Source organism: Eisenbergiella sp. OF01-20 (assembly GCF_003478085.1).
GTDB lineage: Bacteria > Bacillota > Clostridia > Lachnospirales > Lachnospiraceae > Eisenbergiella.
In genome coordinates, this window is sequence record NZ_QUES01000001.1 from 346,029 (window position 1) to 401,793 (window position 55,765).

At 41.8% G+C, this 55,765-nt stretch carries 69 protein-coding genes (2 of these 69 only partly in view); 66 read left to right on the forward strand and 3 right to left on the reverse strand.

Translation table 11 applies throughout. The annotated features are described in order from the left end of the window. From DXA36_RS01695 to DXA36_RS01985, 58 genes are all read left to right on the forward strand, one after another. Nucleotides 1-161: the 3' portion of a hypothetical protein gene (locus tag DXA36_RS01695; protein ID WP_054346232.1), read on the forward strand. The gene continues 52 nt to the left of window position 1, outside the view; 161 of the gene's 213 nt are visible here — the last part of the coding sequence; its start codon lies beyond the left edge, outside the window; its stop codon occupies nt 159-161. A 1-nt stretch (nt 162) separates the two neighbouring features. Then, the gene (locus DXA36_RS01700) at nt 163-396 is read left to right on the forward strand and encodes a hypothetical protein (protein WP_054346233.1); all 234 of its coding nucleotides are present in this window, start codon (nt 163-165) and stop codon (nt 394-396) included. A gap of 8 nt (nt 397-404) precedes the next feature. After that, nucleotides 405-4,505 (forward strand): DUF5906 domain-containing protein, encoded by a 4,101-nt coding sequence (locus DXA36_RS01705; protein ID WP_118020347.1) that lies wholly within the window; start codon nt 405-407, stop codon nt 4,503-4,505. Nucleotides 4,506-4,524: 19 nt separating this feature from the next. Beyond that, nucleotides 4,525-5,010, forward strand: a complete 486-nt coding sequence (locus DXA36_RS01710) for a hypothetical protein (RefSeq protein ID WP_006781030.1) — start codon at nt 4,525-4,527, stop codon at nt 5,008-5,010. Nucleotides 5,011-5,102: 92 nt separating this feature from the next. Continuing rightward, the gene (locus DXA36_RS01715) at nt 5,103-5,990 is read left to right on the forward strand and encodes an N-6 DNA methylase (RefSeq protein WP_054346234.1); all 888 of its coding nucleotides are present in this window, start codon (nt 5,103-5,105) and stop codon (nt 5,988-5,990) included. 22 nt (nt 5,991-6,012) lie between these two features. Further along, on the forward strand, nt 6,013-6,177 hold the full coding sequence (locus DXA36_RS32830) for a hypothetical protein (protein WP_006781028.1): 165 nt from the start codon (nt 6,013-6,015) through the stop codon (nt 6,175-6,177). Beyond that, the gene (locus DXA36_RS01720; protein ID WP_054346235.1) at nt 6,167-7,405 is read left to right on the forward strand and encodes a DEAD/DEAH box helicase family protein; all 1,239 of its coding nucleotides are present in this window, start codon (nt 6,167-6,169) and stop codon (nt 7,403-7,405) included. The genes DXA36_RS32830 and DXA36_RS01720 overlap by 11 nt, the downstream gene beginning before the upstream one ends. Nucleotides 7,406-7,418: 13 nt before the next feature. Further along, nucleotides 7,419-7,577, forward strand: coding sequence for a hypothetical protein (locus DXA36_RS32835; protein ID WP_006781026.1), 159 nt, complete (start codon nt 7,419-7,421; stop codon nt 7,575-7,577). Beyond that, nucleotides 7,574-8,101 carry a DUF5662 family protein gene (locus tag DXA36_RS01725; RefSeq protein ID WP_054346236.1) on the forward strand — a complete coding sequence of 176 codons (528 nt, stop codon included), beginning with the start codon at nt 7,574-7,576 and terminating at the stop codon, nt 8,099-8,101. Before DXA36_RS32835 ends, DXA36_RS01725 begins: the two co-directional genes overlap by 4 nt. Further along, a complete protein-coding gene (locus DXA36_RS01730; protein WP_054346237.1) occupies nt 8,085-8,285 on the forward strand; it encodes a hypothetical protein in 201 nt (66 codons plus the stop codon). Before DXA36_RS01725 ends, DXA36_RS01730 begins: the two co-directional genes overlap by 17 nt. Further along, nucleotides 8,282-8,473, forward strand: coding sequence for a DUF6906 family protein (locus DXA36_RS01735; protein WP_054346238.1), 192 nt, complete (start codon nt 8,282-8,284; stop codon nt 8,471-8,473). The genes DXA36_RS01730 and DXA36_RS01735 overlap by 4 nt, the downstream gene beginning before the upstream one ends. Beyond that, complete coding sequence (locus DXA36_RS01740) at nt 8,460-9,014, forward strand: LemA family protein (RefSeq protein ID WP_054346239.1); 555 nt, start codon at nt 8,460-8,462, stop codon at nt 9,012-9,014. Before DXA36_RS01735 ends, DXA36_RS01740 begins: the two co-directional genes overlap by 14 nt. Nucleotides 9,015-9,019: 5 nt before the next feature. Beyond that, a complete protein-coding gene (locus tag DXA36_RS01745) occupies nt 9,020-9,784 on the forward strand; it encodes a hypothetical protein (protein WP_054346240.1) in 765 nt (254 codons plus the stop codon). Nucleotides 9,785-9,888: 104 nt separating this feature from the next. Then, nucleotides 9,889-11,157 (forward strand): hypothetical protein, encoded by a 1,269-nt coding sequence (locus DXA36_RS33435; RefSeq protein ID WP_243114543.1) that lies wholly within the window; start codon nt 9,889-9,891, stop codon nt 11,155-11,157. Next, nucleotides 11,144-11,461, forward strand: a complete 318-nt coding sequence (locus DXA36_RS01760; protein ID WP_054346241.1) for a hypothetical protein — start codon at nt 11,144-11,146, stop codon at nt 11,459-11,461. Before DXA36_RS33435 ends, DXA36_RS01760 begins: the two co-directional genes overlap by 14 nt. After that, nucleotides 11,461-11,646 carry a hypothetical protein gene (locus DXA36_RS01765; protein ID WP_054346242.1) on the forward strand — a complete coding sequence of 62 codons (186 nt, stop codon included), beginning with the start codon at nt 11,461-11,463 and terminating at the stop codon, nt 11,644-11,646. The genes DXA36_RS01760 and DXA36_RS01765 overlap by 1 nt, the downstream gene beginning before the upstream one ends. Beyond that, entirely contained in the window at nt 11,639-11,968 is a 330-nt protein-coding gene (locus tag DXA36_RS01770) for a hypothetical protein (protein WP_054346243.1), read from the forward strand. The genes DXA36_RS01765 and DXA36_RS01770 overlap by 8 nt, the downstream gene beginning before the upstream one ends. After that, the gene (locus tag DXA36_RS01775; protein ID WP_054346244.1) at nt 11,965-12,243 is read left to right on the forward strand and encodes a hypothetical protein; all 279 of its coding nucleotides are present in this window, start codon (nt 11,965-11,967) and stop codon (nt 12,241-12,243) included. The genes DXA36_RS01770 and DXA36_RS01775 overlap by 4 nt, the downstream gene beginning before the upstream one ends. Further along, on the forward strand, nt 12,236-12,979 hold the full coding sequence (locus DXA36_RS01780; RefSeq protein WP_054346245.1) for a hypothetical protein: 744 nt from the start codon (nt 12,236-12,238) through the stop codon (nt 12,977-12,979). The genes DXA36_RS01775 and DXA36_RS01780 overlap by 8 nt, the downstream gene beginning before the upstream one ends. A 3-nt stretch (nt 12,980-12,982) precedes the next feature. Further along, nucleotides 12,983-13,183 (forward strand): hypothetical protein, encoded by a 201-nt coding sequence (locus DXA36_RS01785; protein WP_007868769.1) that lies wholly within the window; start codon nt 12,983-12,985, stop codon nt 13,181-13,183. A gap of 2 nt (nt 13,184-13,185) precedes the next feature. Further along, nucleotides 13,186-13,404, forward strand: coding sequence for a hypothetical protein (locus DXA36_RS01790; RefSeq protein ID WP_054346246.1), 219 nt, complete (start codon nt 13,186-13,188; stop codon nt 13,402-13,404). A 158-nt stretch (nt 13,405-13,562) separates the two neighbouring features. After that, nucleotides 13,563-13,937, forward strand: coding sequence for a hypothetical protein (locus tag DXA36_RS01795; protein WP_007868764.1), 375 nt, complete (start codon nt 13,563-13,565; stop codon nt 13,935-13,937). Between the two features lie 123 nt (nt 13,938-14,060). After that, nucleotides 14,061-14,264 (forward strand): hypothetical protein, encoded by a 204-nt coding sequence (locus DXA36_RS01800; protein WP_054346247.1) that lies wholly within the window; start codon nt 14,061-14,063, stop codon nt 14,262-14,264. Between the two features lie 6 nt (nt 14,265-14,270). Further along, nucleotides 14,271-14,528: a hypothetical protein gene (locus DXA36_RS01805; RefSeq protein ID WP_054346248.1), complete on the forward strand. Its 258-nt coding sequence runs from the start codon at nt 14,271-14,273 to the stop codon at nt 14,526-14,528. Between the two features lie 779 nt (nt 14,529-15,307). Beyond that, the gene (locus tag DXA36_RS01810) at nt 15,308-15,829 is read left to right on the forward strand and encodes a hypothetical protein (RefSeq protein WP_054346249.1); all 522 of its coding nucleotides are present in this window, start codon (nt 15,308-15,310) and stop codon (nt 15,827-15,829) included. Between the two features lie 13 nt (nt 15,830-15,842). Further along, a complete protein-coding gene (locus DXA36_RS01815; RefSeq protein ID WP_054346250.1) occupies nt 15,843-16,637 on the forward strand; it encodes a DUF4839 domain-containing protein in 795 nt (264 codons plus the stop codon). A gap of 163 nt (nt 16,638-16,800) precedes the next feature. Then, entirely contained in the window at nt 16,801-17,091 is a 291-nt protein-coding gene (locus DXA36_RS01820) for a hypothetical protein (protein ID WP_007868756.1), read from the forward strand. After that, nucleotides 17,063-17,620 (forward strand): DUF2800 domain-containing protein, encoded by a 558-nt coding sequence (locus DXA36_RS01825; RefSeq protein WP_007868754.1) that lies wholly within the window; start codon nt 17,063-17,065, stop codon nt 17,618-17,620. Before DXA36_RS01820 ends, DXA36_RS01825 begins: the two co-directional genes overlap by 29 nt. A 3-nt stretch (nt 17,621-17,623) precedes the next feature. Beyond that, nucleotides 17,624-20,371 (forward strand): helix-turn-helix transcriptional regulator, encoded by a 2,748-nt coding sequence (locus tag DXA36_RS01830; protein WP_118020349.1) that lies wholly within the window; start codon nt 17,624-17,626, stop codon nt 20,369-20,371. Nucleotides 20,372-20,380: 9 nt separating this feature from the next. After that, nucleotides 20,381-20,632, forward strand: coding sequence for a hypothetical protein (locus DXA36_RS01835; RefSeq protein WP_006781005.1), 252 nt, complete (start codon nt 20,381-20,383; stop codon nt 20,630-20,632). 275 nt (nt 20,633-20,907) lie between these two features. Beyond that, complete coding sequence (locus DXA36_RS01840) at nt 20,908-21,246, forward strand: hypothetical protein (protein WP_054346252.1); 339 nt, start codon at nt 20,908-20,910, stop codon at nt 21,244-21,246. Nucleotides 21,247-21,674: 428 nt separating this feature from the next. Further along, nucleotides 21,675-22,205 carry a phage head-tail connector protein gene (locus tag DXA36_RS01850; protein ID WP_054346328.1) on the forward strand — a complete coding sequence of 177 codons (531 nt, stop codon included), beginning with the start codon at nt 21,675-21,677 and terminating at the stop codon, nt 22,203-22,205. Then, nucleotides 22,202-22,534, forward strand: coding sequence for a DUF7211 domain-containing protein (locus tag DXA36_RS01855; RefSeq protein WP_007868739.1), 333 nt, complete (start codon nt 22,202-22,204; stop codon nt 22,532-22,534). Before DXA36_RS01850 ends, DXA36_RS01855 begins: the two co-directional genes overlap by 4 nt. 11 nt (nt 22,535-22,545) lie before the next feature. Then, the gene (locus DXA36_RS01860; RefSeq protein ID WP_054346253.1) at nt 22,546-24,291 is read left to right on the forward strand and encodes a terminase TerL endonuclease subunit; all 1,746 of its coding nucleotides are present in this window, start codon (nt 22,546-22,548) and stop codon (nt 24,289-24,291) included. Between the two features lie 17 nt (nt 24,292-24,308). Continuing rightward, nucleotides 24,309-25,649, forward strand: coding sequence for a phage portal protein (locus DXA36_RS01865; protein WP_054346254.1), 1,341 nt, complete (start codon nt 24,309-24,311; stop codon nt 25,647-25,649). Next, the gene (locus tag DXA36_RS01870; protein ID WP_118020353.1) at nt 25,649-26,479 is read left to right on the forward strand and encodes a hypothetical protein; all 831 of its coding nucleotides are present in this window, start codon (nt 25,649-25,651) and stop codon (nt 26,477-26,479) included. Before DXA36_RS01865 ends, DXA36_RS01870 begins: the two co-directional genes overlap by 1 nt. 43 nt (nt 26,480-26,522) lie before the next feature. Then, the gene (locus DXA36_RS01875; RefSeq protein WP_118020355.1) at nt 26,523-28,388 is read left to right on the forward strand and encodes an HK97 family phage prohead protease; all 1,866 of its coding nucleotides are present in this window, start codon (nt 26,523-26,525) and stop codon (nt 28,386-28,388) included. A gap of 182 nt (nt 28,389-28,570) precedes the next feature. Then, nucleotides 28,571-28,774: a hypothetical protein gene (locus tag DXA36_RS01880; protein WP_243114559.1), complete on the forward strand. Its 204-nt coding sequence runs from the start codon at nt 28,571-28,573 to the stop codon at nt 28,772-28,774. 15 nt (nt 28,775-28,789) lie between these two features. Next, nucleotides 28,790-29,104 carry a DUF7253 family protein gene (locus DXA36_RS01885; protein WP_118020357.1) on the forward strand — a complete coding sequence of 105 codons (315 nt, stop codon included), beginning with the start codon at nt 28,790-28,792 and terminating at the stop codon, nt 29,102-29,104. 337 nt (nt 29,105-29,441) lie between these two features. Beyond that, nucleotides 29,442-30,149: a hypothetical protein gene (locus DXA36_RS01895; RefSeq protein WP_007868716.1), complete on the forward strand. Its 708-nt coding sequence runs from the start codon at nt 29,442-29,444 to the stop codon at nt 30,147-30,149. Then, nucleotides 30,149-30,535, forward strand: a complete 387-nt coding sequence (locus DXA36_RS32840; protein ID WP_182478873.1) for a hypothetical protein — start codon at nt 30,149-30,151, stop codon at nt 30,533-30,535. The genes DXA36_RS01895 and DXA36_RS32840 overlap by 1 nt, the downstream gene beginning before the upstream one ends. Before the next feature lie 60 nt (nt 30,536-30,595). Further along, the gene (locus DXA36_RS01905) at nt 30,596-30,997 is read left to right on the forward strand and encodes a hypothetical protein (protein WP_006780991.1); all 402 of its coding nucleotides are present in this window, start codon (nt 30,596-30,598) and stop codon (nt 30,995-30,997) included. 14 nt (nt 30,998-31,011) lie between these two features. Beyond that, nucleotides 31,012-31,554 carry a hypothetical protein gene (locus DXA36_RS01910; RefSeq protein WP_006780990.1) on the forward strand — a complete coding sequence of 181 codons (543 nt, stop codon included), beginning with the start codon at nt 31,012-31,014 and terminating at the stop codon, nt 31,552-31,554. 5 nt (nt 31,555-31,559) lie between these two features. Then, on the forward strand, nt 31,560-32,564 hold the full coding sequence (locus tag DXA36_RS01915) for an N-acetylmuramoyl-L-alanine amidase (protein ID WP_118020359.1): 1,005 nt from the start codon (nt 31,560-31,562) through the stop codon (nt 32,562-32,564). 12 nt (nt 32,565-32,576) lie between these two features. Next, the gene (locus tag DXA36_RS01920; RefSeq protein ID WP_024738748.1) at nt 32,577-32,954 is read left to right on the forward strand and encodes an HK97 gp10 family phage protein; all 378 of its coding nucleotides are present in this window, start codon (nt 32,577-32,579) and stop codon (nt 32,952-32,954) included. After that, nucleotides 32,951-39,463, forward strand: coding sequence for a tape measure protein (locus DXA36_RS01925; RefSeq protein ID WP_118675912.1), 6,513 nt, complete (start codon nt 32,951-32,953; stop codon nt 39,461-39,463). The genes DXA36_RS01920 and DXA36_RS01925 overlap by 4 nt, the downstream gene beginning before the upstream one ends. Continuing rightward, complete coding sequence (locus DXA36_RS01930; RefSeq protein WP_054346257.1) at nt 39,460-40,374, forward strand: phage distal tail protein; 915 nt, start codon at nt 39,460-39,462, stop codon at nt 40,372-40,374. Before DXA36_RS01925 ends, DXA36_RS01930 begins: the two co-directional genes overlap by 4 nt. 2 nt (nt 40,375-40,376) lie before the next feature. Then, complete coding sequence (locus tag DXA36_RS01935) at nt 40,377-41,447, forward strand: siphovirus ReqiPepy6 Gp37-like family protein (protein WP_054346258.1); 1,071 nt, start codon at nt 40,377-40,379, stop codon at nt 41,445-41,447. Nucleotides 41,448-41,467: 20 nt separating this feature from the next. Next, complete coding sequence (locus DXA36_RS01940; protein WP_118020363.1) at nt 41,468-42,598, forward strand: hypothetical protein; 1,131 nt, start codon at nt 41,468-41,470, stop codon at nt 42,596-42,598. A gap of 17 nt (nt 42,599-42,615) precedes the next feature. Further along, entirely contained in the window at nt 42,616-43,587 is a 972-nt protein-coding gene (locus tag DXA36_RS01945) for a hypothetical protein (protein WP_118675913.1), read from the forward strand. Between the two features lie 99 nt (nt 43,588-43,686). Continuing rightward, nucleotides 43,687-43,995: a hypothetical protein gene (locus tag DXA36_RS01950; RefSeq protein ID WP_054346260.1), complete on the forward strand. Its 309-nt coding sequence runs from the start codon at nt 43,687-43,689 to the stop codon at nt 43,993-43,995. A 15-nt stretch (nt 43,996-44,010) separates the two neighbouring features. Beyond that, complete coding sequence (locus tag DXA36_RS01955) at nt 44,011-44,154, forward strand: XkdX family protein (protein WP_007868693.1); 144 nt, start codon at nt 44,011-44,013, stop codon at nt 44,152-44,154. Nucleotides 44,155-44,162: 8 nt separating this feature from the next. Then, complete coding sequence (locus DXA36_RS01960; RefSeq protein WP_227072432.1) at nt 44,163-44,636, forward strand: hypothetical protein; 474 nt, start codon at nt 44,163-44,165, stop codon at nt 44,634-44,636. A 210-nt stretch (nt 44,637-44,846) separates the two neighbouring features. Continuing rightward, nucleotides 44,847-46,043 carry a reverse transcriptase domain-containing protein gene (locus DXA36_RS01965; RefSeq protein WP_054346262.1) on the forward strand — a complete coding sequence of 399 codons (1,197 nt, stop codon included), beginning with the start codon at nt 44,847-44,849 and terminating at the stop codon, nt 46,041-46,043. A gap of 17 nt (nt 46,044-46,060) precedes the next feature. Next, nucleotides 46,061-46,384 (forward strand): hypothetical protein, encoded by a 324-nt coding sequence (locus DXA36_RS01970; protein WP_054346331.1) that lies wholly within the window; start codon nt 46,061-46,063, stop codon nt 46,382-46,384. 11 nt (nt 46,385-46,395) lie between these two features. Beyond that, nucleotides 46,396-46,692: a phage holin family protein gene (locus tag DXA36_RS01975; RefSeq protein WP_007868689.1), complete on the forward strand. Its 297-nt coding sequence runs from the start codon at nt 46,396-46,398 to the stop codon at nt 46,690-46,692. 61 nt (nt 46,693-46,753) lie between these two features. Continuing rightward, nucleotides 46,754-47,335, forward strand: coding sequence for a hypothetical protein (locus tag DXA36_RS01980; RefSeq protein WP_007868688.1), 582 nt, complete (start codon nt 46,754-46,756; stop codon nt 47,333-47,335). 13 nt (nt 47,336-47,348) lie between these two features. Beyond that, a complete protein-coding gene (locus DXA36_RS01985; RefSeq protein WP_006780975.1) occupies nt 47,349-47,600 on the forward strand; it encodes a hypothetical protein in 252 nt (83 codons plus the stop codon). Between the two features lie 274 nt (nt 47,601-47,874). Here DXA36_RS01985 and DXA36_RS01990 read toward each other — a convergent pair whose 3' ends face one another. Both DXA36_RS01990 and DXA36_RS01995 read right to left on the reverse strand, forming a co-directional pair. After that, the gene (locus DXA36_RS01990) at nt 47,875-48,942 is read right to left on the reverse strand and encodes a tyrosine-type recombinase/integrase (protein WP_118675914.1); all 1,068 of its coding nucleotides are present in this window, start codon (nt 48,940-48,942) and stop codon (nt 47,875-47,877) included. 50 nt (nt 48,943-48,992) lie between these two features. Further along, on the reverse strand, nt 48,993-49,520 hold the full coding sequence (locus DXA36_RS01995; RefSeq protein ID WP_087758479.1) for a helix-turn-helix domain-containing protein: 528 nt from the start codon (nt 49,518-49,520) through the stop codon (nt 48,993-48,995). 146 nt (nt 49,521-49,666) lie between these two features. On the opposite strand from DXA36_RS01995, the gene DXA36_RS02000 reads away from it, so the two are divergent. The 5 genes from DXA36_RS02000 to DXA36_RS02020 all read left to right on the forward strand — a co-directional run bounded on the left by DXA36_RS02000 (nt 49,667) and on the right by DXA36_RS02020 (nt 53,063). Continuing rightward, nucleotides 49,667-49,861, forward strand: coding sequence for a helix-turn-helix transcriptional regulator (locus DXA36_RS02000; RefSeq protein ID WP_027294645.1), 195 nt, complete (start codon nt 49,667-49,669; stop codon nt 49,859-49,861). Between the two features lie 11 nt (nt 49,862-49,872). Then, a complete protein-coding gene (locus DXA36_RS02005; protein ID WP_087758480.1) occupies nt 49,873-50,136 on the forward strand; it encodes a hypothetical protein in 264 nt (87 codons plus the stop codon). Nucleotides 50,137-50,249: 113 nt separating this feature from the next. Further along, entirely contained in the window at nt 50,250-51,251 is a 1,002-nt protein-coding gene (locus DXA36_RS02010) for an AAA family ATPase (RefSeq protein ID WP_118675915.1), read from the forward strand. A gap of 275 nt (nt 51,252-51,526) precedes the next feature. Continuing rightward, nucleotides 51,527-52,741, forward strand: coding sequence for a plasmid recombination protein (locus DXA36_RS02015; RefSeq protein ID WP_118675916.1), 1,215 nt, complete (start codon nt 51,527-51,529; stop codon nt 52,739-52,741). Nucleotides 52,742-52,751: 10 nt separating this feature from the next. Beyond that, complete coding sequence (locus DXA36_RS02020; RefSeq protein WP_182478874.1) at nt 52,752-53,063, forward strand: hypothetical protein; 312 nt, start codon at nt 52,752-52,754, stop codon at nt 53,061-53,063. Nucleotides 53,064-53,137: 74 nt separating this feature from the next. Here the strand turns inward: DXA36_RS02020 and DXA36_RS02025 are convergent, their stop codons facing one another. Further along, nucleotides 53,138-53,443, reverse strand: a complete 306-nt coding sequence (locus tag DXA36_RS02025) for a SymE family type I addiction module toxin (protein WP_243114544.1) — start codon at nt 53,441-53,443, stop codon at nt 53,138-53,140. Between the two features lie 505 nt (nt 53,444-53,948). Between DXA36_RS02025 and DXA36_RS02030 the strand changes: the two genes are divergently transcribed. From DXA36_RS02030 to DXA36_RS02040, 3 genes are all read left to right on the forward strand, one after another. Then, nucleotides 53,949-54,161: a helix-turn-helix domain-containing protein gene (locus DXA36_RS02030; protein ID WP_118675917.1), complete on the forward strand. Its 213-nt coding sequence runs from the start codon at nt 53,949-53,951 to the stop codon at nt 54,159-54,161. Nucleotides 54,162-54,290: 129 nt separating this feature from the next. Continuing rightward, nucleotides 54,291-55,163: a retron St85 family effector protein gene (locus DXA36_RS02035; RefSeq protein ID WP_118675918.1), complete on the forward strand. Its 873-nt coding sequence runs from the start codon at nt 54,291-54,293 to the stop codon at nt 55,161-55,163. Nucleotides 55,164-55,362: 199 nt separating this feature from the next. Further along, nucleotides 55,363-55,765: the 5' portion of a retron St85 family RNA-directed DNA polymerase gene (locus DXA36_RS02040; RefSeq protein WP_182478875.1), read on the forward strand. 719 nt of this gene lie beyond the right edge of the window; the window shows 403 of its 1,122 coding nt (coding positions 1-403); the start codon lies at nt 55,363-55,365; its stop codon lies off the right edge, out of view.

Here is a 55,765-nt window from a genome sequence, read left to right on the forward strand (position 1 = left end):
CTGGAGATCGGATTGATATGTGGTTTCCAAATGGGAGAAACAGCATCCGTATCCGCCAGAAAAATGGTCAGGAGTTTATATTCACTTATCATAGCCAGAAAGATTGGAAATTTGAGACGATTACCAGCTTTCTGAATGGAATGAAGGGAGGAAAAAAGTAAGATGTGTGAGGTTATGAATTATATTTTTGGAAGTCTCAGCAATTCGGAGTCGGCAATCCGATCCATTCGGAAATCTTTGAATAAACAGGCCCGCTATAACCGGAAATTAAGCACGATTGCTCTTATCATGACGGTTAATCTGGTTCTCCTGGAACTGGATCGTGTGGAGCAAAAAAAGAGGATTGAGAAACTGGAATCGACAATAGAGGAAATGAAGCGCGATAAAGGAGAGTAAAAAATGAGATGATCGACTTTTTGATGATTTCCACACGTAGTACAAAGCGTGGTGTAATTGAAATCTATCCGAAGTTCATTATTAAGAAAAGCTCCGATCTGATGATTCGAGGTGGTGACTTCTACGCTATCTGGATTGAGGAACGAGGTTTATGGTCTACGGATGAACAAGATGCTTTGCAACTCATTGACCGTGAACTGGATAGATACGCAGAAGAAAGCCGCCAGCGCTTTGACTCTGAGATTAAAGTTCTTCACATGTGGGATGCGGAATCCGGGATGATTGATTCCTGGCATAAATATTGTCAGAAGCAAATGCGAGATTCTTTCCACATGCTGGATGACAAATTGATATTCTCCAATACAAAGACCGATAAAAAAGATTACGCCAGTAAAAAGCTGAAATATCCGCTTGAAGCTGGCGATTTGTCTGCTTATGACAAATTGATGTCTACTCTGTACTCTGAAACTGAGCGACAGAAAATTGAATGGGCTGTTGGCTCTGTTGTATGTGGAGAATCGAAAAAATTGCAAAAGTTTATGGTCCTGTATGGAGCTGCCGGAACAGGTAAATCCACAGTCCTCAATATCATTCAGCAGCTCTTTGAAGGATATTATTCGGTCTTTGACGCAAAAGCTCTTGGCTCATCCAGCAATTCATTTGCGTTGGAGGCGTTCAAGAGTAATCCGCTTGTTGCGATCCAGCATGATGGTGATTTATCAAGAATTGAGGACAATACCAGGTTAAACAGCTTGGTGTCCCATGAGCTGATGACCGTAAATGAGAAGTTCAAATCGACTTACTCCAACCGATTCAAATGCTTTTTGTTCATGGGCACCAACAAGCCAGTAAAGATTACAGATGCAAAATCCGGTTTGATTCGACGGCTGATTGACGTATCTCCTTCGGGAAATAAACTGAATCCGAGAGAATACAAAGCGATTATGAAACAGATTGAATTCGAACTGGGAGCGATTGCATATCACTGTCAGGAAATCTATCTAAACAATCCTGGTCTATATGACGACTATATCCCCATTGCAATGCTGGGAGCATCTAATGATTTCTATAACTTCATTATCGATTCCTACCATGTATTCAAACGGGAAAACGGTACAACCTTAAAGGCTGCCTGGGAAATGTATAAGACCTATTGTGATGAAGCAAAAGTAGGCTATCCGTTTTCTCAGAGAGTTTTTAAAGAAGAACTGAAGAACTATTTCCATGACTACAAAGAGCGATTCAATATGGAAGACGGTTCAAGAGTGAGAAGCTATTATATCGGATTCCGGACTGAAAAATTCGAAGAGGAAACGATTGTGGAAAAACAGGAGGAAAAACCGTCATTATTACAATTTGATGCGGTCAAGCCCGTTTTTGATAAAGTGTGTTCCGATTGTCCAGCACAGTATGCAACGGACAAAGAAACGCCTTCTATGAAATGGGACAAGGTAAAAACGAAGCTGTCTGATTTGGATACTTCTAAAACCCACTATGTTAAAGTCCCGGAAAACCACATCGTAATTGATTTTGATATTCCGGATAAGGAAGGGAACAAATCCTTCGAACGGAATGCGGAGGAAGCAAGCAAGTGGCCGGCGACTTATGCAGAGCTAAGTAAAAGCGGAAAGGGGGTTCATCTTCATTATATTTATACGGGAGATGTGAAAAAACTGAGTCGTATTTATGACGACCATATCGAAGTGAAAGTGTTCACGGGTAAAAGCTCATTACGAAGAAAATTTACAAAGTGTAATGATTTGCCCATCGCAACGATTAGCTCTGGTTTACCGACGAAAGGAGAAGATAAAATGGTAAATTTTGAAGCGATTAAAAGCGAGAAAGGGCTTAGAACACTAATCAAGAGAAATCTGAATAAAGAAATTCATCCGGGTACTAAGCCCAGTATCGACTTTATCTACAAAATACTGGAGGACGCATATTCCAGCGATTTGAGTTACGATGTGACAGACATGCGGAATGCGGTTTTGGCATTTGCTGCGAATAGTACGCATCAGGCCGAATACTGTATTAAGCTGGTTAATAAGATGCAGTTTAAATCGGCAGACCCTTCCACAGCGGGGAAAAATGAAGAAGCAAAATTGGTATTTTATGACATCGAGGTATTTCCGAATCTGTTTCTTGTGAACTGGAAAATCGAGGGTGAAGGAAAGCCTGTGGTGCGTATGATTAACCCGACTCCAACGGAGATTGAGGAACTGATGCGATTCCGGTTGGTTGGGTTTAACTGCCGGCGATATGATAATCATATTCTGTATGCAAGACTCATGGGTTATACAAACGAGCAACTTTATAACCTCTCGCAAAAAATCATCAGCGGCAGCCCCAATTGTTTCTTTGGAGAAGCCTACAATGTTTCTTATACAGATGTGTATGACTTTGCATCTGCTGGAAATAAAAAGAGCCTGAAGAAATTGGAAATCGAGATGGGTATCCACCATCAGGAGTTGGGACTTCCGTGGGATCAACCAGTTCCGGAGGAACTGTGGACCAAAGTTGCTGAATACTGTGATAACGATGTAATCGCAACCGAAGCGGCATTCCATTATCTGAAGGCTGACTGGACAGCACGACAGATTCTGGCGGATTTGGCTGGTATGACGGTGAACGATACAACCAATACACTTACCCAGAAGATTATATTTGGAAACGAGCGGAAACCACAGGATCAGTTCAATTACAGAAATCTCGCAGAGCCGGTACACTATCTTGATGGAGAAACCAAATCTTTCCTGGCCGAAGCGTGTCCCGAAATGATGGCACAAACGCATGGTGACGAAGGAAGCCTTCTTCCATATTTTCCTGGATATAAGTATGAAAATGGAAAATCGACATATCGGGGAGAAGAGGTTGGAGAAGGCGGCTATGTTTACGCAGAACCTGGTATGTATGGAAATGTGGCATTGCTGGATATTTCCTCTATGCATCCGCACAGCGCAATCGCAGAGGTTCTGTTCGGCGTGAAATTTACGAGAGCCTTCCGTGACATTGTGGAAGGACGAGTCAGCATCAAACACGAAGCTTGGGACGAAATCAATCATATGCTGGATGGGAAGTTGACGCCATATATCCAGAAGGTCATTGACGGAGAGATGACAGCAAAGGATTTAGCGAATGCTTTGAAGACGGCAATCAACTCGGTATATGGTCTGACTTCTGCTAACTTCGAGAATCCGTTCCGTGATCCGAGAAACAAAGATAATATTGTAGCCAAACGAGGAGCTCTGTTCATGATTAACCTCAAGCATGAGGTACAGGAACGGGGCTTTACTGTCGCTCACATTAAGACGGATTCTATCAAGATTCCCGATGCGACGCCGGAGATTATCCAGTTTGTTATGGATTACGGAAAGCGATATGGTTATACCTTTGAGCACGAGGCTACATACGACCGGATGTGCCTGGTGAATGACGCCGTCTATATTGCCAAGTATAAAGACGGAAAATGGACAGCCACAGGAACTCAGTTCCAGATTCCCTATGTCTTCAAAAAACTTTTCAGTGGCGAAGAAATTGTCTTTAAAGATATGTGTGAAACCAAGTCGGTAAGCAGCGCTTTATATTTGGACATGAACGAGAAACTTCCGCAGCTTACAACCGAGGAAGAAAGGGAATTAAGTGCTATTGATAAGGCTTGGCATAGCCCGGCTGGAGGAAAATCTCTTGAAGATGTTGCAGCTAAATATGGATATACATACGAAGAAGCAGGAGAAAGATACAGCGAACTTTGTAAAAAAGATGAGGCGACTCACAATTATATTTTCATTGGACGAGTTGGTCAGTTCTGTCCAATTAAGCCTGGAGCCGGCGGCGGTTTGCTCATGCGGGAAAAAGATGGGAAATATTATGCAGCTACCGGATCAAAGGGCTATCGGTGGTTGGAGTCCGAAATGGTTAAAGAACTCTCCAAAGAGGATTCTATTGATCGTTCCTATTATGACAAGCTTGTAGACGACGCAGTGGAAACCATATCCAAATACGGTGACTTCGAATGGTTCATATCCAACGATCCTTATATTCCAAAACCTAAACTCGAGGACTTTATGAACATTCCAGAAGACGCTGATGAGGAAATACCATTTAATTAAAGAAGAGGAGAAGTATATTATGGCTTACAAAAATGTACCCAATATCATTATTGAAAACGCAAGAATTATTTTTCGAAACTTCCGAGGCGAAGAGTCTAAATACAATCGGGCTGGAAACCGGAACTTCTGTGTCATCATCGAAGATCCGGAACAGGCGGAGAAACTCTCCAATGATGGATGGAATGTAAGAGTGCTGGCTCCGAGAGACGAGGATGAAGAGCCGAGACATTATATTCAGGTGGCAGTCAGCTTCGAGAATATCCCGCCTAAGGTGTATATGATTACCAGAAAGACAAAAACACCGTTGGATGATGAATCCATTTCCACTTTGGACTATGCGGAGATTCGGAATGTTGATTTGACGATTCGACCGTATTCTTGGGAAGTGAATGGTAAGACCGGAATTAAGGCTTATCTGAAGACGATGTATGTCACCATCGAAGAGGATGAGTTTGCTGAAAAGTATGCGGAGGAAGAAGGCCCGGAAGAAGTTCCATTCCACTAACAAGCGACAAATAGGGTGCCTGATATTGCCAGCAAGGTAAATGTCCTAAGGCTAGAGGAAACAGCCCTTTATTTTGCGAAAGGAGAAAAGCTATGGCATTTTGGAATCGGAAAAAGAAGCGAACCACAGCGAAACCGAAGATCAATGCTTCTATTTCCAAGGTCGAAAAACCAAAGAAAATATCAGAGAAGCACGACTTTGTAGTTCATAAAGAGGAACCTCAAGTAAGCTTATCACCGAAGCCGAAAATGAAAAATCTTCCCACTTTCAAACCCGACAGATATGAGAAAGAATTTATGAACATCTTTCGTCAACTTGTTTCAGAAAAAAACAGACCGTGGGATATTTGGAAAGACTTTATTGTTATGTCGGCTTGTTCTATATCAAATTCTGTGGACAAATCTCAATTTGATGAGCGAGAGAAACGATACTTGGATATCATTCGCCATTACAGTAAGTCAAAACAGGAACTTTTTCCACAGTTGTTTGCAAATCTGGTCATGTCTTTAGAAATGAATCCGGAGCAGGATTTTTTAGGAAAGATGTATATGAGCTTAAATCTTGGCTACGATGAGTTGAAACAAATATTTACTCCTTATGACATGTGTCGGCTTATGGCAAAAATCACCATTACGGATGTAACTGAGAAAGTAAGGAAAGATGGCTATATTACCATCAACGATCCATGTTGCGGAGCGGGAGCCAACTTGATTGCTGCTATTCACGAAGCACGAAAGCAACTAGAAAAAGAAAATTATAATTATCAAAACCATTTATTAGTTTCCGGACAAGACATTGAAGAAGTTCCAGCTTTGATGTGCTATATTCAACTTTCTCTTCTAGGAATTGCTGGGTATTTTAAAGTTGGAAATTCTTTGATCAAACCAATGACTATGGCTGATGATTTGAAGAATTACTGGTTTACACCTATATATTTTTCAGATGTGTGGACTATGAGAAGATTATTTCACAGTATATGAAAGTTTATGAGGAGGGATAAGCGTGAATGAACGATTGAAAGCATTAGAAAAAGAGCTGGATAGTCTGTTAAATATGGCTCCCATAGAAGATGACTGCACGAAGAATGAAAACGAGATGTATTCGGATATGGCGAACCTGAAAAACAGCATAACAGCGGTTCTTGAGGAGCAACGGAATGGCCGTTGAATTGTATGACTATCAAATAGCAGCAGTAAAAAAAATGAGAAATGGTTGTATTCTGTGTGGCGGCGTTGGAAGCGGAAAATCAAGAACAGCATTAGCTTATTACTATCTCCAGAATGGCGGAAATCCGGATTGCTTGATGGGGGTTGAGGATTATGTTGCGATGGACGATCCCCCAAAGGACTTATACATCATCACAACAGCCAGAAAGCGGGACACGATGGAATGGGAGGGTGATCTTTCGCCCTTCCTTCTTTCGGTTCACGAGGATGTCAATCTATATTCAAATCAGATTGTCGTGGATTCCTGGAATAATATCAAGAAGTACGAGGATGTAAAGGATGCTTTCTTTATATTTGACGAGCAGAGAGTGATAGGCTCCGGAGCTTGGGTGAAGGCGTTTTTGAAAATCACCAAATCAAATCAGTGGATTCTATTGTCTGCAACTCCGGGAGATACCTGGCAGGATTATATTCCGGTATTCATCGCAAATGGGTTTTACAAAAACCGGACAGAATTCATCCGAGAACATGTGGTTTATAGTCGATTCAGTAAATACCCAAAGATTGACCGATATTTGAATACTGGGAGATTGATTCGACTCAGAAATTGTATTTTGGTGAATATGGATTTCAAGCGTCAGACGGTTTCTCATCACGAAGATATATTTGTTCGATACAGCATAGAGCGATACAAAGATGTTGGACGAACACGATGGGACCCGTATAAGAATGAGCCGATTGCGAATGCCGCCGGTCTTTGCTATGTATGGCGGAAAATCGTGAATACGGACGAGTCACGACAGATCGCCTTGATGGAAATTGTAGAGAAGCATCCCAGAGCCATTATATTTTACAACTTTGATTATGAGCTGGAGCTTTTGAAGGGGTTGTTTCAAATTTATGAAGATGATGGGATTTTTGAAATCGCGGAGTGGAATGGCCATAAGCACCAGCCAATTCCAGAGTCAAAAAGCTGGGTATATCTTGTTCAATACAATGCTGGAGCCGAAGGATGGAACTGCATCAAGACAGATACCATTATATTCTACTCACAGAACTATTCTTACAAAATCATGCAGCAATCTGCGGGGCGAATAGACAGGTTGAATACGCCATTCAAAGATTTGTATTACTATCACTTGAAATCTCGTAGTGGGATTGATTTGGCAATTAGTAAGGCACTGAAAGATAAGAGAGATTTTAATGAATCGAGGTTTGTGAAGTGGTGAAAGGAGATCAACCATGAACGAAGAGTATTTGGAAGTGGATTTTAAAAAGTATTGTAAAACCTGTAAACACAAGGAATTGGGAGAAAAATTCGACCCATGTAATGAGTGTCTGGATTATGGATACAATCTCAATTCCCAGAAACCTATGAAGTGGGAGGAAAAGAAAAAATGAGTTACCAATACGATCGATATTTGGCGCAGCATAAATCTAACGTTGAAGCAGGATTTCGCTGGTTGCAGAAAAATCTCCCTAAGATCACGGAAGCCAGCGGCGCGGAGCATAATATCGTATTTGCACATGACCAATCCAAAACGGAGGCTGATGAATACGGCCCCTATGATATTTACTTTTATGGAGGAAATCGCTCTTATTCAGTAGTTGAGGATTTTAGAAAAGCTTGGTTATTACACATTCATCGCAACCCTCATCATTGGCAGTATTGGGTACTGATTAACGATGATCCGGAAGAAGGCGAAATCATTTTAGAGATGCCTTACTGTTATATTCTGGAGATGATTTGCGATTGGTGGTCCTTTAGTTGGTTTAAAGGAAACTTGCTGGAAGTTTTCTCCTGGTATGAAGAACACAAAAACTATATAAAACTGCATCCGAATACGAGAAAATTGGTGGAGGATATCTTAGGACGCATCAAAAATAAACTTGGGGAGGTGATGACGAATGAAATCAACAGATAGTGTTATCGTGAGTTGGGATTTTTCTCATGGAAAAGATGTTGGTGTTCTGATTGTTGGAAAGCAGGAGAAAGGCAAAGTCGAAATCATCAACGCCTATCAGGGAGAAGAGGCCAAAGAAATTTATCAAAAGCTGGTATTCCCCAAATCAAAGAAAACCAGTTTTAGCAAGGAGAAAACCACATGAAGCAGCCGAAAAAATTAACCAGAGAGCAAAAAGAATGCTTATCTGCTCATTATTTAAACTGTAAAGATTGGATGTTGGTTGAGGAGACGGAATTCTATTACCGCATTATCAACAAGAATACAGGAACGATAAAGAGCGTGGATAAATTCAGAAGAGTAAAAAGGAGAAAAAATCATGAAAACAATTAAAAACAACTGGAAAGTAGCTTTAATTGTAGCAGTTGGTATTATTACTATTATTTTGTTAGGTGTGTTTTGTATACAGAGTTCCCAGAACAGAGCATTTACCTTGGAAGAGCAAGTTAATACTGCTGATTCTGACATTAAAGTTCAGGAAAAACGACGTGTAGATTTGGTTTACAACCTTGCTAATTGTGTTAAGCAGTACGATAAGCATGAAGCGGAAACATTGACGGCGATTGTTGAAAATAGAGGATCTACCGGTGATATCGAAAACGTTACTACAGCTATCACAGCGGTGTCAGAAGCGTATCCAGAATTAAAATCTAATGAAAATTATAAAGAGTTAATGAATGAACTTTCAATTACAGAAAATTTAATTGCAGAATATCGGAGTAACTACAATAAGCAGGTAAAAGAATACAACCGATATATACGCAAATTCCCGACAAGATTTTTTCTCAATATTCTCGGATATGAGGTTCGGAAATATACCTATCTTGATTATAGTGCTCCTGCCGATGCTCCGCAGAATCTGTTTGGAGAGTAAAAGCTATGAGAGGACGCAAGCGTAGAAGTTTTGACTTCGGAAATTTCGAGATTACGAAACGGGAAATACTGGTAAGTGTATCGATTGTCGCTATTATGCTTCTGATTGGAGTCCTTAACGCTGGAAAAATTTCGGATTATCAATTGGATAAAAATGAAAAATACAACAAGGCAATAAAAATAGAATCGCAGGAACTGTTTGAGTATGGAATGAGGACGAATGCCGGGAACGCTTTTGTATATGGCGATTTGAAAGCAGTCGATACAGTTACATATCCTGAAATTGGTGGAGAATACATTTATATTGAAAAAGTGAAAGAACGATATACAATGCATACTCGCCAGGTTGCACATACAACAACTATGAATGGAAAAACCCATACTTACTATACAACGGAAACCTATTGGACATGGGATTATGCTGGTAGTGAGGAACGGATATGTGATGAAATATCATTTTTAAATCACGTTTTTTCAGTTAGTAAAATCGACCTGCCGGGAAAGGAATATATAGACACTGTTAAAGAATCCGGGCACATTCGTTATAAGTATTATGGAGTTGGTTTAAACTTTACCGGAACCATATTTACAGAACTGGCTGATAAAACAATAGCCGATAACTCACCATTTTATGAAAATATGAAGATTGATGAAACTATAGAATACTTAGAAACCGATTTTGCAATGTGGATATTCTGGATTATTTGGATGGTCTTAATTGGAGTCTGTGTTTACAGTTTCTATTATATCGACAACAAATGGCTTGAGTAATTGGAGAATTTGGGAGAGGGTCGAGCAATAATGAGGGCGACCACAAGGCGGATATAGTAGTTGCATAAGGGATGAGTCCGCTATAAGAAAGGAGAAAAAAACGTATGAATCTTAAATCAGTGAAAATTATTGCGGTGGATTTCGATGGAACTTTATGCGAAAACAGCTGGCCAGAAATCGGAGAGCCAAACGAAGAACTGATAGAGTATCTTCGTAATCGGAAAAAGGATGGAGATAAGTTAATTCTCTGGACCTGCCGCGTGGAAGACATGCTCCAAAAAGCTGTTGAGTGGTGTAAGGAGAGAAATCTGGTGTTTGATGCGGTCAATGAGAATCTTCCGGAAATCATCGAGAACTTTGGTTCTGATACCAGAAAGATTTTTGCAAATGAGTATATAGATGACCGGAATATTTGGCCGCTGAAAGATGATGTGACCGATGTTCTTTATCTTTGCGATGGTAAAAGTTGTGGCGATACTTGTCCGGGTGTGGAATGTAAGCATACATCGGATATATCCCACGCTAAGAATTTTGCAAAGGATGCTTATGATTCTTATTGGGAGAAAGAAGCTGAATCTGAAACTAAAGATCCTGGTTCTCATGAGAAATCCAATATGGAATCATGGGCGGAGAGAGAAGTGGAAATTGCCTGCAAACGCGAAGCACCTGATCGTGAACCTGGAGAATGGGACTACGGATGTGCTTGTTACGAAAGTGCATTAAAAGCATTTAATAGCCTTTGTGAAGACGGTCATAGCGGTTTCAGCATTGGTATGACAAAACAGATTCTGAATCGGTTGATCGAATGTAAGCCACTCACTTCGATTGAGGATACAGAAGACGTGTGGGACAATACCACAGACTTTGGTGGACATCGCGGGGAAGTCGCAAACTATCAGTGTAAGAGAATGAGTTCTCTTTTCAAATATGTATATGTGGACGGCTCTGTTAAATATCGTGATGTTAATCGCTTCTATGGCGTGAACCTAGATAATCCAAATGCTTCCTATCATAGCGGACTGATTGACCGAGTAATGGAAGAAAAATTCCCAATTACCATGCCATATTTTCCAGAGAGTAAGCCATTTTATGTGTATTGTGAAGAGTTCCTTACTGACAGAAAAAACGGAGACTATGATACGGTTGGAATTCTTTATATCATCAAGCCGGATGGAGAACGCGTGGAGATCAATCGGTATTTCAAAGAGGGAGAAAAGGACTTCGTTGAAATCGACGTTGCTGAATATGAAATACGCCAGAAGATGCATGAGGAACGGCTGGAGAAAATGAAGAAAGACTGTAACGGCTGCTTCGGAGCAGCGAACAATGATTGTCTGCGTTGCGAGGAGGAACTTCAGTATGAATCGGAATAGGTTTCTCCAGGGATTAAAAAGCAACATCCAGCTTTCCGAAAAAGAGAGGCGGCGGATTATTCGGAGAAGTCTTCAGAAACATTCCTGGAAAACAAAATGTACCGTAGCGATGGAGGAATTCGCAGAGCTTCAGCAGCAGATTAGTAAACAGGTTCGAGGTTATGGCGATAGAATTGGACTCTTGGAAGAGATGGCAGATGCTTATATTTGTCTGAACTTCCTGGAGTCCATTTTTGATATTAAGCCAGAGGATTTACAGAAAGCCATTGATGTGAAGCTGGAACGGGAAAGGAGAAATTTGTGATGATCGATTTACATGTAGAGGGGTATTGTCAAGAATGCGCGGGTTTTCAACCATGTATTGAGAGATTGTATGCGGATGGCAAAATTATCGCACAAACCGTTTACTGTGAGAATCGAGAAAGATGCGCTAATATCTATGAATTTGCGCACGAAAAAGTAGGAAAGGAGATTGGTAAGGATGATTAAAAACGAATTCCCAGAGTGGATTTATAGTCCGGTCAACGATCCTATGTGGAACAATTTATTTGAACGAATTGAAGATGCACTTGGTTTTAAACTCTTCATTTGGCAGAAGACTTATATTATGGGATTAGGATATAGATGTTCAGGACAGACGACTGCCGATGTTCTTAGAAATTTAGTAGGAGAACGTACATCCGAGTCGATATATTTGGAACGACCTAAAAATCGCATGGAAGATTTTTATCAGAAGGAACTTATCGAGATAAAAAGAAAGCTGGACGATAAAGGTATAATTTCAAGAGACATAGAGAGGAAAAAACGATGACGATTGAGCGTTTATTAAAAGAACTCGGAGAACGCCATTTTGAAGTTCTTTGGAGATATGAAGTCTTAACAAATTCTATCGTTATTCAGATGGATAAAAGATACTGCCATCAATGGTATAGGTTAGCTCGTAAAGTTACATTAGATGATTTTCATCATTTTATAACCGATCAGTTTGAAGATACTATGGTTCGATTTTTAAAGGAAATGGCTCAAGAACTGGAGTATCAAATTAAAGTCGCACCGGAACCCATGAAAGGAGAAGACAATGATTAAAATTGAAAACGTTGAAGTTATGGGTTGGGAACATGCTATTCGAGGGATACGGAACCCGATGAACAGTTGGGAGAAATCCGATAGTGGAATCTGCAAAGGTGGGGATGATGGTATCGGATGTGAGAACTGTGCCAATTATGATTCCTGCGAGCATACATACGATCATTCCTGGCAGCTCGGTAAAGCAGATCACGATTTGATGATGCGACTTGCGGATACGAGGTATCGGCGAATGATTACGGTGAATCTGGACATCACGGCTCCGCTGTATTGGTGGAAAGATTTTTATACCTACGAGGTTGGAACTGTTGCGAACTCTTGTAGCACGATGCATAAGATTACTGCGAAGGAATTTGAGTGGTCAGATTTTAGCACAGAACATCTTTTGAATTTTGGAATGTGGGGTGAACAGTTTACTGATGCTGACGCAATATATGCTCCGGCTAAAACAATGGGATGTGTAATTTCTGCTCTCAATGGAGCTAGGGATAGATATCTTGATTTTAAATCAAGAGGTTCCGAATGGACAGAGCTTGCGAAACGGGCATGGTGGCAGATGACTCAGCTTCTTCCCTCTTCTTATAACCAAAAATGGACAGTCATGCTGAATTACGAAGTGCTGGCCGGTATTTATCCCATGCTAAGAAATCATGAGCTGGATGAGTGGGTAAAATTCTGCAAGTGGATTGAGGCGCTTCCATATTCAGACATTATCATTGGTAGGGTGTGGAGATAAAACATGATTCAATACTATGAGTCTATATTTTACAACACCTTGGAAGAACTATTAGCAACTTGGAAACCCAACCATCCGGATGTTTTGCGGTTGAAAGCAAAATATGGAGAAGGCATTCAATTTAGTACCATCGCACATCGAAGTGGTGTGAAGCCTCAATTTGAACTGAGTTGCTACAAACTAAAAAAATTAAAAGGAGCGTAATAATGGCATCTATTCATTATGTGATTTTATTTAGCATTGTATATCTTTATGTATATGCTCTGATTTGTAGAATCTGTAAATGCATTGAACATTGTGCTACCGCCAGAGCTTATTCTAAATTAAGAGAAAACGGAGTTATGACTAAAATGAGCGATGTTGAGGCGGGCATTATTAAAATCGGAAAAGAGAAGGAGGATGCAAGAAAAAATGTGGAGTCATAAGTTAGTAAAAAATAAAATCCACGCCGTTCTGTTTATTCTTCTAGGAGCGTTGTCAGTCCCGGTTGAATGGGATGCAACGTTCTTTTTATTTACCCTGATTATGGGTGGATGCTTATTCTTTTCGAAAGAGAATTGGATTTATGAAGGAGAGGAAGACGATGGGACGAGCCGAGAGAAGACGTGCTCAAAAGTTAAAGCAAAAAGAGAAAACCACTACATACAATCTCACAAAGGCACAACTCGATGTCATGGTTCGGGAAAAAATCGGAGACGAACTTATCAGAGTAAAGCAGGAGGCTACCGATGATGCGGTAAATACTGCGATGGTTCTGCTTCTGACTTTGCCATTGGAAGTGCTGATGGACCATTATTGGACAAAATCCTATGCGAAGAGAATTCCGAAGTTCACCGAACGAGTTCTGGAATACTACGAACGCTGGCAAAATGGTGAGTTGGATATGGAAAAACTGAAAGAGGATTTGTGGGAATATGGTGGTGTGAAATTAGTTGAAAGTGAGGGTGAAGCAACATGAAATGTGTAATGGGAGTTATTGCGTGTATTGTTGGGCTCGTGGGTCTGATCGGACTGATTGTGTTAAAGGCGACCAGCTCTTCTGCAACTTATATGGACGATTCGTTCCGGTGGGGAGGACGAGATGGGCGTTAAAAATGATTATCGTAAAAATGCAGAAGGGTATTCCGATCCGACTGCCTGTGAAGCACTGAGAAACATTGAGCAGGAAGAAGAACGGTTCCATAAGCTGCTGGATACGATTTTTACGCTTTGTGAACTGTCCGACTTTCACATTGAAGAGCGGATCGTCATTAAGGATAAACGAACCGGACGAATTTGGAGGTGATTATTTATGGGTGATTGGCAGAAGACTATAGATGCTCTTGTAGAAGCTTGGGAAAAATTTACGACATCTATAAAAGAGATGGTGGATGCCCTGAACAAGGCGTTTGGAGTTTCGTCACCTGAGAAAGAGAAGAAAAAGAGTCTCAGCTCTCCGGCTCGATATGGGATGTCTTTGCGGAAATCTCGAAGAAAATCCTTCGTTAAGCAGTATTCCTACCGGCCAATTGTTCAGAAGCACTTACCTTATCAGAGAAGGAACTATTGAAAATCGTCCGTACAAAGCTTGAAAGTGGGTGAAAATCACGCCCACTTTTAGGTTTTGAAAAATGGGCTTTGACCACTTTTATGTGGGCTTTTTGAGAAACGCAGGGAATTTTGGGGAAGGATTCGGACGATTTTGGTCAAATTTGTGGCCATTTGCCCACTTTCTGCCCACTTTTAAAACCCCAATTTGGTCAGTAAAAACCCAGTATTTATGCGGGTTTGCGGGCTCAAAGCCCACTTTCCCACTTTTTTTCTTAAACTATTATGATAGAAAGTTTAAAAGTATATAGTAATAGCACAAAAAAAGTGGGTTTTTGGCCACGAGCAAAAAAAATGGAGGAAATCATGAGCAAGATTAGTTGGGAGAGCTTGTATGAAAATTTTAAGTCAATCTATCCAAGGTTGTCGCGGTCATCCGTATATTTTCGTCCGTTCGGTTATATGAGTATAGTAGTGTATTTTGAGAATGGAATGAAGATGGTCTATGATGATCTCAGAAAACAGGCATATATCACAGCTTAAAGAAAATGTCAAGAGATAATGAAAAATTTCTTTTCTTCTGGAAAAATTTGTGATATACTGTAAGAGCCACACAATCTAATATCGAATCCGTTTAAGGGAATTCACTTTGGTAAAAGGTGTATTCTCTCTTTACTCATACCTTAAACGGAACGAGATTGTGTGGCAACAATGGGAGAACACTTTTTTAGGTGCGTCTCTTGTTGGGGCCGCACCTTTTTTATTGCGCCAAAATCTATCTGACTAGAGGACGGTGACATTGTGGATAGACCATATACAGAAATACAAGTTCTAAAAAAATTAGATATTCCTGACTTTCGTCATCTGACAAAGGATAAAGTCATAGCATTTGCTACAATGATTCCGGGAATGGAACCTGAAGTGGCAAAGAAGGCTTTAGAGCAGTTTCCTAACTTCGTATCGACATCTCTTGAAATTATGAAAGAGTATCGAGGTATTCTACAACAGTTGATGAATGATGACAGGGATGGTGCGGAAATATGTTACGATATGTATAATCGTGTGATGAATTCTCTTGAGTGTATTCTTGAAAATGACAATTTGACCTTTAAAGAAAAGACTTACATACTCGAACAAATGAGAGAGGTTGCCGATGAAATATCGAAAAAGGATTCCGAAAAGTCGGCTAACCGCATAAAGTTAATAGGGATTGTGAGTGGAGTGGTGGCGGGTGTTATTACAGTTTTAGGTACCGCCATTGGGGTCAATTTAACTTCTAAGCAAAACAATATTCCCGGCGATGACGAAGAAGAAAACCATTAAAAGGAGATTGAAAATGAAAAAGATTGTTATGTTTATGATCGCAGCATTTATGACGTTTTTGCTTATTGCTTGCTCTGATTCTCAGACACATGATGGCGAAGCAAAGACACCTTCTGCATCGGGAGCTCAAAAAGGAAGGGATTATCAGTCAGTTGTTGAAGATTTTGAAGAACGTGGATTTACAAACATATCGTTAGTTGCGCTTGATGATTTAATAACAGGTTGGCTGACGAAAGATGGAGAAGTTGAAAATGTTTCTGTTGATGGTGATGAAAATTATTCCGCTGATAAATGGTATTCAAATGATGTAGAGGTTATTATTACTTACCATACATTTTCGGAAGAGAGTGATTTGGAAGAAGATGAGGAGTCGAAGGAGTCAATAAGCGAAAAAGCCGAAGACAAAGCAGTAGAATCGATACTCACAATTGAAACTTGTGCTGATCTCGAAAAACTTTTATCGACTGAAGGAGAAATAAACGATTTTTATTCCACTTTTGCAGAACAATATAAAGGCTCAACGATAGTATTCGATGGTTGTATTACCTACATTACAAACCATGGCGATTACGATACTCGATATGATATTTTGATGAGCGGCGGTAATTATGTAGATGATGAAATAGTCAATCCTGGACCAATCTTTAAGTTTGAAGATGTGAATACTTATGGAATGGGAATCGAGGATTTATATCTTCCTGATTATATAAGTGTCGGATCAAATGTACATGTGACCGCTGAAGTTGAGTATTTTAGTGAGAATGAAGGTGTTTTTTATCTAAATCCTGTGAAAGTTGAGTCCCGATAAAATAAAGAAATTATTTAGCCTGTACCTATTGGAATTGGGGGTACGGGCTATTTTTATGTTTTCATTTGTTTCTTTTTGCGCGCGAAAAATACATCGACTGTTATGAAGAGAGAGGGTTAAAATGGCCATTCTCTCTTTTATTTTGGAGAAAGGAGGCTTACTTATGCTGGAAAGCGAATTTCAGAATAAACTGATCCAAGAACTGAAAAAAATGTTCAAAGGCTGCATTGTAACAAAACTGGATTCCAGCCACATTCAGGGAATTCCTGATTTGCTGATCCTTTATAACAATAAGTGGGCCACTTTAGAATGTAAGAAAAGTGTTCGCGCCAAGAAACAACCAAATCAAGAATATTATGTTGGACGAATGAACGAGATGTCGTTCTCAAGATTTATTTGTCCTGAAAATAAGGAGGAAGTGTTACATGATCTTCAACAAGCATTCTGCTCTTGAAGGGCAACACGCCTTTCTTGGCGCAAGTAAATATCACTGGATTAACTATGACGAATCCAAAGTTGCAGAATCGTATTCAAAATTCCTTGCAACTCAAAAAGGAACAGAGCTTCACGATTTTGCGGCAAAATGTATCACACTTGGACAGAAACTTCCGAAGTCCCAGAAAACATTGAATATGTATGTGAATGATGCCATAGGATTCAAGATGGTTCCTGAGCAGCCTCTTTTCTATTCGGAGAATTGTTTTGGAACAACAGATGCGATTGCATTTCGAAATCGTATGCTTCGCATTCATGATTTAAAAACCGGCGTCATTCCCGCGCACATGGAGCAGCTTGAAATATATGCTGCTCTTTTTTGTTTGGAATACAAAATCAAGCCAGCCGACATTGAAATGGAACTTCGGATTTATCAGAACAACCAGATTCTTTATGAGAATCCAACGGCTGAAACCATTGTTCCCATCATGGACAAGATCATCACATTCGACAAAGTAATCAACAAAATCAAAGAACAGGAGGGCTAATTTATGAATCCGATTGCAGAAGAAATTTTGATGCATTATGGAATGCCCCGCCGTTCCGGTCGTTATCCGTGGGGATCTGGTGATAATCCGTATCAGCATAGTGGAGATTTTCTGAGTCGAGTGGATGAACTGAAAAGTCTGGGTATGAGTGATACCGAAATTGCAAAAGCCATGGGTTTAACCACCACTCAATACCGTACGCAGAAATCGTTAGCAAAAGATGAACGTCGTGCGTTGGATGTGGCGAGAGCAAAATCTCTTCGAGAAGATGGTTTGAGCTTAAATGAAATTGCGAAAGAAATGGGCTTCGCAAACGACTCTTCTGTTCGTTCGCTTTTGAATGAAAATTCTGAGGTTCGTATGAACCAAGCTAAGACAACTGCTGAAATTATCAAAAAGCAAATTGACGAAAAAGGCATGATTGATGTTGGTGCCGGTGTGGAACGTGAACTCGGAATTTCCAAGGAGAAACTGAATGAAGCACTCTATATGCTGGAGATGGAGGGTTATCCTGTTTACGGCGGACGAGTGGATCAGGTAACAAATCCTGGGAAGAAAACAACGCTTCGTGTGATTTGTCCTCCTGGAACAGAGCATAAAGAGATTTACGATTTTGAGAATATCAATTCTCTGAAAGATTATGTCTCTCATGATGATGGGGAATCTTTTGATCCCAAATTTGTTTATCCCAAAAGCATGGACTCAAAGCGGTTGCAGATTCGGTATTCGGAAGATGGCGGCGAATTGAAGGATGGTGTTGTGGAAATTCGAAGAGGTGTTGATGACCTGTCTCTTGGAGAATCCCATTATGCTCAGGTTCGCATCTTAGTCGACAAGACACACTACATCAAAGGGATGGCGGTTTATTCGGATGACCTTCCTGATGGTGTGGATGTTATGTTCAACACCAATAAGAAAAAAGGGACACCTAAAATGGATGTTCTGAAACCAATCAAAGATGACCCGGATAACCCGTTCGGTTCTTTAATTAAAGAGGGAGTTAATGACCCGGATAACCCCACTACTGAAAGAGGAGGTCAGAGTTACTACTATGATAAAAATGGGAAGAAACAGCTTTCCCTTATCAACAAGCGAGCAGAAGAAGGGGATTGGGGCGAATGGGCAGACAAGCTCCCATCTCAGTTTCTGTCGAAACAGAGTAGAACTTTGATAAAGAAGCAGTTGAATTTAGCGGCCGCAGACAAGCAGTCTGAATTTGATGAGATTTGTTCTCTTACGAATCCAACAGTGAAAAAGGTTCTTTTGAAATCTTTTGCTGATGACTGCGATGCAGCCGCTGTTCATTTACAGGCAGCCGCTCTTCCCAGACAGAAGTATCAAGTTATTCTTCCATTGACATCTATCAAAGACAATGAGGTCTATGCTCCGAACTACAAGAATGGAGAAACAGTAGCTCTTGTGCGGTATCCACATGGTGGAACTTTTGAGATTCCAATCTTAACTGTTAATAATAAGCAGCCAGAAGGAAGAAGAGTTCTTGGGAATACACCAGCAGACGCTATTGGCATTAACAAAAAGGTTGCTGACCGTCTTTCCGGAGCTGACTTCGATGGCGATACTGTCATGGTGATTCCTTGTAATTCTTCTAATAGTAGGGTGAAGATCACTTCCACTCCACAATTAAAGGGGTTGGAAGGATTCGATCCTAAGATGTCTTATGGGACCGTTAAGAAAGGTGACGATTATTGTAACAGCAGCGGTCAGAAGATTAAGATTATGAAAAACACCCAGACAGAAATGGGTAAGATTTCAAATCTAATTACCGACATGACTTTGAAAGGTGCTACTCAAGATGAGCTTGCGAGAGCTGTACGTCACAGTATGGTCGTCATCGATGCGGAGAAGCATAAGCTAGACTACAAGAAGAGTGAGCAGGACAATGGTATTACGGCTTTGAAGAAGAAGTACCAGGCTCACGATGACGATGATGGTTATGGCGGAGCTTCTACGCTGATTTCTCGTGCCAAGTCTGAGACTTCTGTGTTGAAAAGAAAAGGAAGCCCGATCATTGACAAGGAAACCGGAGAACAAAGCTGGAAGAGCGTCAGGGAGGAGTACATAGATAAGAACGGAAAGACCCAGGTGCGGACTCAAAAGAGTGCCAAGATGGCAGAAACCAGAGACGCTCGCACTCTCTCTTCTGGGACACCACAGGAAGAGGCGTATGCGGACTATGCAAATACTATGAAGTCCCTGGCTAATCAGGCCCGTAGGGAGATGGTTAATAGCGGAAAGATAGCCTATTCTGCATCAGCAAAACAGACTTACCAGACAGAGGTTGATTCTCTTATGGGTAAACTTAATGTGGCTTTAAAGAACGCCCCTCGCGAGCGTCAAGCACAGACCATGGCAAACTCTATTGTGGCCGCTAAGAAGAAAGACAACCCCGATATGACAAAGGCGGAAATCAAGAAGGCTAATCAACAGGCCCTTACTGCGGCCCGTACTGCTGTTGGTGCCAAGAGAACCCCTGTCGAGATTACAGATCGTGAGTGGGAAGCGATTCAAGCCGGCGCTATCAGCGAGAACAAGCTTACTCAGATCCTCAACAATACAAACATTGATACAGTCAGACAGAGAGCTACCCCTCGTGCAACAACAACCCTTAGCTCTGCCAAAGTAAATCGTATTGCGGCGCTGAATGCTTCTGGCTATAGCACTGCTGAGATAGCAGCAGCTTTGGGTGTTTCCAGTTCTACTGTGTCGAAGTATCTGAATGGAAGGGAGTGAACAAAGTAAATGGCGAAGAAGTGTATGCTTACAACCATTGACAATCCTTTTGATCCATTTGAACAGTTCACTTCATGGTTACTGTTTGATGAGGAAAAAGGTTATCATTCATGTTCGTATCTTGGTAGAATTGCCAGAACATCGGACCAACTCTCTGATGAAGAGAATGACTTGGAAGTTGAACGAGCAATTGACGAGATTGTAAAATACGATTTCCGAAATATTTACAAAAAAGTTACGCGAGATGCGGTGGCTGTCTAGGTATCAGATGGTATAGGGGGGGCAGCAAAAATCGCACCCCCTCCGTCATCGCGGCGGTCTTTAAAAATTCCCCGGGGGTATTTTTCGGAGAATGTTTTTACCTTCCGGCAGTATTTAACAGAGCTCATAAGGTTGGCTAAGTAATAAGCTGTGGTTCTTTTTACTCTTTTTTCTCCTTTCGGTAAAAAAGTTTCAGTCAGCCTTGTGGGTTCTTTTAAATACTGCCGGAAAACTTTTATGAAACTATTGAAGAACAGACGGGAAGGAGGCAGTAAATGGCTAGAAAAGTAAAGAGTTCTAAATCGATGGGTTCTTCCAAAAAGATTCGTCCTGCTTTGACTCCGGAAGCAAGGGAACTTCAGATGATTTCTCTGGCTGTTGACCTGGCTGAAAGACAATTGCTGGAAGGGACTGCTTCTTCTCAGGTCATTACTCACTATTTAAAACTGGGCTCTTCCAGAGAGAAGCTTGAGAGGGAGAGACTGGAGGAAGAGAACAATCTGTTGCGGGCAAAAGTAAGAGCTATTGACTCCACAGATGAGATTAAAGATCTCTATAAGGACGCCATCAATGCGTTTCGTATATACAGTGGACAGGGTAACGATGATGATTAGGACATATTCGGAATTATCAAAATTGAAGACTTTTAAAGAACGATACGAGTATCTTCGTTTGGGCGGAGTCATCGGGGCAGACACGTTTGGGTTTGACCGATATCTGAATCAGATTTTCTATCGGTCTATGGAGTGGAAGTCAGTTCGTGATTTTGTGATTGTGAGAGATAACGGATGTGACCTCGGAATAGAAGGTCGTGAGATATGTGGGAAGATATTGATTCACCATATGAATCCGATTTCCGTGGAGGATATTTTAAAGAGAAGCGATTTTCTTTTAAATCCAGAATTTCTCATCTCAACAATTCTTACAACACATAATGCCATTCACTATGGAGATGAAAGTCTTCTTGTCACAGAACCTATTGTTCGAAGCAGAAACGATACATGTCCCTGGAAACATTGATGGAGAGGAGGTTATAGCGATTATGGAAAGCATACTGACATCAATTAAAAAGATGCTGGGTATTACAGAAGAGTATGAGCACTTTGATTCAGATCTTATCATACATATCAATTCAGTATTTATGATCTTGACGCAACTTGGTGTTGGTCCACCATCTGGATTCTCTGTTCAGGATAAAAGTGCTACATGGAAAGAATTCATTTCTGACGAGACAAAGTTGCAATTGGTAAAGTCGTATATGCAGATGAAGGTAAAGCTCCTGTTCGATCCGCCTTTGAGTTCCGCTGTAATGGCGTCTATGGAAAAGATGATTGCTGAGGCGGAGTGGAGACTGAATGTTGCAGCGGAAACTGACGAAGAAAAGTCCGAAGAACACGAGTCCTACGATGGCGAGTATAGGGTAACACCGAAAGCATTCCAATCTCAAATGCTGGATACTGAGAATAAAGTTCTGGATCGAAATATTGTGGTAACAGAAGTTCCGTATTACGAGACTGGGAACGCAGCAAACGGAGTGACATCATATATCGCAAAGGAGGGAGATTCAAAATGAGTAATGAAGCATTACTACAGCATCACGGGATTCTTGGGATGAAATGGGGCGTCCGAAGAACTCCAGAACAACTTGCAAGAGCAAGTGGAAAGAAGACGAGTTCCGATGATGAGGTGAAGAAGATGTCTGATTCGGAACTCCGCTCAAAGATCAACCGTCTTCAAATGGAAAAGCAGTATAAACAGCTTACCAGTTCAGAAATTTCTGTCGGTAGAAAGTTTGTACAGGATGTGCTGACCAATGCCGCAAAGCAGACCGCCACCAATTATGTATCGAAGTACATGACGAAGGGAATTGACGCGGTCATCAAGAAAGCAACAAGCAAGTAGGTGATTCAATTATGGCATTATCAAACACTGCCGTTCCCAAATACTACGGCATGTTTCGGGATGCCGTAATCAGGGGAGAGATACCGGTTTGTAAAGAAATCTCTATGGAGATGAACCGAATTGACGACCTAATAGCCAATCCTGGTATTTACTATGATGACCAGGCCGTCGAAGGATGGATTGCCTATTGCGAATCAGAACTAACATTGACGGACGGTTCTGATTTGAATTTGCTGGACTCGTTTAAATTGTGGGGTGAGCAGCTTTATGGATGGTACTACTTCGTCGAACGAAGTGTGTGGGAGCCAAGTTCTGACGGACATGGCGGCCGATATGTGAATAAAAGAATCAAGCAGCGTCTGACGAAGAAACAATATCTTATCGTTGGGCGAGGAGCTGCTAAATCTTTGTATGACACCTGTGTTCATTCCTACGGGCTGAATATCGACACATCCACGACTCATCAAGTCACGACAGCTCCTACCATGAAACAGGCGGATGAAGTAATGTCACCTTTTCGCACTGCGATTACAAGGTCGAGAGGTCCATTGTTCCGGTTTCTGACAGAGGGCTCTTTGCAGAATACGACTGGTTCTAAAGCAAAGAGAATGAAATTGGCCTCCACCAAAAAGGGTATTGAGAATTTTCTCACAGGTTCGCTTTTGGAAGTGCGGCCAATGTCCATCGCAAAGCTTCAGGGATTACGACCTAAGATTTCTACAGTGGATGAGTGGCTGTCCGGTGATACCAGGGAAGATGTGGTGGGCGCTTTAGAGCAAGGAGCATCGAAATTGGATGACTATATCATTGTTGCCACGAGTTCAGAGGGAACAGTGAGAAATGGAGCAGGCGATACAATCAAAATGGAGTTGATGGACATTCTTAAAGGAGAATATGTCAATCCACATGTTTCCATTTGGTGGTATAAGCTTGATTCCATTGATGAAGTTGGAAATCCAGACATGTGGTTGAAGGCGAATCCCAATATCGGTAAAACGGTAAGCTATGAGACCTATCAGCTCGATGTGGAAAGAGCAGAGAAGTCTCCGGCGGCCAGAAACGATATCTTGGCTAAGAGATTTGGATTGCCGATGGAGGGCTACACCTATTACTTCACATATGAAGAAACTCTTCCTCATAAGAAGAGAAGCTATTGGCAGATGCCCTGCTCTTTGGGAATTGATTTGTCGCAGGGGGATGACTTCTGTGCTTTTACGTTCCTTTTCCCGTTATCGAATGGTTCCTTTGGAGTTAAAACCAGGAACTACATTTCTTCATCGACTCTGATGAAACTTCCGGCAGCAATGAGAATTAAATACGACCAATTCATGGATGAAGGAAGCCTGATTGTCCTAGAGGGAACCGTTTTGGATATGATGGAAGTCTATGAAGATTTGGATAACCATATCGCAGAATTTGGCTATGACGTTCGTTGCTTGGGGTATGACCCGTACAACGCAAAGGAGTTCATTGAGCGATGGTCTTCTGAAAATGGCCCGTTTGGAATCGAAAAGGTAATACAGGGTGCTAAGACAGAATCCGTTCCTTTGGGAGAGTTAAAGAAACTTTCTGAGGAGCGGATGCTTTTGTTTGATGAAGAACTTATGACCTTTGCAATGGGGAACTGTATCGTTATGGAAGATACGAATGGAAATCGTAAATTGCTGAAAAAGCGATATGACGCAAAGATTGATGCTGTGGCAGCTATGATGGATGCGTTTGTTGCTTTCAAGCTGAACAGAGATGCTTTTGAATAGGAGGTGACGATTTCAAAATGGAAGTTTCAATTGGTTCCAGGATTAAACATGCCTGGAACGCTTTTTTAAATAGAGACCCAACAGGTTTCTATCGGGACATAGGGGTTGGATATTCGTACAGGCCCGACCGTCCAAGACTCACAAGAGGAAATGAAAGATCTATCGTTACCTCTGTATATAATCGAATCGCATTGGATTGCGCTTCAATTAACATTCAACATGTCCGTCTGGACGACTCCGAAAGATTTCTTGAAAAAATTTCTTCGGGGCTAAATGATTGTCTGAATTTATCAGCCAACATTGACCAGACTGGACGAGCTTTCCTTCAGGATGTTGTTTTGTCAATGCTTGATGAGGGATGTGTGGCGATTATCCCGGTGGATACGGATGATGACCCTGACACTACAGGCTCCTATAAAATCGAGACAATGCGAACCGGGAAGATTCTGGAATGGTTTCCGAATCATATCAAAGCAAGAGTTTATAATGAGCGGACTGGATTAAAGGAAGACATTGTAGTTCCAAAAGATACGGTTGCTATTATTGAAAATCCGCTTTATGCGGTGATGAATGAGCCAAACTCAACGATGCAGCGTTTGATAAGAAAACTGAATTTATTGGACGTTGTTGATGAGCAGAGCAGTTCAGGAAAACTCGATTTAATTATCCAGCTTCCCTATGTGATAAAAACAGAAGCAAGGCGTCAACAGGCTGAGAAGAGGCGTGTCGAGATTGAGCGTCAGTTGGCCGGTTCTAAATATGGTATTGCGTATACCGATGGTACGGAGCGAATCACACAGTTGAATCGTTCTGTGGAAAATAATCTGATGAAGCAGATTGAATATCTAACGAGTATGCTATACAGCCAGTTAGGTATCACTCAGAGCATATTGGATGGTTCCGCAGACGAGAAGACCATGCTGAATTACTACAACCGTACTATTGAGCCGATCATTTCAGCAATCGTTGACGAAATGAAACGTAAGTTCCTTACTAAAACAGCCAGGTCTCAAAAGCAATCGATTCTGTTCTTCCGTGACCCCTTCAAACTTGTACCAGTAGCTGATCTGTCAGAAATTGCTGACAAATTCACAAGAAATGAGATTATGACATCAAACGAAATTCGCCAGATTATTGGTATGAAACCGTCTGATGATCCAAAAGCTGATGCGCTGAAGAACAGCAATATCAGTGAGGCCAAATCTGATCCTTCAAACGGTAGTTCTGATGTCGAATCCAATGAAAGTGATGCCGGAGCCGATTATGACAGTATCGTAAACGAGCTGCTTGACGGTCTTGAAAAGGAGATTGATGAAATTATAGGAAGCTATGTTTCGGATGATGAGGAGGAGACATAATGGATATTAACGAGCCTCTTCAACACTATGCATCTCCTTATTACGACCCGGTGAAAGCTCATGAATATTATATGAGAACCAGAGAACTCAAAGGGCGTCGTTCCACAACGAAGCTTAACGATGAGGGAAAGAAAGTCTGGGCTTATACAAAAAATGAGATTTCTGGTGAGAAGAAAGAAAAGGTAAAAGAAGAACAGGAAAAACGGAAACAAAAAATTGCTGAGCTGAGAGCAAAGGCCAAGGCGACCCGAGAGCAGATCTCGGCTAAATTAAAGGAACTGAATACTCAGCTTACCGAGGAATCTTCGTCAAGAAGGAGTAGGGTTGACTCCCGTAAAAAATCTGATTTGGAGGATATTGGAGAAGAAGCAGAAGACCAGAAAGAGCGTATCGATGAAAAGAAGAATACTGAGATCGAACGCTTAATGGCAATAGAAATTCCATCCGGGTTATCCAAAGAGGAAAGGGCAAAGCGAGTAGCGGAGCGAAATGAGAAAATCGCAAAGCTTCGTGATGATGCCAGCGAGGATAAATCTAAGGTGAGTGAGCAGGCGAAAGCTGAAAAGGAAGAGGTGAGAACTTCCGCAAGTCTTAAGAAGAAGCGAATTACCGAGGACACCAAAGAAGAAAGGGCTGATAATTCTGCGAATGCTAAATCGGAAAGAGAAAAAGTTAGTACAGAGTTAAAGGCTGCCGTTACCGCCGCAAGGGAAGCTTATAAAGGGGCAAAAGAAAATCTTGATGCCACTTATGAAGATCTTTATCAGCAAGAATTTGACAAGATAGCTTCCGAATATAAAGCGGTAAAGAAGAGGAAACGGAGGAAGTAGCAATGGCTTTCGCACAATACTGATAGAAGGAGTGATTTTCAAAATGGAGAAATACGATTTTAGTGGTTGGGCCACTAGAAACGATCTTCTTTGCACCGATGGCCGTACCATCAAAAGGGATGCGTTTAAGAACCAGAATGGACAAACTGTTCCACTAATTTGGGGACATAATCATTCCGATCCCAATCGTGTACTCGGTCATGGGGTACTGGAAAATCGTGATGAGGGCGTTTATGCCTACTGTAGTTTCAATGACAGTGAATCCGGACAGGCAGCGAAGAAGCTAGTTAAGCACGGAGATGTTCGTTCACTTTCTATTTGTGCCGGTCAGCTTAAACAGGCCGGAGCGAATGTGATGCATGGCGTTATCTATGAACTGAGCCTTGTTCTGGCTGGAGCTAATCCGGGAGCTTTCATTGATTCTGTTATGGCTCACGGTGAGACTTCAGAAGACCGTACCATTATTGGATATGACGAGAACATTATGATTTATCATTCCGCCGAGGAGGATGACAAATCCGAGGAAAAGAAGACGGAGGAGAAATCCAAATCTAAGGAAGATAAGACTTCTGAAGAAAAAACTGAGGAAGATGACGAGACAATTGAGCAGGTATTTAATACCCTCAACGAAAAGCAGAAAAATGTGGTTTATGCAATGATCGGACAGGCTATTGGGGAAACCGATAAGCCTGAAGATAAAAATGATGACGATTCTAAAGGAGGAAATACCGAGATGAAGCATAATGTGTTTGACAACGATAAGAAAAACGAAACCGGTGGCTTTCTGACGCATTCCGCACAGGAAGACATCATCAAGGTGGCGAAGACCAGCCAGGTTGGTACTTTCCAGACAGCGCTTCAGCTTTATGCGGAGCAGAACGGTCTTCAGCATGATGCTGTCAGCGGCGGATTTGTTCAGACCGGCGACGGAAATGTGACGAGTCTGTTCCCGGAATATCAGGAAGTGCGTCCGGGGGCTCCTGAACTCATTACCAATGACCAGGGCTGGATTACTAATGTGATGAAGAAAGTACATAAGAGCCCGATTTCCAGAATCAGAACCAGCCAGACCGATATTCGCGGTATTGATACACTTCGCGCCAGGGGCTACAAGAAAGGAAAAGAGAAGAAGCAGGCCGGAAATTTCAAGTTGGTACGCAGAACCACCGATCCGCAGACCGTTTATGTGAAGAATGCTCTGCATCGCGATGACATTGTCGATATCACGGATTTCGATTATGTAAAGTATCTGTATGACATCGACCGCCTGATGCTCAATGAAGAGCTGGCTATTGCGATGATGCTGGGGGACGGTCGTGATGATGGTGATGAGGGTAAGATCGATCCGGATAAGATCAGACCTATCTGGACCGATGATGACCTGTATACCATTCATGCAGATTTGGATGTTGCCGCCGCAAAAAAGGAACTTCAGGGTACTAATACCGGCGTGAACTTTGGCGAGAACTATATTTACGCTGAAGCAATGATCAATGCGGTTTTGTATGCAAGAGAGGATTATAAGGGTACTGGCACTCCCGATATGTACATCACTCCTCACATGCTCAATGTAATGCTCCTGGCTCGTGATATGAACGGCCGCCGCATTTATAGCTCTAAATCGGAGCTGGCTTCTGCTCTGAATGTCGGGGAAATCCATACGGCTGAGCAGTTTGAAGGCAAGACCCGTAAGACGGACGACAGCAAGACCAAGAAGCTGCTTGCTATCATCACGAACCTGAACGACTACTCTCTTGGCGCTACGAAGGGCGGCGAAGTTACCCACTTCACACAGTTCGATATCGACTTTAACCAGGAGAAGTCCCTTCTGGAGACAAGATGCTCCGGCGCTCTGACCAGAGTGTACTCTGCAATTGCGATTGAAGAGGACGTAACGGTAAACCCCTAATCGACTTCTCCGTTAGTCCCGAAGATGGAGAAGTCAATCTACTCGGGAAAACAGTAAAATCGTTACAGGAGAATATTGTTATCGGAGAGTCCGAGATTACCGGTACATTGAAGCATGTTACTGGATACACGGGATTCAGCAGTAATACCTCTGAGCAGGAAGGAAACTATCTTGCTTTGAAAGTGGACGCTGATTCGGAAGATGCGGTTGTGACCATCGAACTCGTAGGCGGCACGAAAGGACCGGTTACGCTCGATGACGACATGAACATCGTACTCCTTATTAAGAATAAGGATACTCAGAGCATTAAGGTGACGGTAGACGATGGGAAAGATTCCGCTACGAAGACATATGGACTTACCAGATTGATTTTGGAGACAGAGTAAAGGAGAAAATTCAAAATGGCAAAGTTTTTTGGGAAAATCGGTTATGCAGTATCAAAGGATGTTCGTCCGGGGGTTTGGGATGGGGAAATTACTGAGCGAGAGTATTTCGGCGATTTGATTCGGAATACCAGTCGGTATCAGACTTCCGATAAACTCAATGACGATATCAACATTTCCAATGAGATCAGCATTGTGGCCGATCCTTTTGCTTATCAGAATTTTCACGCAATGCGGTATGTCGAGTTCATGGGAGAGAAGTGGAAGATTTCCAGCGTTGAAGTACAGTATCCGCGTCTGATTCTGACGGTAGGAGGTGTATATAATGACTGATCGACGACTCGCATTCCACAATCTACTGTGCGAGATTTTATCTTGCCCGATAGAAGGCGAACAGTGCCGATGTTATTTTCAGCCTCCGGAATCTATTAAGATGAATTACCCCGCCATTGTATATAGCCTTGATGATATAGACAAGACATATGCAAACGACGGGGTATATTTATCTAATCGAAGATATGCCGTTACCGTTATTGATAAAGATCCGGATACATCCTTGGTGCGGAAAGTAACGAATTTACCGATGAGCCGGTTTGACCGGCATTTCAAAAAAGATAACCTGAATCACTACATTTTTAATGTGTATTTCTAAGATTGGAGGAATAATTCAATGAGTAAGCTTATTTGGGATAAAGTTGGGGAACGCCTCTACGAAACTGGTGTTGATCATGGTGTTCTCTACCCGATTCAGACGGGTGGACAGTATAACAAAGGCGTTGCTTGGAACGGTCTGAGCGCGGTGACAGAGAGTCCTTCCGGGGCAGAGCCTTCCCCGATCTATGCGGATAACATCAAGTATTTGAACCTGATGTCCGCAGAGGATTTCGGCGGAACGATTGAGGCTTATACTTCTCCGGATGAATTTGCGGAGTGTGACGGTTCCGTCGAAGTCGCTCCTGGTGTCTTTGCAGGACAGCAGAGCAGGAAGCAGTTTGGACTTTCTTATCGCACCATTCTTGGCAATGATGTAGATTCCAATGACTATGGTTATAAGCTGCATCTTGTTTATAATTGCCTTGCCTCTGTTTCTGAGAAAGGCTATACCACTGTGAATGACAGCCCGGAGGCAATCGCTCTGTCCTGGGAATTCAGCACGACTCCGGCGGAGATTGCGAAGATAATCGATGGTAAGAAGCTGAAACCCACCGCAATCCTTACACTGGATTCTACTAAGATTGATGCGAAGAAGCTGGCAGCTCTGGAAGAAATCCTGTATGGTAAAGACCCGACTACTCCAGAGGGTAACGATGGCGTTGATCCCAGACTGCCGTTTCCTGATGAAGTGATTGAACTTCTGGCTGCTGAAGACCTCCCTTAATGAGCCTTTCTGTTAAGCCTGAAGACGGAGAGGCTGTTTTATTTGGAAAAGCAGTGAATGAATTGCAGAGTGATGTGGTTGTTGCTGATGATGAAGTGACAGGCACTCTGAAGTATGTCAATGGTTATGTTGATTTCAGTAGTAATACTTCTGAGCAGGAAGGAAATTACCTGGCTCTCAAGATTGAGGCTGAGCCGGCTGAAGCAGAGACGGTTGTTGAGCTCGTAGGCGGTACTAAGGGACCGGTTGCGCTAGATGACGACATGAACATCGTACTCCTTATCAAGAATAAGGATACTCAGAGCATTAAGGTGACTACCACACACAACGAGGAAAGCATCACGAAGACTTATGGTCTTTCTGGGCTTACCTTGGAAACAGAATAACGTATAGGAAGCCTCGTATTCAATGTGCGGGGTTTCTTTTTATTTGAAAGGAGAAAAATTATGCTGAAGAAAACCATTCCCTATATCGATCTGAACGGTGTCGAAAGAAAAGAGGATTTCTATTTCCATCTGTCAAAGCCGGAAATTGTCAAGATGCAGACAAGCGTGAAGGGCGGCTATGATGTACAGCTCAAAAGTATTGGTGCCGGCGCTGATGGCGGCCAGATTATGGAATTCTTTGAAGATCTCATTAAGAAAGCTTACGGTGTCAAGAGTGAAGATGGCCGTCGCTTTATGAAGTCTGAGGAGATTTCCAGATCCTTTATGGAATCTCCTGCTTATGAGATTCTCTTTGAGGAACTGGTTACGAATGACAAGACAGCAGCAGACTTTGTGAATGCGGTGATGAACATCGGCAATTCTGCCACAGCTCCTGCAATTGCAGCAAACACTCAGAATTAAAGGAGAGGTGAGAGATGCTCCGAATCACAATACCATCCACGGAATTCTGGGATGAGGTGAAGCAAGAGTTTGTTTACACAAAGGCTCAGACCTTGCAATTGGAGCATTCTCTTGTTTCTCTTTCAAAATGGGAATCGAGATGGAATAAGCCGTTTCTGACGAAGCAGGAAAAAACTTTGGAAGAAACCATCGATTATGTAAAATGTATGACTCTTACACAGAACGTGAACCCGGAAGTTTATAACTATCTGACAAACAGCAATATCAATGAGGTCAATCGGTATATTGCTCTTCCTATGACTGCCACCCGGTTTTTCGAGGAAAAAAAAACGCAGGGAAGCAGAGAGCAGATTACGGCAGAACTCGTTTATTACTGGATGATAGCTTTAAACATTCCATTTGAATGTCAGAAATGGCATCTCAATAAACTGTTTACTTTGATAAGAGTATGCGATGTGAAGAGCAGGCCGCCGAAGAAACATAGCCGCAGAGAAATTATGAAACGGAATGCGGCACTAAATGCGGCCCGTAAAAAGAAATGGAATACGAAAGGGTGATTACTATGAGTAACAGCAGCTTGGTTAATTGTACGGTAAAAAGTCCAAACCATAGTGGAGCCAGAACGCATTCAATCGACCGGATCACTCCGCATTGTGTGGTCGGTCAGCTTTCAGCGGAATCTATTGGGGGCTGCTTTGACAGTAGTAACGTACAGGCTTCTTGCAACTATGGAATTGGTAGTGACGGACGTGTGGTTCTTTGCGTGGATGAAGCAAACAGAAGCTGGTGTTCTTCCAGCAATGCGAATGATCAGCGTGCTGTGACAATTGAATGTGCCAGTGATATGACTCATCCGTATGCCATGACTGATGCAGTATATGAAAAGCTGGTTGCTCTGTGTGTTGACATCTGCCGGAGAAATGGTAAGACAAAACTCCTTTGGTTTGGCGACAAGGACAAATCTCTGAACTACAGTCCCAAATCAAACGAGATGATCCTTACGGTTCATCGGTGGTTTGCCAACAAATCTTGTCCTGGGGATTGGCTGTATTCCAGGCTGGGGAATCTTGCGAATCGGGTAACTGCTCAGCTTGGCGGAAGTACGACTGACAGCGTCCAGAAAACCTACAAAACTGGACTTTACAAAGTCAACATCGGTGATTTGAATATTCGCAAAGGCCCTGGGACGAATTACGGAACCAATGGGATGATTACTGACCGAGGTACTTACACGATTACTGAAATTCAGAACGGTTACTGGGGCAGGTTGAAATCCGGTGCAGGATGGATCAGCGTTCATGAAGCTTACTGTACCTATAAAGGCGCAGTTTCTTCTGATTCTGGTGGATCAGTAGAGAAGCCTTCTGGAAATTTTCTGGTTCAGGTGGACATTTCCGATCTGTATATCCGTAAAGGTCCCGGAACGAATTACGGAACCAATGGTTTCTGTCCGAAAGGAGTCTACACCATCGTTGAGGTTAAAACCGGTGCTGGTTCTAATGCTGGATGGGGTAAGTTGAAATCCGGAGCAGGATGGATCTCACTGGATTACGCAACTCGAATTTAAAGAGGACGCACGATGATAAGTTTCAGACAAAAGGGTGACTTCTCCAAGTTGACACGCTTTCTGGAGAGAGCAAAAGAAGCGGTTCACATCGGAGACCTGGACAAGTTTGGTAAAGAGGGAGTAGCCGCCCTTGCGTCTGCAACACCAGTGGATTCTGGGGAGACGGCGAATTCCTGGTATTACGAAATTGAGAATCGGAAAGGTTCAGTTACAATTTCATTTCATAATTCAAATGTTCAAAATGGAGTTCCAATCGCTGTTATTTTGCAGTATGGACACGGAACTCGAAACGGCGGCTGGGTACAGGGGCGAGATTACATCAATCCTGCTATCCAGCCTATTTTTGACAAAATTGCAAATAACGCATGGAAGGAGGTTACTAAGCTATGAGTAAGACGATTGATGAAAGAGTCGTTGAAATGCGATTCGATAACAAACAGTTTGAGCAGAATGTTCAGACCAGTATATCTTCAATTGAAAAGCTCGAAAAAAGCTTAAAATTGAAAGGTGCCTCCAAAGGATTGGATGACGTTAATGCCGCAGCAAAAAATTGCAATATGACTCCGCTTTCCAATGCGGTCGAAACCGTAAAGATGCGGTTTTCGGCGTTGGAAGTCATGGCAGTTACGGCTCTGGCGAACATCACAAATTCAGCGTTAAATGCTGGTAAAAATATTGTTTCTGCACTGACAATCGATCCAATTAAGACTGGATTTCAGGAGTATGAAACACAGATCAATGCAGTTCAGACCATTCTTGCTAATACACAGAGCAAGGGGACAACCATTGACCAGGTAAATGCTGCTCTTGATGAGTTGAACAAATACGCTGATCAGACGATTTACAATTTTACGGAAATGACCCGTAACATTGGCACTTTCACGGCTGCCGGTGTTGACTTGGATAAATCAGTAACATCAATCAAAGGTATTGCCAACTTAGCAGCAGCTTCGGGTTCTAATGCTTATCAGGCCAGTACCGCTATGTATCAGCTTTCGCAGGCGATTGCAGCGGGCAAGGTTAGTTTGCAAGACTGGAATTCCGTTGTAAATGCGGGAATGGGCGGTCAGCTATTTCAAGACGCCTTAACTCGAACCGCAGAACATTTCGGAACCAACATGGATGCGATGATTGAACAGTATGGTTCATTCCGAGCTTCTCTGACCGAAGGTGGATGGCTGACAACAGAGGTGTTGACCGAAACTCTGACACAGTTGTCTGGAGCTTACTCAGAAGCAGATCTTATCGCTCAGGGATATACCGAAGAACAAGCTAAAGAGATTACAAAACTGGCTCAGACAGCATTGGATGCAGCTACCAAGGTAAAGACATTCACGCAGTTATGGGACACCCTGAAAGAATCGGTTCAGTCTGGTTGGACTCAGAGTTGGGAAATCATCATTGGTGATTTCGAAGAGGCAAAAGAACTTTTAACTGAGGTTAGCAACGCCCTTGGCAACATGGTAAATGCTTCTGCCGAAGCGAGAAATAAGATGTTGCAGGATTGGAAAGATCTTGGCGGACGAACTGCGTTGATTGAAGCGGTAAGGAATGCTTTCGAGGGTGTTTTAAGCATTATAAAGCCAGTTAAAGAAGCGTTTAGAGAAGTCTTTCCGCCGATGACCGGAGAACAGCTTTACAATCTCACTGTAGGATTACAGGAACTTACCGAAAAATTCAAAATGGGCGAAGAAACAGCGAATAACCTGAAGAGAACATTCAAAGGGGTATTCGCTTTATTTGATATTGGACTTCAAGGTGTCAAAGCGCTTGTTGGTGGATTTGCAGATCTGATTGGTTATGTGGCTCCGGCCGGAGATGGAATTCTCGGGTTTACGGCCAGCATTGGAGATTTCATTGTTGGTATTGATGAAGCTATTAAATCGTCTGATGCCTTTAACAAAGCTATCGAAGGAATCGGGAATTTCCTGAAACCAATTGCGGATGGAATAAAGACTTTTGTAAAAACAGTTGCCGATGCGTTCAGCGAGTTTGCGAATGTTGATACCAGTGGTCTCGATAATTTTGCGGATAAGGTACAGACTCGGTTTGAACCGTTTGTAAAATTAGGAGAGTTGGTAAAGAAGGCATTTGAAGGAATTATTGGGATTGTCGAGAAGGCAGCGCCTGTTTTATTGAAGCTGGGTTCCATTGTCGCAAATGCGTTTGGAAACCTTGGGGAAGCAATTCTCACAGCATTTGATACCGCAAGTTTTGACCCAATTTTGGATTTAATCAATACCGGATTGTTTTCTGCAATTCTAATCGGGGTGAAAAAGTTTATTGACTCTCTATCGGAAATCACCGAAAACGGCGGCGGAATTCTTGGTTCATTCAAAGATATTTTGGATGGAGTTAAGGGGAGTCTTGAAGCATGGCAGTCAAGTCTGAAAGCTGGCACTCTTCTGAAGATTGCCGGCGCTATGGCAATCCTGACCGCAGCGATTGTGGCGTTATCCCTGGTTGATTCCGAAAAGCTGAATGCGTCCTTGGGAGCTTTGAGTGTTCTGTTCGTCGAACTGCTTGGTTCAATGGCCATCTTTGAAAAGATAATGAACGGAGCGGCAATCAAAGGAATGGGCCAGTTGACCATTGCGATGATTGGGATGTCTACCGCTGTTCTTATTCTTGCAGGCGCAGTTCAGAAATTATCCGGTTTGGATTGGGATGAGCTTCTGAAAGGATTGGTTGGCGTTGCCGGGTTATCCGCTATTCTGGTAGCATCTGCAACAGCGCTTTCCAAAACATCGAAGGGGCTGATAAAAGGTTCAGCCGGTTTGGTAGTATTTGCGGCAGCGATTCGAGTTCTTGTAGGAGCAGTTGAAGATTTAGGAGCTTTGGATGTGGGCTCTTTGGCTAAAGGTCTAATCGGAGTCGGCGTTCTTTGCACAGAACTGGCGTTGTTCCTGAAGGCTACAGATTTGGATGGAATGGGTGTTCTGAAAGGAACCGGATTGGTTCTTCTTGCAGCGTCCATCAATATTCTGGCGGATGCGGTTAAGGCATTTGGAAATCTGGACACTTCAAACCTGATTCAAGGACTATCTGCGGTTGCCGTGGTTCTTACCGAACTGGCGGTATTCACCAAAGTTACGGCTAACGCGAAGCATGTAGTTTCCACCGCTACAGCGATGACGATTCTTGGAGCAGCCATGCTCGTGTTTGGAGAAGCAGTGAAAAAGATGGGGAACCTGACTTGGGGAGAGATTGGACGAGGTCTTACCACGATGGCCGGTTCTCTGGCGGCCGTGACAGTTGCGATGAATCTACTTCCAAAAGGAATGGTGTCGAAAGCGACTGGAATGGTAGAGGTCGGTGCAGCATTACTCATTATCGGCGAAGCAGTCCGAAATATGGGCGGAATGTCCTGGGATGAAATCGCCAGAGGACTGGTAACCCTTGCAGGTTCCATGACCATTCTTGTTGTGGCACTCAACGCAATGAAAACTGCACTTCCGGGTGCGGCAGCGGTTCTTACCGTGTCCGCTGCATTGGCGATATTTACCCCGGTTCTCAAGTCATTGGGGAATATGTCTTGGGAGAGCATCGCCAGAGGGTTGGTGGCACTGGCAGGTTCTTTCACGGTTCTCGGTGTCGCAGGAGTGGCATTAGGGCCATTGACCCCAGCTATTTTAGGACTTTCGGCCGCCATTGCTGTGTTGGGAGTAGGATGTCTGGCCGCAGGTGCTGGCATTCTCGCATTTTCCACTGGACTTTCTGCTTTGGCAGTATCTGGAGCGGCGGGAGCAGCATCTCTAGTAGTGGCAGTATCCAGTATTCTCAGTTTGATTCCGTTGCTGTTCGAATCTATCGGGGAAGGAATCCTTTCTCTTGCTGGAGTAATCGCAAATGGCGGGCCAGCTATTGCCGAGGCATTTACAGTATTGGTTCTTGCCGCAGTCGATGCTTTGGTTACGGCTGTACCAGCAGTTGTGGACGGGCTATTTGTCCTGATCGACAGTGTCCTTTCGGCTCTGGTCGAACACACACCGACCATCGTGGAGCAGTTATTCGATATTCTGATTGGGATTATTCAGGCTATCACAACGAAACTACCGGAATTGATTAAAGCTGGCGTAGAGTTACTGATGGCTTTCTTTGACGGGGTAATCGACGCCTTGAGTGGTATTGATGTGAATGTACTCATCAAAGGAATCGCTGGAATTGGTTTGCTCTCAGCAATTATGCTTGCTCTCAGTGCTGTTGCTTCCTTGGTACCTGGGGCTATGGTTGGTGTTCTCGGAATGGGTGCAGTCATTGCGGAGTTGGCATTGGTTCTGGCGGCTGTCGGCGCTCTGGCTCAGATTCCTGGGTTGGAATGGCTTATCGGTGAGGGCGGAAATCTTCTTCAGGGAATTGGTACTGCGATTGGTAAATTTGTCGGTGGCATTGTTGGCGGCTTCATGTCTGGAGTCTCCAGTCAGTTCCCTCAAATTGGCGCAGACCTTTCTGCATTTATGACGAATGTGCAGCCATTTATCGAAGGTGCTACACAGCTTAATCCTTCCATGCTGGACGGTGTGAAAGCATTGGCGGAAACCATCCTTATCCTGACAGCAGCCGATATTCTGAACGGATTGACTTCCTGGCTTACAGGGGGATCTTCCCTGAGCGATTTTGCTACCCAACTCGTTCCCTTTGGTGAAGCGATGCGGGATTTCTCCATTGCCATTGCCGGTATGGACGGGGAATTGGTGGCAAATGCGGCTACTGCCGGAAGGACGCTTGCGGAGATGGCGGCAACTCTTCCGAATTCTGGAGGGGTTATCGGATTCTTCACAGGCGAAAATGATATGAGCGCATTCGGAGCTCAGCTTATTCCGTTTGGCGAGGCGATGATGGGATTTGCAAATGCCGTAAGAGGACTGGATGCTGACACCGTAACGAATGCTGCTACCGCAGGAAAGGCCATGGCTGAAATGGCAACCACAATTCCGAATTCCGGAGGCGTGGTAGGTTTCTTTGCCGGTGAAAATGACATGGATGCGTTTGGTGAGCAGCTTGTACCGTTCGGCGAGGCAATGATGCTGTTCTCACAGGCTGTAAAAGGTCTGGATGCAAATGTGATCGTGGAATCCGCTACGGCGGGAAAGGCGTTAATCGAATTGGCAAATACTGTTCCCAACAGTGGCGGTGTCGTGGGCTTCTTTACAGGAGAGAACGACATGGACACGTTCGGGGAGAAGTTGGTGCCATTTGGCAGAGCGATGAAATCCTACTCTGACGCAATTGCAGGTATTGATGTGGAGGCCGTTACAAATTCCGCAACGGCTGGCAAAGCAGTAGTTGAGTTGGCGAATACGTTACCGAATACGGGTGGATTGGTAAGCTGGTTTACAGGAGACAATGATATTGCCGCCTTTGGCACAAGTTTGGTTTCCTTTGGTAAGAGCTTCGCACAATATTCCGACTATATGAAAGATGTGGATGCGAACATCGTTACCACTACAACCAATGCTGCTACATCCATTGTTGAGCTTCAGAAAAGTCTTCCAAAAGAAGGCGGATGGTTCTCCGATGATATGACACTTGCCAGTTTTGGTAGTGATATGGCATCGTTCGGTTCCCATTTCAGTAATTATTACAACAGCATCAGCGGTATTGATACGACGTTGCTGTCCGGAGTGATTACCCAGACAAACCGGCTTGTAAGCATGGCAAATGGGATGGTCGGTCTGGACACAAGCGGTATGACTTCTTTCAGCTCTGCATTGACAACTCTTGGAGAAACTGGCGTAACCGGATTTATCAATGCGTTCAATAATGCAGAATCGAAAGTAACGGCTGCGGCTTCGAGTATGCTGTCGTCTTTCATCAATGGTGCAAATGCGAAGAAATCCGAACTGACAACAACATTCACCACGCTGGTTCAGGCTGTATTGACAGCTATCAACGGAAAGCAGGGCGAGTTCCAAACCAGTGGTTCCACACTTATGGTTAAATTTATCGCCGGAGTACGATCTCAGGATAGTCCTTCCAGAACAACCTTTACCAATATCGTTAGCGGTTGTTTGACTGCGATACGAAATAAGTACGGAGAATTCACATCAACCGGAACCCAGACAATGGTGAAGCTGATTGCCGGTATCAGATCGCAGGACAGTAGTGCGAGGATGGCGTTCACAACCATTATCAGTGCTTGCCTTACGGTGATTAAAAATAAGTATGCAGAATTTACCTCGACAGGTAGAGAGTGCATGGTTAAATTTATCGCCGGTGTGAGAAGCAAGGATAGTGAACTCCGGACCGCTTTTACAACGATGCTGAGTGGTTCCATAACCGCCATCAAAGATTATTATAGCCAGTTCAAATCTGCCGGCTCATACTTGGTCGATGGTTTCTGCGATGGTATCAGTGAAAATACCTGGAAAGCAGAAGCAAAAGCAAGAGCTATGGCAGCCGCAGCGGCTGAAGCAGCGGAAGACGAACTGGACGAGCATTCTCCTTCCAAACGCTTTTATGGAATTGGTAACTTTGCAGGAGTCGGCTTCATAAATGCGTTGATCGATAATGTCTCCAAGGCTGGAAAGGCTGGACGGGAAATTGCCAGATCTTCTATTGACGGGCTGAACGACATCATTTCCAGAATTGCAGATTATGTGGACGCAGATATGGATGTTCAGCCTACCATTCGACCGGTTCTTGACCTGTCCGCTGTGGAAGCAGGGACTGGAAGGCTGAATGCTTTGTTTAGCAGAAATCAGGCATTATCTGTCAGCACTGGGATGAATGACCGAGTTTCCGAGATAGAAGTTCAAAATGGAGAAAGTTCTCCTACAGGAAATACCTATCAATTCACGCAAAACAATTATTCGCCTAAGGCTCTGTCGAGAATTGATATTTATCGGCAGACAAAGAATCAATTTTCGGCGATGAAAGGGCTGGTGGGTAACACATGATTAGAGCAGTAACTGTAACTAATTATTTGGGCGAATCAAAAAGATTTGAATTAGCGTTCCCGGATGAATCCGGGTTCGCTGTTCAATCTATCAGTGGATTGGGACCGAGCAAGGCAGATATTAACACGACAGAAATCTCTACGAATGACGGCTCGCTGTATAACTCGGCAAGAGTAAATTCCAGAAATATTGTTATGTCTCTGAAACTGATGTTTAATCCTCAGATCGAAGACACAAGACATGACTCTTACAAATATTTTCCGATAAAGAAGAAAGTAACGCTTCTCATAGAGACAGATAATCGTATTTGTGAGACTTACGGTTATGTGGAATCAAATGAACCAGATATTTTCAGCAGCGATGAGACGACGCAGATTTCCATCGTGTGTCCTGATCCTTATTTTTATTCTGCTGGTCCGGATGGAACTAATACCACTATCTTCTATGGAGTGGAACCTCTGTTTGAGTTCGCTTTTTCGAATGAATCTTTAACCGAGTCCTTGATTGAATTTGGCGAGATTAAGAATGAAACTGAGCAGACGGTGTATTACTCCGGTGATGCCGAGATCGGGGTTGTGATTACCATCCATGCCATCGGAAATGTGAGAAACATCACGATTTACAATACCGGGACGAGAGAAGTAATGCGTATTGATACTGATAAATTGAAGCAGCTAACCGGTTCTGGAATGGTTGCCGGCGATGAAATCATTATCTCCACCATTAAAGGGGATAAATCAATTACGCTTCTTCGAAACGGTATCTACACCAATATTTTAAACTGCCTTGATAAAGATTCTGACTGGTTTCAGCTATCCAAAGGCGATAATATTTTCGCTTATGTGGTGGAAGAAGGAACGACCAATGTGCAGTTTAAGATTGAAAACAGAACAGCGTTTGAGGGGGTATAGTTATGGAATTGATTGTTCTGGACACTTCTCTGAAAATGCTTTCTGTGCTTGATACCTTTGAGTCTCTGATATGGACGGAGCGGTATTCTGCCTATGGAGATTTCGAGGTATATACAAGCATTAACGATTCTGTTCTTGAAATCCTGAAAGACGACTACTATCTCTGGCTGAAAGAATCCGACCAGACCATGATTGTCGAGGACAGAAAGATTGAGTCTGATGCCGAAAACGGAAACCACTTTACGGTCACTGGAAGGTCATTGGAATCCATTCTGGAGCGCCGCATTATTTGGAAGCAAACGATTCTGAGCGGAAACTTTCAAAATGGAATCAAAAAGCTGCTGGATGAGAATATCATCAATCCTTCCGATGCTTCCCGAAAGGTAGAAGGACTGATATTCGAGGCATCCACGGACCCGGCGATTACCGGACTGACGGTAGATGCACAGTTTACCGGAGACAATCTGTATGATGCCATTAAAAAGCTGTGCGATTCCAAGAATGTCGGTTTCCGAATCAAGCTGTCCGATGATAACAAGTTCGTCTTTAAGCTCTATGCAGGCGCAGATCGTTCTTACGACCAGTTTACGAATCCATATGTCATCTTTTCTCCAAAATTTGAGAATGTAATCAATACCAATTATCTGGAATCAAAGAAGACTTTGAAAACAGTTACTTTGGTTGCCGGAGAGGGGGAAGGAGCCGATCGGAGGACTACAACCGTGGCTTGTGCATCTGGTGCCGGAACAGGTTTGAATCGAAGGGAGCTTTATACGGATGCTAGGGATGTTTCTTCGACCGTGGATAATGAAACCTTGACGGACACTGAGTATAATGCACAGCTTTCTCAAAGAGGTTTAGAGAATCTGGCTGAGAACATCGCAACCAAATCCTTTGAGGGAAAGGTTGAATCAACGAGGATGTACCGATATGGAGAGGATTTCTTCTTAGGCGATATGGTACAGATTGTGAATGAATACGGAATTGAGGGGAAAGCTCGGGTAACGGAATTCATTCGCTCTCAGAGCAAAGAAGGACTCGACTCGTATCCGACATTCGTTACCGTAGAATAGCAGGAAAGGGGTGAAGAAAAATGAGTGTCACTTATGGGTTCTATAACTCAAAGAATAAAGATCGGAGATACGATGCCATTCAAATGTCAAGCATTTTTGACGGGATCATACGTGACGGCATTTTGCAGCATGTTGGGACTGCTATGATGGTGAAAGAGTCTTCTGGCATGATGGTGAATGTCGGAATTGGCCGAGCTTGGTTTAATCATACATGGACGTTGAATGACGCCTTGCTTCCTTTGACTGTACCACAGTCGGAAGTGATTCTAAATCGGATTGATGCGGTTGTTTTGGAAGTAGATGCTCGTGAATCCGTTCGTGCAAATGCGATTAAAATCATCAAAGGTACGCCAGCTACTAATCCAGCGAAACCAACAATGATTAGCACGACCGACCGTTGGCAGTATCCATTAGCCTATATTCGGGTAAATTCTGGAGTTACATCCATCCGTCAGGCAAATATCAACAATGCTGTTGGTACATCGGAGTGTCCGTTCGTAACAGCTCCACTGGAGAAAATGTCCATTGACGCCTTGGTTGCTCAGTGGAAAGACCAGTGGGATGCATTTTATGAAAAAGAGACATCTGATATGGAAGCGACAAATGCTTTCTGGAAAGACCAGTGGTCAAAATGGTTCAACGCCCAGACGGAAGAAATCCAGAAATCTTATCTGGCATGGGAAAAACAATGGAACGACTGGTATGCTGCTCAAACGGCAGATATGCAGGAAACAAGTGCTTACTGGAAACAGTTATGGGCGACCTGGTTTAACGAGTACACAAACAATAATACATCTGAAATGGCTGCATGGAGAGAAAATGCTCAGGCATTGTTTGATGAGTGGTTCCAGCAGTTGAAGGATACTCTTTCGGAGGATGTAGAAGCAAATCTGGCAAACCAGATATTAGAGTTACAAAAAAGGACATCAATTCTTGAAGAAATTGTAGAGGGGATTCGGACGGAATTCACCGTATACAACAATCTTTATGACAATGGATACGAGAATTACGATAATCTTCTCGATTCATCAGAAGGAACTATCATTGATAGTAACGTGGACCCGATTGTGGCGCGTGCATATTCCAGCTCCTTAATTCTGGATAGCAACGGACAGCCAATTGATGGCCGCGTTATTTTTTGTATTAGGTAAAAGGAGGACATATCGAGATGAAAATTACGGATTATCAGAAGGTCCAGACACTAGATGAAAGCAACATCGTTTTGATTGATGGTAACAATGGAACCAAAACAATTATGGTGACTGATTTTATTAAATCCTTGATTGGGCTTACCAGTTCTCAGGATTTCATTTCCGGCGTCAATCTGTCGGAACTTACGCAAATCAATACGTTGTCTGCGGATGATAAGTTATTGATTGGCACCGCAGCAGGGAACAAAGCGATTGGTGCGGACGATGCACTCTTTGCAATTCTGGACGCTTTTGTTCCGAAGGAGCAGCGCCGCATGATTTACAGAGGAAAAAATCTGGGGAGCGTTATTACAGACGACCAGAAGGCAAATATCAAGAACGGAACCTTCAAAGGATTTTTCCTTGGAGATTACTGGTCTATCGGCAGCTATACATGGAGAATCGTAGATTTTGATTACTGGTATAATTGCGGCGATACGGCTTTCACCACGCCCCATCTGGTTATCATGCCGGATAAACCTCTTTACAACACACAGATGAATGAGACGAACATCACAACCGGCGGCTATGTTGGTTCTAAAATGTACACCAAGAATCTGGCGCAGGCGAAAACGTTGGCGGCGAGTGCCTTTGGTGACTTGATTCTCACCCACCGTGAATATCTGACAAACGCCGTTTCGAATGGATATCCTTCGGCTGGTGCTTGGTTTGATTCTACGCTGGAACTTCCGAATGAAATTATGATGTACGGAAGCCTTGTCTTTACTCCGGCAGGAGATGGTACGGTCGTTGTGAACCGTTATACGATCGGAAAGACGCAGCTTGCTTTGTTTACGGTGGTTCCGAATATGATCTCAAATCGTGCAACGTTCTGGCTCAGAGATATCGTTTCTTCGGCTTATTTCGCTCGTGTGGCCAGCCTTGGCGGTGCGGACTACTACCTCGCTTCGGACTCTCATGGAGTTCGTCCGGTCTTCGCTATTGGTTAGTCTAAATCCAGGGGCCCTGTGCCCCTACGAAAACCGTACACAGGTGACAACAATCTGTGCTATAAAAAAGAAAAATCTAAATGAAAGGTGTGAATCAAAATGGAGGATAAGATTTATAAGATTACTCTGTCCGATGAAACTGTTCTTGATAATTTGAGGTTGAACGGTAATAACTTTATATCTTCATCGGAAATCAATGAGTCCGTTTTTGACGGAAATTGTTCGATCGTAACAATCAACGATGGAGAAAAGGATGAAGTTCACATGAACATGGAACTTGTCCAGATTACCAAGGTCGATGACAAGTATTGGTTTGTCTTGCGGGAGGTTCCAGAAACAGAGTTGGCCTTTGTTAAAATGCAGTCAGATATCGAATATGTTGCCATGATGTCTGAAATCGAACTATAAAAGGAGGAAACAGTTATGGAACATAGCAAGAATTACGACAAGGTAAAACGCTACTACAATTTGGGTATGTGGAATGAAGTACGGGTTCGGAATGCAGTGAAAAAGAACTGGATTACGGAAGAAGAATTCAAAGAGATCACAGACAAGGATTATGCATGAGTGTCCTTGTGAGTGACCGGACTGAATCCAAATTTGAAGCGATTACATATTCCATTGAATTGCATGATATGTTGATTGACCTTATGCAGCGTAGTTTCGGAGTGAAAGATTTGGATCAGCTTGTTCGGGTAAGATATGCTCACGGAAAGGATGCAACAGAAGATTTTTCAAGGTATAGATATTTAATGCTGAATTATAAAAATCGAATTGACCAGTTGGCTTCTATGCTGACTAGCAATGTCCGAGCGGCTAATTCTATCTATCCGACTACGCTGCACGAATATGAGCAAAGAAGAGATTATCAGAATACAGCCATAGTAAACTGCGAGCAGCTTTTGAAAGAGTTGCAACGAATCGTTGAGATATTCGAAGTGGACGTTAATCTCTACAGTCGCTATGTTAAAGCTATCGACCGAGAAATCGGATTGATAAAGAAGTGGCGTCAACGAGATAACCGAATCAAGTCACAGTTAAAAGGGTAATGTCTAATTATGCGTCGTTTCTTCGGCTAATTTCGCTAATGTGAACAACAATGGCAATACGAACTACAACAACGCTTCGAACTCTAATGGAGTTCGTCCGGATTCTCTGCTTAACCAACAGAGAAGGAGACATTGTCCTTTCCGAATGGATAAATAGCAAAGCCGGACGCAATTTACTACGGTAAGTATTGCTATCACGGTGAATGATTTATGAACTATGAGGAGATTATCTGTGACGCCAACAATTTGTATAGAGCTTACAAGGTTTCTGTCAAAACCAGCAAGTGGAAGGAAACAACGCAGAAATTCATGATGAATTTTCTTCGGTATATCTTTTCCATTCAAGACGACCTGATGAATCGGACTCTTCAAAATGGACCGACACAGGAATTCACGCTGTTTGAGAGAGGCCGAGTAAGACCTATTACAAGTATTCAAATTCGGGATCGCATTATTCGGCATGTTTTGTGCGATGAAGTCTTGCTTCCCGAAGTGAAGAAGCATATTATCTATGACAATTGTGCTTCGATTAAAGGAAGAGGTATCTCTCATCAGCGGGACAGGTTCGAAGTTCATCTCCGTAAATACTATCGGTTGTATGGAAATGAAGGATGGATATTGTTCGGAGACTTTTCCAAGTTTTACGATAATATCATTCATGAAATTGCCAAACGGGAATTGTTAAAGCTGTTCGATGATGACGAATTCATTGACTGGTTGCTAACCCAGATTTTTGACGGATTTAAAATCGATGTTTCTTACATGACGGACGAGGAATATGCCACATGTATGTCTGACACTTTCAACAAGTTAGATTATAGGAACATTCCAGAGTCAAAGCTGACAGGCGAAAAGTGGATGGAGAAGTCGGTTAATATTGGAGACCAGCTATCACAAGTCATCGGGATTTATTATCCGTATCGGATTGATAATTACGTCAAATATGTAAGAAGCCAGAAGTTTTATGGAAGATACATGGATGACTGGTATATCATGAATCCGAGTAAAGAAGAACTCTTTGATCTGCTAGATCATATTCATCAAATTGCAGAAGAATATGGAATCCATATCAATAAGAAGAAAACTCGAATTGTGAAGATTTCCAGCACGTACAAATTTCTGCAAATAAAATACAGTTTAACAGATTCCGGAAAGGTAATTAAGCGAATCAATCCGAAGCGGGTTACTACGATGCGCAGAAAGCTCAAGAAACTCGCCGTCAAAGTGAAAAACGAGGAGATAACGTATGAAAATGTAGAGAATATGTTTCGGGGCTGGATGGGAAGCTTTTACAAACTTTTGTCGAAGGAACAAAGAAAAAATTTGATAGGTCTCTATGAAGATTTATTTGAAAAGTCGATTACAATCATCAGCAAAAGGATGATCATAACCGATAAAATCAAATAGTTATGGAGGATACTAAAATGGAACCATGGTTTCAAATGGTGGTGACGATTATGTGTGCAGTCGTCGCCTCTTCTGGTTTTTGGGCGTATATCCAGAAGAAAAGTGAGAAAAAAGATGTGAGGACGCAGATGCTGATTGGTCTTGCTCACGATAGAATTATCTATCTGGGAATGTCCTACATCGAGCGGGGATGGATCACGCAGGACGAATATGAAAATCTGCACGATTATCTCTACAAGCCCTATGAAGAGATGGGCGGAAATGGCTCAGCTAAAAAAGTCATGCAGGAGATCAATAAGTTGCCCATTCACAAATCAACCTATATTCAAGAAAATCAGTAGGAGGAATTAAAATGATGGAACAGATTATGAACTATGTGCAGCCTGAGTTAATCGTTGTGGCGATTGTCCTTTACTTCTGCGGTATGGGGCTGAAGCAGACTCAGGCAATCAAGGACAAGTATATTCCGTTGATCCTCGGTGTCGGCGGCATCGTCCTTTGCGGAATCTGGGTTTTGGCCACTTCTCCATTAGGGAGTGGTCAGGAGATTGCAATGGCTATATTTATCGCAATTGTTCAGGGAATTTTAATGGCCGGTCTCAGTACCTATGTAAATCAGATCATTAAGCAGGCAAATAAAGATGAGTAGCAAGCGGACAGAGCGTGAAACCGTTCTTTTTTTTTATTTCCAAAAGAGAGGATGAGAGAATATGGCTATTAACAAAGTAATCTATGGTGGAGAGACACTGATCGACCTGACCGGCGATACCGTAACCGCTGATAAGATTCTTTCCGGCTTTACCGCCCATGACAAAGGAGGGGAGCCGATCACAGGTACTTGTGAATATGACGTAGATTCTTCTGATGCAACAGCCGCTGTTGCTGAAATTCTTCAGGGAAAGACCGCGTATGTACGAGGTCAGAAACTGACGGGAACCATGAAGAATAACGGAGCTGTGACAGGTACAATTTCTTCAAAGGATGAAGAGTACACCATTCCGCAGGGACATCACGATGGTTCTGGTAAAGTTGGGATTTCGGCAGCAGAAAAAGAGAAAATCATTCCGGATAATATTCGAGAGGGTATTACTCTGCTTGGTGTAGAAGGTTCTATGTCAGGTACGGAAGATGCCAAACCACAGGCAAAGACAGTTACACCTTCTACAAAGGAGCAGACAGTGCTTCCGAATTCTGAGGAAGGATATAACTACTTATCGCAGGTTACAGTCAAAGCAATCCCATATAACGAAAGCGAGAATCCCGCTGGAGGTACTACGGTAACTATCGGGTAGGAGGGAGGCTTAAATGGCTACAAATAAAGTCGTTTACAGCGGCAGAACCCTCATAGATTTGACTGGGGATACTGTGACAGAAGAAACTCTGCTAAGAGGTTATACGGCTCACAGAGCAGACGGGACGCAGATTGTGGGAACAGCATTTGCCGATTATCCGGAGCGATATTCGTTTCTTGACCCTCTTCAGGATTCAAATGGAGAAAAGATCCTTGATAATTCGAATAATGTACTACAGGGTGAAACGGTGTATAAAAAGGTGTAGAAATGTCGTTTACTTCTTGAATATTCCTATACTTTTGATAAAAGAATGGCTAAAAATCAAGGTTTCCTGTTTCCATTGAGGAAGCGGCGAAGGAAGGGAAGTTCTAAGGAATCCTTATTTTATAAGGGTTTGAGAAGTTGTGAGGTGTGCTGAAAAGTGCTGAATTTGAGTGTGTAGAACACAAGTAGCGCACACGTAGCACACAGGCGTAGCGCACAAATAGAATTGTAAATATAAGAGATGTTTCCATGAGATTTTTCGTGTGAAACATCTCTTATTTTGTTATCTTGCATATTTCTTTATGGAGTTGCTCCATTGTTCGGTGAGTATAGGTTTTTTCTGTGATGTCTGTTATGGCATGACCGACAATGAGTTTTAGTATGTATTCATCTACATGACATTCTTTTGCTTTTGTGATGAAAGTATGTCTGGTCTCATGTGGTCGGTGGGTCAGCTTCAAGCGTTTCATGGCTTTTACGAATCTGCCCCGATATTTGTCATAGGTCATGTAGGTTCCCTGTTGTCCGTTATCATCATTGAAAAGAAATTCATTTTCTGGTGAGTAGCGTTTTTCAATGAGTGGGCGAATAATAGGGTGAATTGGTACAACACGGTTTTTTCCTGCGTCTGTTTTCATGCCGCCTTTCATGGTGTTGGATTCCAGGTCAATATCTGCTGTCTTTAAGGTAGCCAATTCCTGCGGACGCCAACCACTGTAAATCCCAACTAAAATCATATCTACAAAAGGAACCTCGTTTACGTTTTCCCAGAGCAGGTTAATTTCTTCTGGTGTAAAGGGAATGACTTCTTTTTCCGGTGCTTCCCGTTTGACAGCGTTACAAAGCTGTGCGTAATCCTTTTGGACAATCTCATGTTTCATTGCGTAGCGGTACATCATATTGAACAGCGATTTAATTCTGCCTTTTGTAGCATTGCCTACAGTTGCGTCACGTATGGTTCCCTCTAAATGCTCCACACGAATATCTTTCATTCGCATTTTGTAAAGGGGAGTACAATAATTATAGGCGGCTTGGACAGTCCGCACACTTGATATAGTGGATAGTGTAGGGAAGTAGTCTTTACTCCACAACTCGTATACATCTTCAAAGGTAACAGAGTTGGTCTGAATATCATAGGGGCTGGAATTGTAGTTTGCAATGGCTTGTATCGCTTCATCTCTGGTGTGATAATAGCCGATTGTTACCCGGTTCTGTACCAGCTTCCCTTTTTCCTCATTGTATGCCCAACCATTTGTAACAACTGCCCGCCACGGATTGCGGCGTTTGCCTGAAAGTTTATAGACGCTTCCTGTTCCGTTTGCTCTTTGTAATGTTTTTGCCATACAATCATCCTTTCTTTTCATATTCTGTTTTCAAGGAACATTTGTTAAAATTATTCTTCTGGTTTTTCTTCCAGCGTGGTAGAGGAATAATAGGCAAGGTCTTTGTCCTGTAATTCCTTGTACCGTTTGGCGCTGATACGGTTATTCTGAAATTCTTCCCGGTACTCTGCAAATTCTTCCAGAAACAGACACATATCCGCATTGAAATCTGCTGACTTGTCTTTACCATTGAATGTAATAGAACACTCCCATTCGTCATAATGGGGAGGACGCTTTACATCAATATTGAAATTCAAGCCTTTTATCCTGTCCAGCTTGAAAAGAAAGTCCATTATATCTGAAAGACTATGGATATTCTTTTCGTCATGCTCGTAGCCAATCAGGAAGGTAGATGTGGTATCAAGCGCCTTTGCCAACTCGTTAATCATGGCAATGGAAACCTCAATTTCTCCGCTTTCATATTTTTGTATGGTACGGAGCGACTTACCTAAAAGGTTCGCTAATTCTGTCTGATTGATACCTTTTTGTTTTCTGGCTGTCCTGATTCTCTGTCCGATATTATTTTGATTGTCTATCATTTGTTTACCTCCACCCTTATCATATCATATAAAAATACGAATTACAAGTACATATAATTATAAAAATGGCTTGACATATGAAAAATATATGCGTATAATAAAATATGTACTTAAAGTGCATATTTCAAATTTTAAGGAGGAAAAAAATGCGATTAAACGAAACAAAAATGCAGATTAAAATGGGAGAACAGGAAATGAATATCCGTATGTTAGCTGAAAAGAGTGGGGTGTCCAGACAGACGATTTCTTGTATTAAGGCAGGAAAAAGCTGTTCTCCGGTGGTAGCGTACAAGTTAGCGGAAGCTCTTGGAATGAGCATGGAAGAAATTTTGAATCAGTAGGGAGGGATTAGATGGAGGGAATCCGGTACTATGTAGAGTTACCAGAGTTTAAAGGTCGAAATGTACCAATAGCAGAAATCGCAAAAGCAATCGGAAAAGACGCTCAATACATACGATATGGATTGCAAAAAGGGATATTTACATTTGGTTATGCTGTTAAGCTGGAAAATTCATCAGAGTACAATTACTACTGTCCAGACCGGAAAGTATGGGAAGAAACCGGATATTTTAAGCCAGAGGAAGAAACCAAAGATAATGAAAAAACCCTTGCTTAGCAGGCAAGAGTTTTTAATGGTAAACGGGCAAGCCGCCGATACCATATCTCACAATATAAGTATACAGGCGGCTTCTCCAAAAATCAACTGAAAATTTGAAAAGGGGTGCCAATATGGAAGAAAAGAAGAAAACAGAATTAAAGATTATAAGTATGGCTGATGTAGAAGAGGAAGAAGTTGAATGGCTTCTTTATCCATTTATTCCTTTTGGAAAAGTCACGATTATTCAGGGTGACCCCGGCGAGGGTAAAACAACGCTTGCCCTACAGATAATTGCAAAGCTGACCCGTGGGGAAGCGGTACTTCCTTTTGATAAACCGTTGTCGGTGGCTGAAAGCGAAGAAAAAACAGAATTAGACAGACAACCTATGAATGTTTTATACCAGACAGCAGAGGACGGTCTGGGCGATACGATTAAGCCACGTTTAAATGCGGCAGGAGCAGATTGTTCAAAAGTATTGGTGATTGATGATAAAGAAAAAGCACTGACTATGATGGATTCCCGGCTGGAAGAAGCGCTCATTGAAACGGGTGCCAGATTGGTGGTGCTTGACCCGATACAAGGTTATTTAGGTGCTGATGTTGATATGCACCGGGCAAATGAAATAAGACCCGTAATGAAGCGTATTTCTACATTAGCTGAAAAGTATCGCTGTGCGATTGTGCTAATCGGTCATATGAATAAAGCCAGCGGTGGAAAATCGTCTTATCGTGGTCTTGGCTCTATTGATTTTCAAGCGGCGGCTAGAAGCGTTTTAATTGTTGGCAGGATAAAAGATGACCCGGAAATCAGGGTAGTTTGTCAGGTGAAAAGTTCGCTGGCACCAGAAGCAAAACCCATAGCTTTTCGATTAGATAAACAGACCGGATTTGAATGGACAGGAGAATATGACATCAATGTAGATGATTTACTTTCTGGTGATTGTAGAGGTCAGAAATCAAAAAGTGCAAAGGAGTTTTTAAAGGAAATTTTGGCAGATGGACAAATGGCTTGCAAGGATATTGAGGAAGAAGCAAAAGACCGTGGAATCCGAAAAAAGACATTATGGAATGCTAAAAAGGAATTAAATGTTGATTCCATAAAAATAGGGAATCAGTGGTATTGGACATTGTAAAAAGGAAGATGGCAAGATTGCCATATCTATAGGAATAGGAAATCTTGCTACCTTGATTATGTAGAGCTTGCTATGACAGGGCGGACAGAAAAAACGGCTGTGAAGCCGAGGCGGCGTTAGCCGGACAGCTCCCGGCAGGGCGCAAAACCTGCTTGCAGGTCTGCATTTTTGATAGGGAACCTGTCAAAAGTGCTTTTGAGTTACTTTCGACGAAAGTAACAAAGCTATGGCGGCTTAAACGCCGCCCATATTGCCCGACTGAAAGGAGGAGATTCATGGAACGAACAATCAGCGGCATGATGGGGAAAGGTTCACTCACCCATAACAGGAGAGCATTTACAGCAGAAAATGTGGACGCTGAACGGACAAAAAATAATATTGAGTATTGTAATGAAAGTTTAAAACAGGTATATCATACTTTGTTTGATGAAGCAGTCAACCGATATAATGCGAAGCAGACACGTAAAGACCGTATGATTGAAAATTACTACGATAAAATTAGAATAGGTAAACAAGAAAAGCTTTTCTATGAAGCAGTATTCCAGATTGGAAATAAAGATGATATGAATGTAAGAGGGGAGCATGGAGAGCTTGCAAAACAGATATTAGATGAATTTATGCAGGATTTTCAAAAAAGAAATCCTAATTTATATGTGTTCTCTGCTCACCTACATCTTGATGAAGAAACACCTCACTTACATATAGATTTTGTTCCATATACGACAGGGAGCAAACGGGGATTGGATACCAGAGTATCCTTAAAACAGGCATTAAAAATGCAAGGCTTTGAGGGAAGCAACAGGCAGGAAACAGAATGGAATCTATGGATAGAATCAGAGAAGCAACAGCTATCTTCTGTCATGGAACGGCATGGTATTCAGTGGTTGAAGTTGGGAACACACCGGAAGCATTTAAGTGTACTCAATTTTGAGAAACAAGAGCGTCAAAAGGAAGTCTTGCAATTAGATAAACAAATTGAAGAAGCGTCACATAAGATTGCCATTACAGAAAAACAAGTTAAGGCGAAAAAGGCGGAAGTAATACAGGCTGAAAAAGAGTTGACTAAAATGGTTTCCAATCGGGTGAAAGTAGAAAAGAATATTCAGACAATTCAAAATGACAAAGAGTGGCAGTTACCAGAGCCGACAACTCTAATGAGTGCGAAAGCGTATAAAGATAAGAAAGCGGAGCCGCTTGTTACCAGACTAAAAGAAGTATTACAAACAGTAATGATAAATAATTTAGATTTAAGCCGTAAATTAGAATCAGCAGGAAAGCGGCTGGATCAGATACGACAACAGATAAAGCGTCTGGAAAACCGTTTGGAATCTGTGGAGCACGAAAATGATGTGTTAAAGGTAGAAAATCGTGATTTAAAGCGGCTTAAAATGGTTTTAGGAGAGGAAAAGGTTATTTCTATCCTTGAACACCAAAAAGCGGCAGAACTCCCTGATAACAAGCTTAAAAGCAGGAACGGAATGGAAAGGTAGGTGCTTCATTGTGACAGAAATGGAAAAGAAAATTATGGTTCGCTTATGTGCAAAAATATTACAATATGTTAATCTTTCAGAAGATAAGGAAGTAGAAAATTTGATTCAGTGGGTTATTACAAGCAATAGCCTGAAAGAGAACAATAATGAAATCCGCAAGATAACTGCTGATTACAAAAAAGTACAGCCAGAGGTATATGGTGGGATTCGGGAAGCATTAAAAGCGAATCAGGAAATATGCAAAAAGCGGAATGAGTTATACGAAAAGCAACAGGATTTAAAAGGAAAGCTGTTCAAAATTGAAAGAGATTTAGAACGCTAGAGAGAAAGGCAAATAATAAAAACCACCGGAGCAGTATAACATATTTCTGCTTCGGTGGTTTTGACAGACATTATTTATTTGGGATTTTCATTGTTAAGAATGACCAGCTTATTTTGAAAACATTCAACAGAGATATGGGAGCCGATAGGAAAACCGAAATCTTCTACCCATTTTCCCTGTAAAGAAATTTTGGGTATAGAGGTCTGATAGCCAGAAGCTTCTTGGACTTTCAGATTTCTGGTTGAATTATCACGTGTATCATATGATATATTTGTGCTTATATTGAAGTGCTGCAAAATAGTGAATATTCTGGCAAGCATGGTATCATGCCCCAACCTACAAGGTTCAGTAAAATCAATATGACCTTGCCAATTCCCCATTTTTTGGACTTCATATATTAGCAATGGTTTATTACAAGTTACAAATTCCGCTAACATGCAAAGATTATTTAGTTGATAGAGAGAATCTACAATGGAATAAAATTCCCGGTCATTCAAACTTTTCTTAGAATAAAAATTCTGAAAATCTGTGTCATTTGACATCATAAGAAAGCGAAAGTTTTCAATAAAATTCCGTTGCTTGTCTTTTGATTCTAGTTTCTCATATTCCCGTGTTATATAATGGGAGAGATTTTTTTCAATTTCAAATATAAGAGTCACCGCCTTTTTATAATATAATTAGAGTTTATAAAAATTTAATAATTAGACATCACCTCACTTGAATCACAAAAATATATTAACTATCACATTTATATTTGCGATTATACACAACTTGATGTGAAAAGTCAATACTGTACTGTAAGAAATAAATTGGAAAACACATGATGCTTTGATTTTTCACACTTATTCATGTATAATCTTTGTAAAAGTAAAACGAGGTGATTGTATGGCTATGGCTTCTAAAATCCGGATTCTTCTGATAGAAAGAAACATGAAGATAAAGGACTTGGCGGAAAAGCTTGGATATAGTGGAAATAATTTGAGTAATAAATTGAGAGATGATAATTTTTCTGAAAAAGAATTGAGAAAGATTGCGGAGTTGCTGGATTGTGACTTTGACGCTACATTCACTATGAGAGATACGGGAAAAATAATATAAATATTGATACAATATGATTTTTCTTGTTTAATATATTTTAGCGTGATGTTAACATCACGTAGTTATTTAGTAACGAAAAATCAGGCTATTCTAAGTGCAATTTGATAATATTTAATTTTGGGAGCGATAATGGGAAATATAGATAAATATCAAAAAAATTTAAAACAGATATATGAGCAACTTTTTAAGAAAATTGGACAAAACACCTTGGATATATTTTTGTGTGGTGGAGCAAGCTCAAAGGAATGGCAATCTTCAAGAGATATTATCAGAAAAATAATAGAAAAGGAAAAGACTATCCGTATTTTATATCCAGAGGAACTTTTCATGGATATGCTTAATCAACAAAAGAAATATAATTTACTTCAATTAGAAAAAGTTTTAGCCGAAAACGTTGATTATATATGTATTGTGTGTGAAAGCGTTGGCTCTTATGTAGAACTTGGCGCATTTACTAGTATTAATGAAATCGTTGATAAAGTAATAGCTTTGGTCCAAACACAATACAAAAATGATGAAAGTTTTATAATGCTGGGTCCAATAAAGTATATTAAACAGCGTAATCCTCAAAAAGTAATATATTATAATAAATGTATTGATGAAGCAGCAGAAGTATTAAAGAATAATTTTAATATTCTTCTGAAAGATAAAAAACGTGAGCGATACCAATTGGATAATATAGTTGGACTTCATTATTACATATTACTTGTACTTTTTATTTTTGATTATATTAATGTTAATGATTTGATTATGTTAATAAGACAATTTTTGGATAATAATTCAGAGACTGCTAATTTTGAATACTTATATCTACCAGCATTAAAATTATTATATAAAGAACGCTTAATAGAAAAAATAAAGATGAAAGACAAAAATATTTATAAACCTACACACAAAGGGGTTGAAATGTGTTATAATATGCTTTATAGTACGCATGTCAATAATATTGACTTTGTTATAGATAAAGTGAAGTTGGCGTATTTACAAAATTGTTATTATTAAACATTATCCTCTCTTGGAAACGTTGGTTAGGTATTGGATGTGCTTTGGTACATATCAACCTTTCTTTAAGGGAAATGGTTCGTTTCCTTTAGATTATTAACTTAGAGGGTATACCGCGACAAGATGCGCTGATAAGCAGATTACTGTTTATCATCACCTCTTGTCGTGCTAAATATTTTTGGCAAGGGGGATAATGTTTATGATAAATCAAACTAATATAAGCTTACTTAAACTTAGGAGCTTACCAATATTTAATGATTTGAGTTCTATGAGTAGGGTCACTGGTTTTAGCGAACAATTGCTATATTATTATGCTATATCAGATGATGCAAAGAAATATACCATTTTTGAAATACCTAAAAAAGATAGTTGCAATACAAGGAAAATTTATGCTCCCAATTATGCTTTAAAGATATTACAAAGATGGATATTAGAAAATATTTTATATAAAATAGAATGTTCAGAATATGCTTTTGCTTTTAAAAGGGATATGGGTAGCCCATTAAAGAAAAATGCTTTGGTTCATAAGGAACATGTATTTTTGCTTGAAATGGATTTAGAGAATTTTTTTCATTCTATAAAAAGGCAAAGAATTGTCTATC

What these genes read in the sequence shown, in the direction of transcription:
- DXA36_RS32835 (WP_006781026.1), top strand. Translation starts at nt 7,419, where the DNA reads ATGAACGAAGAGTATTTGGAAGTGGATTTTAAAAAGTATTGTAAAACC.
- DXA36_RS01905 (WP_006780991.1), top strand. Translation starts at nt 30,596, where the DNA reads ATGCTGAAGAAAACCATTCCCTATATCGATCTGAACGGTGTCGAAAGA.
- DXA36_RS01840 (WP_054346252.1), top strand. Translation starts at nt 20,908, where the DNA reads ATGGCTAGAAAAGTAAAGAGTTCTAAATCGATGGGTTCTTCCAAAAAG.
- DXA36_RS01790 (WP_054346246.1), top strand. Translation starts at nt 13,186, where the DNA reads ATGGCATCTATTCATTATGTGATTTTATTTAGCATTGTATATCTTTAT.
- DXA36_RS01895 (WP_007868716.1), top strand. Translation starts at nt 29,442, where the DNA reads ATGAGTAAGCTTATTTGGGATAAAGTTGGGGAACGCCTCTACGAAACT.
- DXA36_RS01870 (WP_118020353.1), top strand. Translation starts at nt 25,649, where the DNA reads ATGGATATTAACGAGCCTCTTCAACACTATGCATCTCCTTATTACGAC.
- DXA36_RS02000 (WP_027294645.1), top strand. Translation starts at nt 49,667, where the DNA reads ATGCGATTAAACGAAACAAAAATGCAGATTAAAATGGGAGAACAGGAA.
- DXA36_RS01795 (WP_007868764.1), top strand. Translation starts at nt 13,563, where the DNA reads ATGGGACGAGCCGAGAGAAGACGTGCTCAAAAGTTAAAGCAAAAAGAG.
- DXA36_RS01980 (WP_007868688.1), top strand. Translation starts at nt 46,754, where the DNA reads ATGGCTATTAACAAAGTAATCTATGGTGGAGAGACACTGATCGACCTG.
- DXA36_RS02005 (WP_087758480.1), top strand. Translation starts at nt 49,873, where the DNA reads ATGGAGGGAATCCGGTACTATGTAGAGTTACCAGAGTTTAAAGGTCGA.
- DXA36_RS01800 (WP_054346247.1), top strand. Translation starts at nt 14,061, where the DNA reads ATGGGCGTTAAAAATGATTATCGTAAAAATGCAGAAGGGTATTCCGAT.
- DXA36_RS02025 (WP_243114544.1), bottom strand. Translation starts at nt 53,443, where the DNA reads ATGGGGAATTGGCAAGGTCATATTGATTTTACTGAACCTTGTAGGTTG.
- DXA36_RS01875 (WP_118020355.1), top strand. Translation starts at nt 26,523, where the DNA reads ATGGAGAAATACGATTTTAGTGGTTGGGCCACTAGAAACGATCTTCTT.
- DXA36_RS01990 (WP_118675914.1), bottom strand. Translation starts at nt 48,942, where the DNA reads ATGGCAAAAACATTACAAAGAGCAAACGGAACAGGAAGCGTCTATAAA.
- DXA36_RS01830 (WP_118020349.1), top strand. Translation starts at nt 17,624, where the DNA reads ATGAATCCGATTGCAGAAGAAATTTTGATGCATTATGGAATGCCCCGC.
- DXA36_RS02015 (WP_118675916.1), top strand. Translation starts at nt 51,527, where the DNA reads ATGGAACGAACAATCAGCGGCATGATGGGGAAAGGTTCACTCACCCAT.
- DXA36_RS01850 (WP_054346328.1), top strand. Translation starts at nt 21,675, where the DNA reads ATGGAAAGCATACTGACATCAATTAAAAAGATGCTGGGTATTACAGAA.
- DXA36_RS01765 (WP_054346242.1), top strand. Translation starts at nt 11,461, where the DNA reads ATGATCGATTTACATGTAGAGGGGTATTGTCAAGAATGCGCGGGTTTT.
- DXA36_RS01920 (WP_024738748.1), top strand. Translation starts at nt 32,577, where the DNA reads ATGATAAGTTTCAGACAAAAGGGTGACTTCTCCAAGTTGACACGCTTT.
- DXA36_RS01710 (WP_006781030.1), top strand. Translation starts at nt 4,525, where the DNA reads ATGGCTTACAAAAATGTACCCAATATCATTATTGAAAACGCAAGAATT.
- DXA36_RS01930 (WP_054346257.1), top strand. Translation starts at nt 39,460, where the DNA reads ATGATTAGAGCAGTAACTGTAACTAATTATTTGGGCGAATCAAAAAGA.
- DXA36_RS01965 (WP_054346262.1), top strand. Translation starts at nt 44,847, where the DNA reads ATGAACTATGAGGAGATTATCTGTGACGCCAACAATTTGTATAGAGCT.
- DXA36_RS01925 (WP_118675912.1), top strand. Translation starts at nt 32,951, where the DNA reads ATGAGTAAGACGATTGATGAAAGAGTCGTTGAAATGCGATTCGATAAC.
- DXA36_RS01705 (WP_118020347.1), top strand. Translation starts at nt 405, where the DNA reads ATGATCGACTTTTTGATGATTTCCACACGTAGTACAAAGCGTGGTGTA.
- DXA36_RS01945 (WP_118675913.1), top strand. Translation starts at nt 42,616, where the DNA reads ATGAAAATTACGGATTATCAGAAGGTCCAGACACTAGATGAAAGCAAC.
- DXA36_RS01740 (WP_054346239.1), top strand. Translation starts at nt 8,460, where the DNA reads ATGAAAACAATTAAAAACAACTGGAAAGTAGCTTTAATTGTAGCAGTT.
- DXA36_RS01935 (WP_054346258.1), top strand. Translation starts at nt 40,377, where the DNA reads ATGGAATTGATTGTTCTGGACACTTCTCTGAAAATGCTTTCTGTGCTT.
- DXA36_RS33435 (WP_243114543.1), top strand. Translation starts at nt 9,889, where the DNA reads ATGAATCTTAAATCAGTGAAAATTATTGCGGTGGATTTCGATGGAACT.
- DXA36_RS01825 (WP_007868754.1), top strand. Translation starts at nt 17,063, where the DNA reads ATGATCTTCAACAAGCATTCTGCTCTTGAAGGGCAACACGCCTTTCTT.
- DXA36_RS02010 (WP_118675915.1), top strand. Translation starts at nt 50,250, where the DNA reads ATGGAAGAAAAGAAGAAAACAGAATTAAAGATTATAAGTATGGCTGAT.
- DXA36_RS01865 (WP_054346254.1), top strand. Translation starts at nt 24,309, where the DNA reads ATGGAAGTTTCAATTGGTTCCAGGATTAAACATGCCTGGAACGCTTTT.
- DXA36_RS01715 (WP_054346234.1), top strand. Translation starts at nt 5,103, where the DNA reads ATGGCATTTTGGAATCGGAAAAAGAAGCGAACCACAGCGAAACCGAAG.
- DXA36_RS01735 (WP_054346238.1), top strand. Translation starts at nt 8,282, where the DNA reads ATGAAGCAGCCGAAAAAATTAACCAGAGAGCAAAAAGAATGCTTATCT.
- DXA36_RS01730 (WP_054346237.1), top strand. Translation starts at nt 8,085, where the DNA reads ATGAAATCAACAGATAGTGTTATCGTGAGTTGGGATTTTTCTCATGGA.
- DXA36_RS01760 (WP_054346241.1), top strand. Translation starts at nt 11,144, where the DNA reads ATGAATCGGAATAGGTTTCTCCAGGGATTAAAAAGCAACATCCAGCTT.
- DXA36_RS01780 (WP_054346245.1), top strand. Translation starts at nt 12,236, where the DNA reads ATGATTAAAATTGAAAACGTTGAAGTTATGGGTTGGGAACATGCTATT.
- DXA36_RS01835 (WP_006781005.1), top strand. Translation starts at nt 20,381, where the DNA reads ATGGCGAAGAAGTGTATGCTTACAACCATTGACAATCCTTTTGATCCA.
- DXA36_RS01955 (WP_007868693.1), top strand. Translation starts at nt 44,011, where the DNA reads ATGGAACATAGCAAGAATTACGACAAGGTAAAACGCTACTACAATTTG.
- DXA36_RS01745 (WP_054346240.1), top strand. Translation starts at nt 9,020, where the DNA reads ATGAGAGGACGCAAGCGTAGAAGTTTTGACTTCGGAAATTTCGAGATT.
- DXA36_RS01815 (WP_054346250.1), top strand. Translation starts at nt 15,843, where the DNA reads ATGAAAAAGATTGTTATGTTTATGATCGCAGCATTTATGACGTTTTTG.
- DXA36_RS01805 (WP_054346248.1), top strand. Translation starts at nt 14,271, where the DNA reads ATGGGTGATTGGCAGAAGACTATAGATGCTCTTGTAGAAGCTTGGGAA.
- DXA36_RS01700 (WP_054346233.1), top strand. Translation starts at nt 163, where the DNA reads ATGTGTGAGGTTATGAATTATATTTTTGGAAGTCTCAGCAATTCGGAG.
- DXA36_RS01775 (WP_054346244.1), top strand. Translation starts at nt 11,965, where the DNA reads ATGACGATTGAGCGTTTATTAAAAGAACTCGGAGAACGCCATTTTGAA.
- DXA36_RS01785 (WP_007868769.1), top strand. Translation starts at nt 12,983, where the DNA reads ATGATTCAATACTATGAGTCTATATTTTACAACACCTTGGAAGAACTA.
- DXA36_RS01985 (WP_006780975.1), top strand. Translation starts at nt 47,349, where the DNA reads ATGGCTACAAATAAAGTCGTTTACAGCGGCAGAACCCTCATAGATTTG.
- DXA36_RS02030 (WP_118675917.1), top strand. Translation starts at nt 53,949, where the DNA reads ATGGCTATGGCTTCTAAAATCCGGATTCTTCTGATAGAAAGAAACATG.
- DXA36_RS01720 (WP_054346235.1), top strand. Translation starts at nt 6,167, where the DNA reads ATGGCCGTTGAATTGTATGACTATCAAATAGCAGCAGTAAAAAAAATG.
- DXA36_RS01950 (WP_054346260.1), top strand. Translation starts at nt 43,687, where the DNA reads ATGGAGGATAAGATTTATAAGATTACTCTGTCCGATGAAACTGTTCTT.
- DXA36_RS01970 (WP_054346331.1), top strand. Translation starts at nt 46,061, where the DNA reads ATGGAACCATGGTTTCAAATGGTGGTGACGATTATGTGTGCAGTCGTC.
- DXA36_RS01975 (WP_007868689.1), top strand. Translation starts at nt 46,396, where the DNA reads ATGATGGAACAGATTATGAACTATGTGCAGCCTGAGTTAATCGTTGTG.
- DXA36_RS32840 (WP_182478873.1), top strand. Translation starts at nt 30,149, where the DNA reads ATGAGCCTTTCTGTTAAGCCTGAAGACGGAGAGGCTGTTTTATTTGGA.
- DXA36_RS02035 (WP_118675918.1), top strand. Translation starts at nt 54,291, where the DNA reads ATGGGAAATATAGATAAATATCAAAAAAATTTAAAACAGATATATGAG.
- DXA36_RS01995 (WP_087758479.1), bottom strand. Translation starts at nt 49,520, where the DNA reads ATGATAGACAATCAAAATAATATCGGACAGAGAATCAGGACAGCCAGA.
- DXA36_RS01770 (WP_054346243.1), top strand. Translation starts at nt 11,639, where the DNA reads ATGATTAAAAACGAATTCCCAGAGTGGATTTATAGTCCGGTCAACGAT.
- DXA36_RS01820 (WP_007868756.1), top strand. Translation starts at nt 16,801, where the DNA reads ATGCTGGAAAGCGAATTTCAGAATAAACTGATCCAAGAACTGAAAAAA.
- DXA36_RS01855 (WP_007868739.1), top strand. Translation starts at nt 22,202, where the DNA reads ATGAGTAATGAAGCATTACTACAGCATCACGGGATTCTTGGGATGAAA.
- DXA36_RS01885 (WP_118020357.1), top strand. Translation starts at nt 28,790, where the DNA reads ATGGCAAAGTTTTTTGGGAAAATCGGTTATGCAGTATCAAAGGATGTT.
- DXA36_RS01910 (WP_006780990.1), top strand. Translation starts at nt 31,012, where the DNA reads ATGCTCCGAATCACAATACCATCCACGGAATTCTGGGATGAGGTGAAG.
- DXA36_RS01860 (WP_054346253.1), top strand. Translation starts at nt 22,546, where the DNA reads ATGGCATTATCAAACACTGCCGTTCCCAAATACTACGGCATGTTTCGG.
- DXA36_RS01915 (WP_118020359.1), top strand. Translation starts at nt 31,560, where the DNA reads ATGAGTAACAGCAGCTTGGTTAATTGTACGGTAAAAAGTCCAAACCAT.
- DXA36_RS01940 (WP_118020363.1), top strand. Translation starts at nt 41,468, where the DNA reads ATGAGTGTCACTTATGGGTTCTATAACTCAAAGAATAAAGATCGGAGA.
- DXA36_RS01725 (WP_054346236.1), top strand. Translation starts at nt 7,574, where the DNA reads ATGAGTTACCAATACGATCGATATTTGGCGCAGCATAAATCTAACGTT.